This is a genomic window from Streptomyces griseorubiginosus (assembly GCF_017614965.1).
Lineage (GTDB): Bacteria > Actinomycetota > Actinomycetes > Streptomycetales > Streptomycetaceae > Streptomyces > Streptomyces griseorubiginosus_B.
In genome coordinates this window covers 1-57,671 of record NZ_WVUG01000008.1, presented here as the reverse complement: position 1 = coordinate 57,671, position 57,671 = coordinate 1, and the positions used below count along the sequence as shown (strand labels likewise).

40 protein-coding genes and 3 pseudogenes (1 of these 43 running past the window's edge) are annotated in these 57,671 nt (G+C 70.3%); 12 read left to right on the top strand and 31 right to left on the bottom strand.

Annotation, left to right across the window (positions count from 1 at the left end; genetic code table 11):
* Positions 1–192 carry the beginning of a FadR/GntR family transcriptional regulator gene (locus GRC12_RS02985; protein ID WP_208777056.1) on the bottom strand. Its footprint begins 546 nt before the window's first position, so the window shows 192 of its 738 coding nt (coding positions 1–192); it begins with the start codon at positions 190–192; the stop codon falls past the left edge of the window.
* Positions 193–572: 380 nt separating this feature from the next.
* Between GRC12_RS02985 and GRC12_RS02980 the strand changes: the two genes are divergently transcribed.
* Positions 573–2,804, top strand: coding sequence for an alpha-L-fucosidase (locus tag GRC12_RS02980; RefSeq protein WP_208777054.1), 2,232 nt, complete (start codon positions 573–575; stop codon positions 2,802–2,804).
* Positions 2,805–2,900: 96 nt separating this feature from the next.
* Here GRC12_RS02980 and GRC12_RS02975 read toward each other — a convergent pair whose 3' ends face one another.
* The 13 genes from GRC12_RS02975 to GRC12_RS02915 all read right to left on the bottom strand — a co-directional run bounded on the left by GRC12_RS02975 (position 2,901) and on the right by GRC12_RS02915 (position 16,442).
* Positions 2,901–3,620, bottom strand: a complete 720-nt coding sequence (locus GRC12_RS02975) for a FadR/GntR family transcriptional regulator (protein WP_208777052.1) — start codon at positions 3,618–3,620, stop codon at positions 2,901–2,903.
* Between the two features lie 2 nt (positions 3,621–3,622).
* A complete protein-coding gene (locus GRC12_RS02970) occupies positions 3,623–4,621 on the bottom strand; it encodes an aldo/keto reductase (RefSeq protein ID WP_208777050.1) in 999 nt (332 codons plus the stop codon).
* 22 nt (positions 4,622–4,643) lie between these two features.
* Positions 4,644–5,681: a sugar kinase gene (locus tag GRC12_RS02965; protein WP_208777049.1), complete on the bottom strand. Its 1,038-nt coding sequence runs from the start codon at positions 5,679–5,681 to the stop codon at positions 4,644–4,646.
* The gene (locus GRC12_RS02960) at positions 5,678–6,307 is read right to left on the bottom strand and encodes a bifunctional 4-hydroxy-2-oxoglutarate aldolase/2-dehydro-3-deoxy-phosphogluconate aldolase (protein WP_244371946.1); all 630 of its coding nucleotides are present in this window, start codon (positions 6,305–6,307) and stop codon (positions 5,678–5,680) included. The genes GRC12_RS02965 and GRC12_RS02960 overlap by 4 nt, the downstream gene beginning before the upstream one ends.
* Positions 6,304–7,065 (bottom strand): SDR family oxidoreductase, encoded by a 762-nt coding sequence (locus GRC12_RS02955; protein WP_208777047.1) that lies wholly within the window; start codon positions 7,063–7,065, stop codon positions 6,304–6,306. Before GRC12_RS02955 ends, GRC12_RS02960 begins: the two co-directional genes overlap by 4 nt.
* A complete protein-coding gene (locus GRC12_RS02950; RefSeq protein ID WP_208777046.1) occupies positions 7,062–8,105 on the bottom strand; it encodes a zinc-dependent alcohol dehydrogenase in 1,044 nt (347 codons plus the stop codon). The genes GRC12_RS02955 and GRC12_RS02950 overlap by 4 nt, the downstream gene beginning before the upstream one ends.
* Positions 8,102–8,539 carry an RbsD/FucU family protein gene (locus GRC12_RS02945; RefSeq protein ID WP_208777045.1) on the bottom strand — a complete coding sequence of 146 codons (438 nt, stop codon included), beginning with the start codon at positions 8,537–8,539 and terminating at the stop codon, positions 8,102–8,104. The genes GRC12_RS02950 and GRC12_RS02945 overlap by 4 nt, the downstream gene beginning before the upstream one ends.
* A 12-nt stretch (positions 8,540–8,551) precedes the next feature.
* Complete coding sequence (locus GRC12_RS02940) at positions 8,552–9,439, bottom strand: amidohydrolase family protein (protein ID WP_208777044.1); 888 nt, start codon at positions 9,437–9,439, stop codon at positions 8,552–8,554.
* Positions 9,432–10,757 carry an L-fuconate dehydratase gene (locus tag GRC12_RS02935; RefSeq protein WP_208777042.1) on the bottom strand — a complete coding sequence of 442 codons (1,326 nt, stop codon included), beginning with the start codon at positions 10,755–10,757 and terminating at the stop codon, positions 9,432–9,434. Before GRC12_RS02935 ends, GRC12_RS02940 begins: the two co-directional genes overlap by 8 nt.
* A 92-nt stretch (positions 10,758–10,849) precedes the next feature.
* Positions 10,850–11,890, bottom strand: coding sequence for an ABC transporter permease (locus GRC12_RS02930; protein ID WP_133047737.1), 1,041 nt, complete (start codon positions 11,888–11,890; stop codon positions 10,850–10,852).
* Entirely contained in the window at positions 11,883–13,448 is a 1,566-nt protein-coding gene (locus GRC12_RS02925) for a sugar ABC transporter ATP-binding protein (RefSeq protein WP_208777040.1), read from the bottom strand. The genes GRC12_RS02930 and GRC12_RS02925 overlap by 8 nt, the downstream gene beginning before the upstream one ends.
* A gap of 47 nt (positions 13,449–13,495) precedes the next feature.
* Complete coding sequence (locus GRC12_RS02920) at positions 13,496–14,560, bottom strand: sugar ABC transporter substrate-binding protein (protein WP_133047739.1); 1,065 nt, start codon at positions 14,558–14,560, stop codon at positions 13,496–13,498.
* Positions 14,561–15,068: 508 nt separating this feature from the next.
* Positions 15,069–16,442: a ferredoxin reductase family protein gene (locus GRC12_RS02915; RefSeq protein ID WP_208777038.1), complete on the bottom strand. Its 1,374-nt coding sequence runs from the start codon at positions 16,440–16,442 to the stop codon at positions 15,069–15,071.
* A 105-nt stretch (positions 16,443–16,547) separates the two neighbouring features.
* Here GRC12_RS02915 and GRC12_RS02910 point away from each other — a divergent pair, with 105 nt between their 5' ends.
* Positions 16,548–17,597, top strand: coding sequence for a LacI family DNA-binding transcriptional regulator (locus tag GRC12_RS02910; protein WP_208777037.1), 1,050 nt, complete (start codon positions 16,548–16,550; stop codon positions 17,595–17,597).
* Between the two features lie 15 nt (positions 17,598–17,612).
* On the opposite strand, the gene GRC12_RS02905 is transcribed toward GRC12_RS02910, so the two are convergent.
* The gene (locus tag GRC12_RS02905) at positions 17,613–18,569 is read right to left on the bottom strand and encodes an expansin EXLX1 family cellulose-binding protein (protein ID WP_208777036.1); all 957 of its coding nucleotides are present in this window, start codon (positions 18,567–18,569) and stop codon (positions 17,613–17,615) included.
* Positions 18,570–18,795: 226 nt separating this feature from the next.
* Between GRC12_RS02905 and mgrA the strand changes: the two genes are divergently transcribed.
* Positions 18,796–19,839, top strand: coding sequence for an L-glyceraldehyde 3-phosphate reductase (gene mgrA, locus GRC12_RS02900; protein ID WP_208777035.1), 1,044 nt, complete (start codon positions 18,796–18,798; stop codon positions 19,837–19,839).
* Between the two features lie 48 nt (positions 19,840–19,887).
* Here the strand turns inward: mgrA and GRC12_RS02895 are convergent, their stop codons facing one another.
* Together GRC12_RS02895 and GRC12_RS02890 are read right to left on the bottom strand one after the other, a co-directional pair.
* Positions 19,888–22,062, bottom strand: coding sequence for an eCIS core domain-containing protein (locus GRC12_RS02895; protein ID WP_208777033.1), 2,175 nt, complete (start codon positions 22,060–22,062; stop codon positions 19,888–19,890).
* Between the two features lie 368 nt (positions 22,063–22,430).
* Positions 22,431–24,884: a SpoIIE family protein phosphatase gene (locus tag GRC12_RS02890; protein ID WP_208777031.1), complete on the bottom strand. Its 2,454-nt coding sequence runs from the start codon at positions 24,882–24,884 to the stop codon at positions 22,431–22,433.
* 645 nt (positions 24,885–25,529) lie between these two features.
* Here GRC12_RS02890 and GRC12_RS02885 point away from each other — a divergent pair.
* From GRC12_RS02885 to GRC12_RS45290, 3 genes and pseudogenes are all read left to right on the top strand, one after another.
* A complete protein-coding gene (locus tag GRC12_RS02885; protein WP_208777029.1) occupies positions 25,530–26,339 on the top strand; it encodes an alpha/beta hydrolase in 810 nt (269 codons plus the stop codon).
* The gene (locus GRC12_RS02880) at positions 26,336–27,163 is read left to right on the top strand and encodes an SDR family NAD(P)-dependent oxidoreductase (RefSeq protein ID WP_208777028.1); all 828 of its coding nucleotides are present in this window, start codon (positions 26,336–26,338) and stop codon (positions 27,161–27,163) included. Before GRC12_RS02885 ends, GRC12_RS02880 begins: the two co-directional genes overlap by 4 nt.
* A 361-nt stretch (positions 27,164–27,524) precedes the next feature.
* A pseudogene (locus GRC12_RS45290) lies at positions 27,525–27,632 on the top strand (alpha/beta hydrolase); the annotation flags it as partial.
* 7 nt (positions 27,633–27,639) lie between these two features.
* On the opposite strand, the gene GRC12_RS46865 reads toward GRC12_RS45290, so the two are convergent.
* The 6 genes and pseudogenes from GRC12_RS46865 to GRC12_RS02855 all read right to left on the bottom strand — a co-directional run bounded on the left by GRC12_RS46865 (position 27,640) and on the right by GRC12_RS02855 (position 35,370).
* On the bottom strand, positions 27,640–27,807 hold the full coding sequence (locus tag GRC12_RS46865; protein WP_368861480.1) for a helix-turn-helix transcriptional regulator: 168 nt from the start codon (positions 27,805–27,807) through the stop codon (positions 27,640–27,642).
* 2,137 nt (positions 27,808–29,944) lie between these two features.
* Positions 29,945–30,391 (bottom strand): annotated as a pseudogene (locus tag GRC12_RS46860) (ATP-binding protein); the annotation flags it as partial.
* A 125-nt stretch (positions 30,392–30,516) separates the two neighbouring features.
* Positions 30,517–33,231: an ATP-binding protein gene (locus GRC12_RS46315; protein ID WP_208777026.1), complete on the bottom strand. Its 2,715-nt coding sequence runs from the start codon at positions 33,229–33,231 to the stop codon at positions 30,517–30,519.
* 155 nt (positions 33,232–33,386) lie between these two features.
* Positions 33,387–34,220, bottom strand: a complete 834-nt coding sequence (locus tag GRC12_RS02865) for a hypothetical protein (protein ID WP_244371945.1) — start codon at positions 34,218–34,220, stop codon at positions 33,387–33,389.
* A 70-nt stretch (positions 34,221–34,290) separates the two neighbouring features.
* Positions 34,291–34,689 carry an alpha/beta fold hydrolase gene (locus GRC12_RS02860; protein ID WP_208777025.1) on the bottom strand — a complete coding sequence of 133 codons (399 nt, stop codon included), beginning with the start codon at positions 34,687–34,689 and terminating at the stop codon, positions 34,291–34,293.
* 285 nt (positions 34,690–34,974) lie between these two features.
* Positions 34,975–35,370 (bottom strand): hypothetical protein, encoded by a 396-nt coding sequence (locus GRC12_RS02855; protein WP_208777024.1) that lies wholly within the window; start codon positions 35,368–35,370, stop codon positions 34,975–34,977.
* A gap of 444 nt (positions 35,371–35,814) precedes the next feature.
* Here GRC12_RS02855 and GRC12_RS02850 point away from each other — a divergent pair, with 444 nt between their 5' ends.
* A complete protein-coding gene (locus GRC12_RS02850; protein WP_439959865.1) occupies positions 35,815–37,449 on the top strand; it encodes a serine hydrolase in 1,635 nt (544 codons plus the stop codon).
* Between the two features lie 145 nt (positions 37,450–37,594).
* Here the strand turns inward: GRC12_RS02850 and GRC12_RS46645 are convergent, their stop codons facing one another.
* Positions 37,595–40,426, bottom strand: a complete 2,832-nt coding sequence (locus GRC12_RS46645; protein ID WP_308286460.1) for an AfsR/SARP family transcriptional regulator — start codon at positions 40,424–40,426, stop codon at positions 37,595–37,597.
* Between the two features lie 859 nt (positions 40,427–41,285).
* Here GRC12_RS46645 and GRC12_RS02840 point away from each other — a divergent pair.
* Complete coding sequence (locus GRC12_RS02840; protein WP_208777021.1) at positions 41,286–42,017, top strand: alpha/beta hydrolase; 732 nt, start codon at positions 41,286–41,288, stop codon at positions 42,015–42,017.
* Between the two features lie 361 nt (positions 42,018–42,378).
* On the opposite strand, the pseudogene GRC12_RS02835 reads toward GRC12_RS02840, so the two are convergent.
* Both GRC12_RS02835 and GRC12_RS02830 read right to left on the bottom strand, forming a co-directional pair.
* Positions 42,379–42,967 (bottom strand): annotated as a pseudogene (locus tag GRC12_RS02835) (exonuclease domain-containing protein).
* 210 nt (positions 42,968–43,177) lie between these two features.
* The gene (locus GRC12_RS02830; protein ID WP_208777020.1) at positions 43,178–43,693 is read right to left on the bottom strand and encodes a hypothetical protein; all 516 of its coding nucleotides are present in this window, start codon (positions 43,691–43,693) and stop codon (positions 43,178–43,180) included.
* Between the two features lie 141 nt (positions 43,694–43,834).
* Here GRC12_RS02830 and GRC12_RS46640 point away from each other — a divergent pair, with 141 nt between their 5' ends.
* The 3 genes from GRC12_RS46640 (at position 43,835) to GRC12_RS02815 (ending at position 51,460) form a co-directional block, all read left to right on the top strand.
* Positions 43,835–48,247: a CHAT domain-containing protein gene (locus GRC12_RS46640; protein ID WP_208777019.1), complete on the top strand. Its 4,413-nt coding sequence runs from the start codon at positions 43,835–43,837 to the stop codon at positions 48,245–48,247.
* Between the two features lie 742 nt (positions 48,248–48,989).
* Positions 48,990–50,399, top strand: a complete 1,410-nt coding sequence (locus GRC12_RS02820) for a cytochrome ubiquinol oxidase subunit I (RefSeq protein WP_208777018.1) — start codon at positions 48,990–48,992, stop codon at positions 50,397–50,399.
* A 50-nt stretch (positions 50,400–50,449) separates the two neighbouring features.
* Positions 50,450–51,460, top strand: a complete 1,011-nt coding sequence (locus tag GRC12_RS02815) for a cytochrome d ubiquinol oxidase subunit II (RefSeq protein WP_208777017.1) — start codon at positions 50,450–50,452, stop codon at positions 51,458–51,460.
* Between the two features lie 99 nt (positions 51,461–51,559).
* Here GRC12_RS02815 and GRC12_RS02810 read toward each other — a convergent pair whose 3' ends face one another.
* The 4 genes from GRC12_RS02810 to GRC12_RS02795 are packed head-to-tail and all read right to left on the bottom strand — an operon-like array spanning position 51,560 to position 56,017.
* Positions 51,560–52,990: an FAD-dependent oxidoreductase gene (locus GRC12_RS02810; protein WP_208777016.1), complete on the bottom strand. Its 1,431-nt coding sequence runs from the start codon at positions 52,988–52,990 to the stop codon at positions 51,560–51,562.
* 28 nt (positions 52,991–53,018) lie between these two features.
* Positions 53,019–54,170, bottom strand: coding sequence for a DUF6545 domain-containing protein (locus GRC12_RS02805; RefSeq protein WP_208777015.1), 1,152 nt, complete (start codon positions 54,168–54,170; stop codon positions 53,019–53,021).
* Positions 54,171–54,218: 48 nt separating this feature from the next.
* Positions 54,219–55,412, bottom strand: a complete 1,194-nt coding sequence (locus tag GRC12_RS02800; protein WP_208777014.1) for an MAB_1171c family putative transporter — start codon at positions 55,410–55,412, stop codon at positions 54,219–54,221.
* The gene (locus GRC12_RS02795) at positions 55,409–56,017 is read right to left on the bottom strand and encodes a toxin (RefSeq protein WP_244371944.1); all 609 of its coding nucleotides are present in this window, start codon (positions 56,015–56,017) and stop codon (positions 55,409–55,411) included. The genes GRC12_RS02800 and GRC12_RS02795 overlap by 4 nt, the downstream gene beginning before the upstream one ends.
* Positions 56,018–56,334: 317 nt before the next feature.
* Here GRC12_RS02795 and GRC12_RS02790 point away from each other — a divergent pair, with 317 nt between their 5' ends.
* Complete coding sequence (locus GRC12_RS02790; RefSeq protein ID WP_208777013.1) at positions 56,335–56,733, top strand: VOC family protein; 399 nt, start codon at positions 56,335–56,337, stop codon at positions 56,731–56,733.
* A gap of 40 nt (positions 56,734–56,773) precedes the next feature.
* Here GRC12_RS02790 and GRC12_RS02785 read toward each other — a convergent pair whose 3' ends face one another.
* The gene (locus GRC12_RS02785) at positions 56,774–57,577 is read right to left on the bottom strand and encodes an SDR family NAD(P)-dependent oxidoreductase (RefSeq protein WP_208777012.1); all 804 of its coding nucleotides are present in this window, start codon (positions 57,575–57,577) and stop codon (positions 56,774–56,776) included.
* Between the last annotated feature and the right edge of the window lie 94 nt (positions 57,578–57,671).

Below are 57,671 nucleotides of genomic sequence, written 5' to 3'. Positions count from 1 at the left end.
CGTGCCGTCGCCGCGCCGTACCTCGAGGACCCGGGCCACGGCCAGTGCCTTGACGGCCTCGCGGGCGAGGTTGCGGGAGAGGCCGAGCTGTGCGGCGAGCTCCGGCTCCGGGGGAAGCTTCGCGCCCGGCGGCAGTGCGCCGGAGCGGATGAGCTCACGGATCTGCCCGATGGCCCTGTCTGTCAGGGACAACGTGAGCTCCTTCCGTGAGTGCGTCCTGCGGTCCGGTACGCCGGTGACCGCGGCGGCGCGTCAGGTGTGGCGCTGATGATACCGGGGAGGTCGTGGGGCTCCGCCGACGCCGTGTGGCTCCGCCTGACGGGGCCTCGCGCGGCGCCGGTGGCGTGACCCCGGAGGCCCCAGACATTGTATGTTTGCCGGTGGGCATATCCTTTCAAAGGTGCTTTTTCGGGAGAAAATCGCAGGTGAGAAGCTGTTTTCATCCCTGCACGCCCGTTGACATGGTGAGGACACATGGCGGACCTTCTTCCGTAACAACCGGCGCAGCGGACGGTGGGCGTCGCGCCGGTCGCACCTCTTCCGTCTGCTTCCGTCCGTCACAGGGATGCCCCATGCCCAGTTCGATCAACAGACGTCAGTTCCTGGCCGGTGCCACCTGTGTGGCCGCGGCAGCCGTCGCAGGGGGAGTGTTCGGCGCCGGCAGTGCGCAGGCCGCTCCCAGCACCTACACAGCCACGTGGAATTCGGTGAACCAGCACCCGCCCGCTCCGGAGTGGTTCCAGGACGCCAAGTTCGGGATCTACTTCCACTGGGGCGTCTTCAGCGTCCCCGCCTACGACAGCGAGTGGTACCCGCGCAACATGTACATCGGCGGGAGCAACGCCAACACACACCACATCGCGACCTACGGCGACCCCTCGGTGTGGCCATACCACGACTTCATCAACGGAGCGAACGACAAGGCAGGCAACTTCACCCAGTTCGCACCCAAACTCAAGTCGGCCGGAGGCAACTTCGACCCCGACGAGTGGGCGCAGCTGTTCGTCGACGCCGGGGCGAGGTTCGCGGGGCCGGTCGCGGAGCACCACGACGGGTACTCCATGTGGGACTCGCAGGTCAACGAGTGGAACTCGGTCGCCAAGGGCCCCAAGCTCGACCTGCTGAAGCTGTTCACCACGGCGATCCGCGCCAAGAACCTCAAACTGCTGGTGGCGATGCACCACGCCTACCACTTCAACGGCTACTACGACCACGTGCCCGCCCAGACCGACCCCAGCCTGAAGAAGCTCTACGGCCAACTGGGTTCCACCGCGGAGAACCAACTCTGGTACGACAAGCTCAAGGAGGTCGTCGACCGGGCCCAACCGGACATCCTCTGGCAGGACTTCGACCTCGACAAGGTCGACGAGACGCAGCGCCTGAACTTCCTGTCGTACTACTACAACCAGGCCAACTCCTGGGGCAAAGAGGTCGTCGCCACCTACAAGGACGGCTTCAACGGCCACGGCGAGGTCTTCGACTACGAGCGCGGCGGCCCCGCCGACCGGACCGCGCCCTACTGGCTCACCGACGACAGCATCTCCAGCTCCAGCTGGTGCTACACCCAGGGCATCGGCTACTACAGCATCCAGCAGATGCTGCACTCCCTGATCGACCGGGTCAGCAAGAACGGCAACATGCTGCTGAACATCGCGCCGATGGCCGACGGCACGATTCCTCAGGGGCAGAAGGACGTTCTGCTCGGCATCGGCGACTACCTCAAGCGCTTCGGGGAGTCGGTGTACGGGACCCGAGCCTGGACGCAGTACGGCGAGGGCCCCACCCGGATGGGCGGAGGCTCGTTCACCGCCCCGCTCGTCGGCACCGCACAGGACATCCGCTTCACCCGCAGCAAGGGCAACACGGTGCTGTACGCCACCGTCCTCGCCTGGCCCGGCAGTTCACTGAAGATCAAGACCCTGAGCTCGGACCGCATCAGCCTCTCCTCGCTCACCTCGGTGAAGCTGCTCGACTCGACGGCCGGCACCTACATCAACCTGGCCGCCCCGACGCAGGACTCCTCCGGGCTGACCGTGACGCTGCCTTCCTCGGCGCCGTACTCCGCGGGCGCCTACGTCCTCAAACTCAGCTTCTCCGGCCCGATCCCCCCGCTGAAGCCGGCGGTGGGTGCCGTGGTCTACCAGGACGTCAACTACTCCGCGAACCACGCGGTGCTCGACCCCGGCACCTACACGGCCGACCAGCTGCAGCTGGCCGGGCTGGACGCCCAGAGCATCTCCTCCCTGAAGCTGGCGGCCGGGAACCAGATCATCGCCTACAGCGGCGACAACTTCACCGGCACGTCCTGGACCTTCACCGCCGACAACCCCGACCTGCGGGTAACCGGCCAGAACGACCAGATCACCTCCCTGAAGGTGCAGTTCAATCCGGCCACCTACTTCCGCATCACCAACGTCACCGACGGCCTGGCCCTGGACAGCGGCGGGAACGTCGCGTCGGGGTCCAACCTGAAGCAGTACACATGGGACGGCAGCCCCAACCTCCAGTGGCAGCTCGTCGAGGTCGGCGGCGGCTACTACAAGCTGGTCAACCGGACCAACGGCATGGTCGCCGACGGCTGGGGCGCCACGTCCAACGGTTCCGCGGCCCGGCAGGCGGCGTGGAGCGGCAGCAACAACCAGCAGTGGACGGTCACGCACCGCGGTGAGGGCATGTGCACCATCGCCAACCGGGCCACCGGCCTCGTCCTGGACGGCGGCGGGAACGTGGCCTCCGGGTCGGTCACCAAGCAGTGGGGCTACGGCAGCAGCACCAACCTCCTGTGGACCTTCACCGCCCAGTGACACGGGCGTGAAGGCGGCGAACCGAGGTGATGCCCGGACGGAGAACCGTCCGGGCATCACCTCGCTCTCCGTCGCGGCGGCGCGGACGCCTTCGTCTCACTCGTCTGATCCCGTCATCGACACTGCCTCCGTGGACTCCAGGTGCTGCCGCAGCCACTGCTCGGTGTTGTTGACGTGCACCAGGGCCGCGGCATGGCACAGCACGGCATCATGTGCGGCCAGGGCGGCGTAGATCGCCTCGTGCTCCGCGAGCGTCCGGGCCGCCGCGCGGGTGTCCACCAGACCACGCCAGATCCGGGCGCGCAGGGTGCGGCCCGAGATGCCCTCCAGCAGGGTGATCAGCGTTTCGTTGCCGGTGACGTCCACGATGGCGCGGTGGAACGCCACATCGTGCGCGTTGAGGCGTTCGACGTCGTCGCGCGCCTCGCGCATGGCGTCCAGATGCCGCTTCACCTCCGCCAGCCCGACGTCCGTCAGCCGGGCGACGGCCAGGGCGGTGGCGGCGGGTTCGAGCAGCCGCCGCACCTCCATGAGGTCCAGTACCGCACCGGGGTCGCCCTGCAGCAGTTCCACCGCTCCGCCGAGGCCCTCGAGCAGCAGGCTCGGCTGCAGGCTGGTGACGTACGTGCCGTCGCCCCGCCTGATCTCCAGCACGCGCGCCATGGACAACGCCTTCACCGCCTCGCGCGCGAGGTTGCGGGAGAGCCCGAGCTGGGCGGCCAGCTCGGGCTCCGGAGGCAGCTTCGCGCCCGGAGGCAGAGCCCCGGAGGCGATGAGTTGGCGGATCTGGGTGATCGCCTTGTCGGTCAGGGACACGGTCAACTCCTCCCGCCGGCCGCGAAAAGGGTCTCGGGGCGGAGGAGCCCTTGGTCACGCAGGTCGTACCAGAGTTCCTGGGCAATCCGCTGGTGGTGCAGCCGCGCGTTGCGCCGGACCTGTCCGGGGTCGCGCATGCCGAGCGTGACGTTGATGACGCTGGGATGCGTGAGGGGGAAGGCGATGGCGGCGGCGGGCAGGGTGGTGCCGTGGGCCTCGCACACGTCGGCGATGGCGCGCGCACGGTCGACGAGCTCGGGCGACGCGGCCTGGTAGTCGTACTTCATGCCTTCGGTGGGGCGGTCGCCGGAGAGCAGGCCGGAGTTGAAGACGCCGACGGCGACGACGCTCTTGCCGTGTTCCGACGCGGCGGGCAGGACGTCGTCGAGGGCGGACTGGTCGAGGAGGGTGTAACGCCCGGCGAGCATCACCAGGTCGGCGGCGGTCTCGCGCAGGAAGCGGGCGAGCATGGCGGACTGGTTCATGCCGGCGCCGATGGCTCCGATCACACCCTGGTCGCGCAGTTCGGCGAGGGCGGGCATGGCTTCGTCGGCGGCCTGGGGCCAGTGGTCGTCGGGGTCGTGGAGGTAGACGATGTCGAGGCGGTCCAGTCCGGTGCGCTCCAGCGTCTCCTCGAGGGAGCGCAGCACGCCGTCGCGGCTGAAGTCCCATTGGCGGCGCAGGTCGTCGCGGACGACGAAGCCCTCGGTGTCGACGCCTGCCGGGTGGTCGTTGGGGACGAGGAGGCGGCCGACCTTGGAGGAGATGACGTACTGCTCACGGGGCCGGTCGCGCAGGGCGGCGCCGAGTCGGCGTTCGGAGAGGCCGAGGCCGTAGTGCGGCGCGGTGTCGTAGTAGCGGATGCCCGCGTCCCAGGCGGTGTCGAGGGCGGCGGCGGCGTCCTCGGCGGTGGTGGTGCGGTAGAGGTTGCCGATGACGGAGGCGCCGAAGCCGAGTTCGGTGACCTCGACGGCGGTGTTGGGGATCTTACGGTGGCGCAAGGGGTGCTCCTGACGGGGTCGTTCAGCGTCGGACGTGAGCCGTGACGCCAGCGAGGAGGGCCTCGACCTCGGCGAGGGTGGCCATCGAGACGTCACCGGGCGTGGTCATGGCCAGGGCGCCGTGGGCGGTGCCGTAGGCGAGGGCGCGTTCCAGGCCGGCACCGGTGAGCAGCCCGTAGATGAGGCCCGCGGCGAAGGCGTCACCGGAGCCGATCCGGTCCAGGACGTGCAGACCGGGCATGTTAGGGCCGCTGACCAGACCGGTCTCGGGTGACCAGGCGAGCGCGGACCAGTCGTTGACCCCGGCCGAGGGCACTTCGCGCAGCGTCGTCGCCAGCACTCTCGCCTGCGGCAACAGGGTCGCGACCGAGGCGAGCGCGTCGGGTACCTCGTCGTGGGTCAACCGCACGGCGCCCGGATGCGGGCCCGCGAGTCCGAGGGCACCCACGACGACGTCGGCGTGCCGGGCCAGGCGCAGGTCGGTCTCGCGGGCCCGTTCGGCGCCACCCCGGCCGTCCCACAGACTGGGCCGGAAGTTGGGGTCGTAGGAGACGGTGACACCGTGCCGACGGGCGGCCGCCATGGCCTCGTCGGCGACGTCGACGGTGGTGTCCGACAGTCCTGCGAAGATCCCGCCCGTGTGGAACCATCGCACCCCGGCCGAGAACACCGCGTCCCAGTCGATGTCTCCCTTGCGCAGGTGGGAGACGGCGGTGTTCGCGCGGTCGCTGACACCCAGCGCCCCGCGGACGCCGAAGCCACGCTCGACGAAGTTCAGGCCGTTGCGGGCCGTGCGCCCCATGCCGTCCGCCGCCACCCAGCGAAGGTGCGAGGTGTCGACGCCGCCCTGGAGGATCAGGTCCTCCACGAGTCGGCCGACTGCGTTGTCGACGAGGGCGGTGACCACGGCGGTGCGCAGTCCGAAGCAGCGGCGCAGTCCGCGTACGACGTTGTACTCGCCGCCGCCCTCCCAGACCTGGAAGCTGCGGGCGGTACGGATCCGGCCCTCACCGGGGTCGAACCGCAGCATCACCTCGCCCAGGGCGATCACATCGGTCACGGTGCCGTCCTCTCCACTGCCTCGGCGGTCAACCGGCGGATCTCGTCGTACGCGCCGCGTCCGAGATGGCCGGGCGTGGCGATCCAGCTGCCGCCCACGGCGAGGACCGACGGGTGGCCGAGGTAGGCGGACAGCTGGTCGGGCCCGATGCCGCCGGTCGGGACGAAGCGCGCCTGCGGGAAGGGGGCGGCCAGGGCGCGGAGCATCGCGGTGCCGCCGAGCGGTTCGGCGGGGAACAGCTTGACCGTGTCGAGGCCCGCCCGCAACGCGCGCATCAACTCGGTCGCCGTCGCCACACCCGGTGCGACCGGTACCCCCAACTCGCCTGCCTTGGCGATGACTTCCTCGTCGAGACCGGGCGAGACGAGGAACCGGGCCCCGGCCGCCACGGCCCGTTCCGCCTGCTCCGCGCCGAGCACGGTCCCGGCGCCGACGGTCAGCGCGCCGTGCGCCGCCATCGCCTTGACGACCTGTTCGGCGTCGGGTGTGCGGAAGGTGACCTCCGCACAGCGGGCGCCGCCCGCCGCGAGCGCCTCGGCCAGGGGGCCGGCACTCGCGACGGACGGGACGGTGAGCACGGGCAGGAGACGCGACCCCGCCAGTACAGCGGCCAGGTCGGTGGTCAACGTCCGAGCCATCCGCCGTCGACGGGCAGGATCGTGCCGTGGATGTAGTCGGCGGCGGGGGAGGCGAGGAAGACGGTGGCGCCGGCGAGGTCGTCGGCGCGGCCCCAGCGTCCGGCGGGGATGCGCTCCAGGATGGCCTTGCTGCGGGACGGGTCGTCCTGGAGGGCCTGGGTGTTGTCGGTGGCGATGTAGCCGGGGGCGATGGCGTTGACGTTGACGCCGTGCGGCGCCCATTCGTTGGCCAGTGCCTTGGTGAGACCGGCGATGCCGTGCTTGGCGGCGGTGTAGCCGGGGACGGTGATGCCGCCCTGGTAGCTGAGCAGGGAGGCGGTGAAGACGACCTTCCCGTGTCCACGCTCCACCATCGCGGCGCCCACGGCCCGGGTGAGCGCGAACTGCGCGGTGAGGTCGACCTGCAGGACCAACTCCCAGTCCGCGTCGCTGTGTTGGGCTGCGGGAGTGCGGCGGATGGTGCCGGCGTTGTTGATGAGGATGTCCACCCGGCGTTCGCGTCCGGCGAGGTTCTCGCCCAGGGCGCGTACGGCCGCGGGGTCGGCGAAGTCGGTGCGGATCGCCTCGAACGAACGCCCGGCGGCGACGACGTCCTTCTCCACCTGGCTCCCGGACTCTTCCAGGTTGGCGCTGACACCGATCACATCCGCACCGGCCTGGGCGAGCGCGCGGGCCATCGCGCGGCCGATGCCGCGTCGGGCTCCGGTGACGACGGCGAGCTTCCCGGTGAGGTCGAAGATGCTCATACGGCGGCTCCCTGGGCCTCGTCGGTGCAGTCCACGAGGATCTTCATCACGTCTCCGCCGCTCTCCAGCGCCTCGAAGGCGGCCGGTGCCTCGGTCATCGGAACGATCTTGGTGATGAGGCGCTGAGCGGGGATGGTGCCGTCGGCGACCAGGTCGACGGCCCGCTCGAAGTCGCCGCGGTCGTACAACCGCGCGCCCACGAGGGTGAGTTCGCGCCAGAAGAAGCGGTGCAGGTTGATCTCGCGGGGCCTTGGGTGGATGGCGACCAGGCACAACCGGCCCCGCACGCCGAGGGCGTCGACGGCCGTGTCCACACCGCCCGCCGCGCCGGAGACCTCGAAGGCGACGTCCGCTCCCGCCTCACCCGTCCACTGCCGGACGAGTTCGGTGATGTCGGCGGCGGCCGGGTCCCAGGTGCTCAGGCCCAACTCCTCGGCCAGCAGCCTGCGGTGGGCGTTGAGTTCGACCACGCGTACCTCGGCGCCGGAGGCGCGGGCGACCAGGGCGATGAGGATGCCGACGGGTCCGCCGCCGACCACGACGACCTTCTCGCCGCTCTTCACCGCAGCCCGGCCCACGTCGTGCACCGCGACCGCGGTCGGTTCGACGAGCGCGGCCCGGTCCAGCGGAAGGGTGGCGGGCAGCCGTATGAGGGTGGAGGCGGGCACCGTCCAGCGCTGCTGCATGGCGCCGGGGGAGTCGATGCCGATGAAGTCCAGGTGCTGGCAGATGTGCTGGTGGCCGGCGCGGCAGGCCGGGCAGGTGCCGTCCCAGCGCAGCGGCATCACGGTCACCGCGTCCCCGGGCCGCCAGCCCTCGACGCCGGGTCCGACGCGGACGATCCTGCCCGCCATCTCGTGTCCCAGTACGGCGGGCGTGGCCACTCGGGCGTCCATGTCACCGTGGAAGATGTGCAGGTCGGTGCCGCAGATGCCGACGTAGGCGGGGGCGAGTTCCACCTCGCCGGGGCCGGGCTCGGAGCCGGCGGCGGGCGCGGTGTCCAGGGTGCGGGCGGAGGTGTAGCGGACGGCGAGAGTCATCGTGGGGTCAGGGTCCCTTCCGCGCGGACGCCGATGGTCAGCAGCAGGTTGGCGTAGGTACGGGTGTCGCCGGTGACGACGGCGAGGGCCAGGTCGGGGGAGCGGGCGGCGTCGTAGAACGCGAAACGGCCGAGGGTGTCGACGGGGACCGGTGCCAGTCGCGAGCGGTACTCGGCGATGGCCGGCGGCTCCGGCTCGCCCTCGGGCGGCACCATCACCCGCGCCGACTCCACGGGCAGGGCGCGCAGCAGCACGTCCAGGACGGTGGTGACGTCGAGGGTGCCGGGTGCCAGGTTGAGGTGGACGGTTCTGGCTCGTTCGCCGACGGCGGTGCTGGCGGGGTAGTGGCCGTCGGCGAGCAGGACTCGGGCGCCGTGCCCTGCTCCGGCCAGTGCTTCGAGGATGCCGGGGTGCAGCAGTTCGGTCAGCAGCACGGTGTCCTCTCCTTATGTGTCGTTCTGGTGGTCGGACAGGCGGTAGAAGGCGGTGGCCGTCTCGCAGAGCACCGCGTGCCTCTCGTGCGGCGAGCAGCCGTCCAGCAGGCGCTCGACGGTGGCAGCCCAGCGGGACCACCCTCCGGCGAGGACACAGACGGGCCAGTCGGAGCCGAACATCAGCCGCTCGGGACCGAACGCGGCCAGGAGGGTGTCCCAGACGGGGCGGATGTCGTCGATCGTCCACGTGCGGTGATCGGCCTCGGTGATCAGCCCCGAGACCTTGCACCGCACCTGGGGGTAGCCCGCCAGCACGCGCACCTGGCGCGCCCAGTCGGACAAAGAGGCCTGGCCGATGGGCGGTTTGCCCGCGTGGTCCAGGACGAGCGGGAGGTCGGGGAAGCGCTGGGCGAGGCGGAGGGCCTGGGGGAACTGGTGACTGCGGATGAGCACGTCGTAGCCGAGGTCCCGGTCCTGGACGGCGCGCAGGCCCCGTTCGACGGACGGCTGCTGCAGCCACTCCGGGGCCGACTCGCCCTGCACCAGGTGGCGCAGGGCCCGTAGGTACCCGCCCCCTGGCCGGGCGCGCAGTTCGTCGAGTACGTCGCCGATGGCGGGGGACGTCAGGTCCGCCCAGCCGACCACCCCGCCGACCAGGGGATCCTGGCCGGCGAGGTCGAGCAGGTCCGCCGTCTCCTCCACGGAGGTCACGCACTGCACGACCACCGTGCTGGTCAGCCGGCGCCCCGCGAGGGGCCGGTCGGCTGCCCGTCGCAGGTCCTCGGTGCCGTGGCTGCGGCGAATCGGCTCGAGACCGGGTTCGTCCAGCCATGGCTGGGGCCGGCGGTCCAGGTCCCACACGTGGTGGTGGGCGTCGACCAGGGCGAGGGGTTCAGACACGGGCGGACCAGACGGGACCGTCGGGGTAGCTGTACTCCTTGAGGGAGGCGGGATGCATCTGGGCGCTCAGTCCGGGCAGCGTCGGCGCGAGGTAGTGGCCGTCGACGATGCGGACCGGGTCCACGAAGTGCTCGTGCAGGTGGTCGACGTACTCGATGACCCGGTCCTCGGTGGTGCCGGAGACGGCGACGTAGTCGAACATCGACAGGTGCTGCACCATCTCGCACAGGCCGACGCCGCCGGCGTGCGGGCAGACCGGCACGCCGAACTTCGCCGCCAGCAGCAGGATGGCGATGTTCTCGTTGACGCCGCCGACGCGGGCGGAGTCGATCTGCACGATGTCGACCGCGCCGGCCTGCAGCAGCTGCTTGAACACGACGCGGTTGGCGACGTGTTCGCCGGTGGCGACCTTGATGGGGGTGAGCGCCTTGCGGACGGCGGCGTGGCCGAGGATGTCGTCGGGGGAGGTGGGCTCCTCGATCCAGTACGGGTCGTAGGGGGCGAGCGCCCGCATCCAGTCGATGGCGGGCTGGACGTCCCATCTCTGGTTGGCGTCGACGGCGATGCGGATGTCCGGGCCGACGGTCTCGCGGGCGACGCGCAGGCGCCGGATGTCGTCCTCCAGGGATGCGCCGACTTTCAGCTTGATCTGCGTGAAGCCGTCCGCGACGGCCTCGCGGGCGAGGCGGGCCAGCTTCTCGTCGGAGTAGCCGAGCCAGCCGGGGGTGGTCGTGTAGGCGGGGTAGCCCTGGTCGAGGAGGTGGGCGATGCGCTGCTCGCGGCCCGGTTCGGCCCGGCGCAGGATGTCGAGCGCTTCTTCGGGAGTGAGGGCATCGGACAGCCAGCGGAAGTCCACCTGGGCGACCAGCTCCTCCGGTGACATCTCGCCCAGGAACCGCCACACGGGCTTGCCCGCGCGCTTGGCGGCCAGGTCCCAGGCGGCGTTGACGACCGCCCCGGTCGCCATGTGGATGGCGCCCTTCTCGGGGCCCAGCCAGCGCAGTTGCGGGTCGTGGACGAGGGAGCGGGAGAACGCGCCGAGGTCGGAGCAGATCTGCTCCACCGACAGGCCGACCACGTGCGGGGCGAGGGTGGCGATGGCGGCGGCCTGGGCGTCGTTGCCGCGTCCGGTGGTGAAGGCCAGGGCGTGGCCCTCCAGTCCGTCGCCCGCGTCGGTGCGCAGGATCACGTAGGCGGCGGAGTAGTCCGGCTCGGGGTTCATGGCGTCCGAGCCGTCGAGATGTTCGGAGGTGGGGAACCGCACGTCCAGGACGTCCAGGGCGGTGATGCGGGCGGATGCGGGAACGGGGGAGGACATGGCGGCAACTCCTGTGAGGGGCAAGGGAGACGGGCCCCCTTGCGACGAGACGTGAACGCGGCGGAGGTCGGGCGGCCGACGGGCCGCCCGGGTCACTCCTGGACCTTGCCGCCGGTGATGCGGGAGATGGCGAGGGCGACCAGGATGATCAGGCCGTTGAGGGCGCCGATCCACTGGGCCGGGACACCGGCCAGCGTCAGCACGTTCTGGATCATGAAGAGCAGCAGGATGCCGCAGAACGCGCCGAACATGGTGCCCTTGCCGCCGTTGAGGCTGATGCCTCCGATGACGGCGGCGGCGAAGACGGTGAAGATGTAGCCGTTGCCCTGCGCGGAGGCGACCGAGGCAAGACGTCCGGAGAGCATCAGCCCGGCGAGGGCGGCGAGCACGCTGCCGGTGACGATGACGATCCACAGCACCCGGTCGGTACGGATGCCGGCCGCCTTCGCGGCGTCGACGTTGCCGCCGATGGCGTACAGCGAGCGGCCGAAGCTGGTCCAGCCGAGCACCACGATCGCGACGGCGAACAGGGCCAGGCAGATCCAGATGGAGGCGGGCATGCCGAACCATTCGGCGGTTCCGGCGTAGAGCATCGACTGCGGAAGCTGGAAGAAGGTCTGGCCGCCGGAGATGCCGGTGAGGATGCCGCGCAGCACGATCAGCATGCCGAGCGTGACGATGAAGCCGTTGAGGCCGAAGCGGATGATCAGCAGCGAGTTGATCACGCCGACGAGCGCCCCCACGGCGAGGGTGATGGGGACCGCCCAGGCGCCGGGGAGCAGACCGAGTCCGTGTCCGGCGCCGGCCGGGACGACCAGCCAGGCCGCGACGCCGGGCGCCAGGCCCATCGTGGACTCCAGGGAGAGGTCCATCTTCTTGACGATCAGGATCATCGTCTGCGCGAGGACCAGCAGGGCCATCTCGGACATGGTCTGCAGGACGTTGATGAGGTTGTCGGCCTGCAGGAAGACCGGGTTGACGATCTGGCCCACGATCGCGATGACGACGATCGCGGGGACGAGCGCCAGATCGCGCAGCCGGGCCAGCGGGATCCGGCCGCCGAGCAGCGCGGTGCGCTTGTGCCCGGGGTCGACGGACTGGGCGGCGGCGTCCGCGAGGACGGTTTCAGGCATTGAGGTCCACTCCTTCCATCGCGGCCACGAGGTCGTGGTCGTGCCAGCCGCGGGGTATCTCGGTCGTGACCCGGCCCTGGAACATCACCAGGATCCGGTCGCACATGCGCAGGTCGTCGAGTTCGTCGGAGGCGATGAGCACGCCGGTGCCGGACTCGGCGGTCTCCTCGACCTTGCCGAGGAGGAACTCCTTGGAGCGCACGTCCACGCCGGCGGTCGGGTTGATCAGGACCAGCAGGCGGGGGTCGTCGGCCAGGGCGCGTGCCATGACGACCTTCTGCTGGTTGCCGCCCGAGAGGGCGGAGACGGGCAGCTCGGGTCCCGGGGTCTTGATCGCCAGGTTCTCGATCAGGCCCTCGGCGAGCCGGTCCCGGCGGCCCCGGCTGAGGAAGCCGTTCTTCCCCAGCCGCTTGGGCACGGACAGGGTGGCGTTGTCGGCGATCGACATGTCCGGCACGAATCCCTGGTGGTGCCGGTCCTGCGGGACGAACCCGGCGCCTGCGGCGAGCGCGGCGGGCACGCTGCCCGGCCGGGGCCGGCGTCCGGCGATCTCCAGCTCCCCGGTGGCCGCGGCCCGCAGTCCTACGACGGTCTCGGCGACCTCCGTCCGTCCGCTGGCGGCCGCACCCGCGAGGCCGACGATCTCACCGGCGCCCACCTGGAAGGTGACGTCGGTGTAGGTGTCGTCGCTGCCCAGGGCGTGTACGGACAGCGCGGGAGCGGCACTCTCGTCCAGACTGCCGGCGCGCTCCTGCCGCCGGTCGGCCGCGGCCTCACCGGTCATGGCGGCGACCAGCTCTGCGCGGGGGAGTTCGGCGACCGGCGCGGTCACGATGTGCCGGGCATCGCGGAACACCGTCACCATGTCGCAGATCTCGTAGACCTCCTGGAGGTGGTGACTGATGAACAGGAAGGTGACGCCCTGGCGTTGCAGGTCGCGGATGCGGTCGAAGAGCCGGTTGATGGCCGCCGCGTCGAGCTGCGCGGTGGGCTCGTCGAGGATGATGAACCGCGCCCCGAAGGACAGCGCCCGGGCGATCTCGACGAACTGCCGCTGCTCCACGCTGAGTTCACCGGCCGGGGATTGCGGATCGACGTCCACCGACCAGGCTGACAGCAGCTCCCGCGCCCGGTGGCGGACGCCGGTCCAGCTGATCAGCCGGTTGCGGCCGTGGTGATGGCGGTTCAGGAAGAGGTTCTCGGCGACGGTCAGCGTGGGGATGATCGTCGACTTCTGGTAGACGCAGGCCACGCGCCGGCGCCAGGCGTCGCGGTCGCTCAGCCGTGGTGCCGGGTCGCCGCCGAAGGTGACCGTGCCCTCGTCGGGGGCCTGCAGGCCCGTCAGGACGGACACGAGGGTCGACTTGCCGGCCCCGTTGCGGCCGACGAGCGCGTGGGTCTCGCCGGGCCTGATGGTGATCCGGGCTCCGTTGAGGGCCACGGTCGGACCGAATCGTTTGACTATGCCCGCCGCCTCGACGACGGGCGGGGCCGCGGGGGCCCGCCCGTCGTCCGCCGGTGCGGGCGCGGGGGTGACAGTACGCTCCCCGTCGCTCATCTCAACCGCCTTGTACTGGATAGCCGTTGGGTCCCTGGGAAGGCAGGTCAGCCGAGGTTGTTGCCCCACAGCGAGGTGTCGTCGCTCTTGACGCTGGCCACACCGCCGTAGGTGCCGCCGTCGGCGGTGACCAGGGGAGCGGAGAGCTGGTCCTCCAGCAGACCGTCACGGACCTTGATGATCGTGCTGTCGTGGTCGGTCTTGCCCGGCTTGAACGTCTTCCCGTCGATCGCGGCCTTCAGGTAGTACAGGGCGTACTTGGCGTACAGGTCGGCGGGCTGGGAGACGGTGGCGTCGATCTTGCCCGCGGCGATGTCCTTGAGCTCCTCGGGGATTCCGTCGTTGGACACGATGAAGACGTGCTTCTTGTCCTTCGGACCCACCAGCAGGTTCTTCTGCTTGAGCACCTGCAGCGTGCCGGACAGGCCGAAACTGGACTCCATGTAGACGCCCTTGATGTCCGGGTTGGCGGTCAGGTCCGTCTGGAGCTTCTGCGCCGCGACCGCGCCGTCCCAGTTCGTGGCCTCGCCGAACACCTTGATGCCGGGGTAGTTCTTCTTCATGCAGTCGTTGAACGCCTCGGTGCGGTCACGGCCGTTGATCGAGTCGAGGCCGCCCTCCAGCATGACGACCTTGCCCTTGCCGCCGAGCTTCGTGCCGAGGAACTGGCAGGCCTTCTCGCCGTAGGCGCGGTTGTCGGCCCGTACCACCATGAACACCTTGCCGCTGTCGGGACGGGTGTCGACGGTGACGACGGGGATCTTCTTCGCCTCCAGCTGAGCCAGGGTCGGCGCGATCGCCGCGGTGTCCTGCGGAGCCATCGCGATGCCCTTGACGCCCTGGCTGATGAACGTCTGCGCGTTGGCGGTGAGCTTGGCGACGTCGTTCTGGGAGTTCGTGGTCTTGAGGGACAGGCCGAGCTGCTTGCCGAAATCGGGCGTGTACTTGATGTACGAGTTCCAGAAGTCGGTGTCGGACCGCGGGTAGTCGACGCCCACGAGCGGCTTGTCGCTCGACGAGGCGGAGGTGCCGGAGCCGCCGCTGCACGCGCTGAGCAGCGTCAGTGCGCAGACGACGGACGCGGTGGAGCTGAGTGCGGTTCTGAGTCTCATGGGTACTTCCTCGCGCTGGTCCCGAAGGCGGGGTTGTTACGCCGGTGCGACGATTGGGTGTCGCTGGTGGAGAGATGGGATGTTTATAGGGTCGTAGCGACGGGGTTGTCTAGGGGTAGGACGAAAGCGGGAGGAGATTTGCGGAAGACGCAAGGTGAGAGGGAGGCAACATGGGATGTCGCTACCAGATCCATCCCATCAATGTTCCCCATCTGTGATGGGATGTCTCTTGCGTCGAGATCGTGACCGATGAGTTTCGCTGCGAACCCGGGTCATCACCAGGAGACGGCGCCGGCTGGCCGGCGCTACGGGTTGGGCGAGCCCGTCGTCGCCGGCGACGTCAGGCTGTATCGCGTCGAACCCGCTGTGGGATTCGCTTTCGGCAAGCTGCCGACGTCCAGCGAGACCCGCTACGCATGGCCGCGCCGGTGACGATCACGCCCTCACTGAACCGCGAAACGGGCGAGGCATCCTCACCGCGCGTGGAGCCGCTGCCATGAACGCATCGTCAGGCCAGGCCGAACCGCTCCGCGTGCACCTGCCGTCGGGAGACCCCCAGCGCGCGCAGCGCACTGAGGACGGTCGACGTCATCGCCGGCGGCCCGCAGACGTACACGTCGCGTTCGGCAACGTCCGGGACGAGGGCCCGCAGACCGTCCGGCTCGATGGGCGAGGCCCCCTCGTCCCGCCGGCCGGTGAGCAGGTGCAGCCGTCCGCCGTGGCGGGCCACCAGCGTACGCACCTCGTCGACCAGGACCGCGTCACTCTCACTGCGCACGCGGTACAGCACGACGACATCACCGGCCGAATCCTCCTCCAGCAGCGCGCGGATGGGCGTGATCCCGACGCCTCCGGCGATCAGCAACGCACCGGACCGCGTTCGGTGCAGTGACGTGAACGCCCCGTACGGGCCCTCGACGAAGGCGCGGCTGCCGACCTCGAGGTGCCGCAGTCCGGCGCTGGTGCTGCCGAGCGCCTTGGCGGTCAGCCGCAGCGTCTGGCCGTCGGGCGCTGCCGACAGGGAGAACGGATTGGCCAGCCACCAGGGGTTGTGCCCGGGAAACCGCCAGATGCAGAACTGCCCGGCACGGACCGGCAGTCTGTCGAGACGGCGGCCGGTGATGTGCACCGAAACCACGTTGTCGGACTCCTCCACCACCGCGGCGACCTCGAAGCGGTGATAGACGTTGCGCCACACAGGCATGACGACCCGCCCCGCGATCAGGGCACCGAAGGCGAACAGCCACAAGGCCCACCAGTAGATCTCCGCGAACGCGGAGGACTTGAACGTCGTGGTCTCCCGCAACTCGTGCACGAACGCCAGCCCCAACGCCACGTACAGCAGCAGGTGCAGGCCGTGCCAGACCTCGTAGGGCAGCCGCCGTCTCACGTAGCGGGCGGAGACCACGGCGATCACCACGACGATCGCCGCCGCGCACATCCCCAGCAGGGAGGCCGGCACGTCGGCCAGCGAGGAGAAGGTCTTCGGTATCGAGGTGCCACTCAGTTTCGCGAAGCCGAGTATCACCAGGACGGCGTGGGCGAGGATGGTCCACAGCAGGGTGAAGCCGACCCATCGGTGCCACAGCGTCAACCGGTCCATGCCGACGCGGCGGTCGAGCCACGGCAGCCGTGCCACCAGCAGCAGCTGGAACAGCATGAGTACGGCGGCGTGCAGGCCGAAGAACCTGGCGACCGTGAGCACTCCGTTCTGACCGCCGGTCCCTGCCGTGAGGAAGAGTCCCTCGACGATCACCAAGTTGACGACGACGAAGGTCCACAGCGCACCACGCGCCGCAACGACCGGAGATGTGGTGCTTCGCCGCACCTGCGTATGTGTCGCTTCCACCGAGTCCTCTTCATGTCCTGGTGACGTGTGCATGCTTGAGCCCCGTCCACCGGCAGCCGGGGGACGTCGCCGGGCACGCTGACTGATTAGGCTCTTAACCACAAGGCGTCACAGGGCAGTTGGGAACGTGGGGTCCGTATGACGAGTTCGCGTGTCTGGCGACGTCCCACGCTGGACGCCGTGGCCGCCCGGGCCGGCGTGTCCACGGCCACGGTGTCCAACGCGCTCAACGGCACCGGCCGGCTCTCCGAGGCGACCAGGCAACGCGTCCTGGCCGCGGCGGGCGAACTCGGCTACGCCCCCGCCAGCACCGCCCGCGCCCTGGCCCGCGGCGCCACCGGGGTGCTCGGCCTGACCATGACCACGTACGGCGACCTGCCCGTCCCCTACACCGAGATCCCGTTCTACGCGCACCTCGTGCTGGCTGCCATGGCGGCGGCACACCAACGCGGTTACCTGCTGCAGGTGATGCCGAACTCCATGTCGCCGTGGATGTGGCTGAACACCCCGATGGACGGCGTCATCCACGTCGGCCCACGCGCGGACGACCACGTACGTTCCCTGCTGAGCGAGCGCGGGATCCCCATGGTCTGCGAAGGCCGGCCGCCCGAAGCCCACTGGTGCGACGCGTGGGTCGACGCCGACCACGACACCGGTCTGCGGCTCCTGCTCGACCACCTCGTGGACCGCGGTGCCCGGAGGATCGGGCTCACCCTGCCCGTGCACGACGACGCGTACCCGCGCCTGATCGCCGACGCCCACCGGATCTGGTGCGCCGAACAGGACATGCATGTCCTGGTGGAGGAGTACGCGTCGATGCCCGACTACTTCACGGCGGAACAGGAGGCGGTCGCCCGGCTGCTCGACCACGATCCGAGACCGGACGCCGTCATCGGCGTCTACTCCGATTCCGGTCACAACATCCTCGCCGCCGCCCGCCAGCACGGTCTTCGGGTACCGCGGGATCTCCTGGTGGCCTGCGTCAGCGAGGACCCCGACTATGCCACGACCACACCACCCGTCACCACGCTCAGCCTCCGTCCGGACCGCACCGGCGACGCGGCGGTCGACCTGCTGATCGCCGTCATCAACGGCCGCGCCGGTGTGGACCGGCGTCGGCTCGTACAGCCGGTGCTGATCCCTCGCCGGTCCACACGGCGCCCGGTGAGGGATGCACGACGACCGTAGCGGTGGCCGGGGTGCTCAGTGCCGGGCGAACTGCACCTGGGTGTGCTGCACGACGTTCGGCTTCACGGCGAGGCCGTTGACGGTCAGTTGCTGGCCGTAGATGTCCGTGATCCTGATGGAGCCGCCGCATCCGGCGCCGTCGGCGGAGAGGAAGTAGTTGTAGCTGGTCCGCGGCAGCCGCCGCCAGCCGCTCCCGGTCCGTACCTCCAGTGCCGTCACGGGGTTTCGGTGGTCGATGACCTGGATGCCGCACCAGTAGACGCTGGACCCCGTCTTGTACCGGATGGAGATGGTGCCGATGGAGCTGGGGCTCACCAGGCTCCAGGTGATCGCGAGCCGGCCGACGCTGAGATCGGCGAGCTTGGCGAAGGCCTGCTGGCTGAGGTCGAGTTGTCCGGGAGCGCAGGGCAGCGGGCATTCATTGGTGATCCGTACGGTGACGGACCTGCCGTTGGCCGCGCGCACGAGCACGTACGCGCCGCACGCCCTGGACGTCTCGTAGTCGGTGGTGTTCATCGCCGCGATCATGAGGTCGGGGCTCGGGCCGAACAGACACGCACCGTCTCCGTCCTTGGCGTCGTAGGCGGTGGCGACTCCCTTGTAGGAGGTACCGGGCTGGATCCGTCCCGCCGACGACGTGGTGGCGGCCGTCCTGCGCGGTGCCAGCGGGGTGACCTTGGCCGACTTCCGCGCGGCGGGCGTGGCCGCGGAAGCCGTCGGCTTGGGCGTGCCGGTCGGGGAAGCGGAACTGGCCGACGCGTCCGGAGTGCCGGTCTCAGCCGTGGGGGTGGATCTGACCGCAGTGGTCGCGACCGGCGTGGCCGCGGCGGCGACCGCATCGGCCCTTCTGTCCGGGACCAGCCCCATGACGAAGTAGGCGAGAACGCCGGTGACGCCCAACCCCACCGTGGCGCCCAGCACGAGCCTGCGTCTCTGCCTGCGCCGCCGCGCGGCCTGCCTCGCTGTCTGCATTGTCTGTCTGTCCGTTCGGGAGAGCGAGCTGATGGTGCACCCTTCAGTGACCGCCCGAGGCGAAAAGGTTGCCGGACTCTTTGCACGACTCGCCTGCGCGGATTCAGAATCGACGCTGCTGAATCCGATGCGCGGGAAGGGTTGGACTTCCCGATCACGGCGGAGGAAGGTGGGCACGTTCCCGCCCCCCGGGGCACCCCGCATCGCACCACCCGGAGACCATCCGATGAACCACGTGGCGAACCCCGAGCGCTACGACGGCCCCATGCGCTACCGGCGCACCGGACGCTCGGGACTCGACCTGCCCGTCCTGTCGCTCGGCTACTGGCACAACTTCGGTGACGACCGCCCCTTCGAAGTGCAGCGCGAGATCGCCCTGCGCGCCTTCGACCTCGGCGTCACCCACCACGACCTGGCCAACAACTACGGGCCGCCCTACGGCTCCGCCGAGCGCAACTTCGGACGTCTGCTCAAGCGGGACCTCGCGCCCTACCGCGACGAGCTCGTGATCTCCACCAAGGCCGGCTGGGACATGTGGCCCGGACCCTACGGTCAGGGCGGTGGCTCGCGGAAGTACGTGCTGGCCTCGCTGGACCAGTCCCTGCAGCGCATGGGTCTGGACTACGTGGACATCTTCTACTCCCACCGGCTGGACGCGAGCACGCCCCTTGAGGAGACGATGGGCGCGCTCGACACCGCGGTCCGCCAGGGCAAGGCCCTCTACGTCGGCATCTCCTCCTACGACGCCGACCGCACCCGGCAGGCGGCCGCGATCCTCCGGGACCTGGGCACTCCGCTCCTCATCCACCAGCCGTCGTACAGCATGCTCAACCGCTGGATCGAGACCGACGGGCTGCTCGACGCGGCGCAGGAGGAGGGCTTCGGCGTCATCGGCTTCACCGCGCTCGCGCAGGGTCTGCTGACCGGCCGCTACCTCGACGGGATCCCCGAGGGTTCGCGCGCGTCGCGGGGCACGTCCTTGGACGCCGCCTGGCTGACCGACGACATGCGCGAGCGTCTGAAATCCCTGAACGCCATCGCCGGACGCCGCGGCCAGACCCTGGCCCAGATGGCCCTGGCCTGGGCCCTGCGCGACCCGCGCGTCACGTCCCTCGTCATCGGCGCTTCCAGCACCGAGCAGCTGGAGCAGAACGTGGCCGCCCTCGACCACCTCGACTTCACGGCCGAGGAACTGGCCGAGATCGACAAGTACGCCACCGACGGCGGGGTGGATCTCTGGCGCGACGCCCGACTGGGAAACCTGGGCTGACGCTGCCGGCTCCCGTACCAGGGCCTGGGCGGCCTCATGGTCGTCAAGTCAGGATTCCTGGCGGGCCCGCGGGCCGACCAGGCCCTGGTACAGGAGCCGCCGCTCCTCCGACCCGTCGTCGGTCGCCGCCAGTGCGGCATCCCACTCCTTCTTGATCTCGTCGAGGAAGGCGCGCCAGTCTCCGCCGGCATGGGCCTTGCCCATCTCCGCGAGTTCGACCAGGCGCTCGTTCTTGCCCAGCCCGCCCGAGCCGACCTTGTCGCCCTTGTGGCCGTGCAGAACCGACTCAGGGTTCGCGGTGGCCTCGGTGGAGCGGAAGTCGTGCTGATAGCCCACCGGACTGGAGGCATGCGGGGCGAGCGTCTCGATGCCGATCTGCAGCGAACCGTCCTTCCTCGTCGTCGGACGGTGGTAGACCAGCAGCATGTGGCCGTGCGACCCGTTCGGCAGCACGACATCGCCGTTCCAGTCCTTGGAGCCGAGACCCCCGCCGGAGATGTTCTGTCCCCACAGGTCCGGGCGGTCGGCGCCGACGGACACCATGTTGGTGAGTGACGCCAGGGGGCCGCCCTTCTCCTTGAACGCGCCGGGCTTGCCGTCCTTGTTGGCCGTGATGGCGGTGCGGTGCGTGGCGAAGCCGCGGTCGATGACGTCACCGGCGCGCGTGTTCGTGCGGTCGTCCTGGGTCACGCCCAGGAAGTGCGGGAGCGAGTAGGCCGGTTCGTCCGCGGAGCCGAGGGCGGGAATACGGATGTTCACGCGCCCGCCGTGGGCGAGGGCGCGGACGACGTCCTTTTCGTAGTCGGCCATGTGCGCGCCGGCTTTCGGGTCGTACAGCTTCAGCCCGTTCTGCAGGATGAGCAGCACCTTGGTGAGCATCTCGCGGGCCCGGGCGTCCTGCGCCACGACGTTCGGCGCCGTGCTCCTGCCCTTGCCCTTGCTGGTCGTGGGGCCCGTCTCGGGGATGCCGTCCGCGTGCAGGCGCTCGGGAGCGATCCCGGCCGGGTGCAGGGTGTCGATGGCCGTGTCCCGGATCTGCTGGTCCCGTTCCCGTTCCAGGGCCTGCTTCTCCTGCGGCGAGGTGCTGGGCGCCTGGGTGAGCATGAACCTGCCGAGCGTGTAGTCGGGGGAGATCGGCGTGTCCTTGTCCGCGCCGCGCACGGCGGGGTGGTTGGCGCGGACGGCCAAGGTGGCCGTGAGCACGCGCTTGCCCGCGGGCAGGGTCAGCCAGTCGTCGAAGCGGCCCTTGGTGTAGTTCTCGGCCTGCTCGTAGGTGCCGATGCCCACGGCGTCGAGCCACTGCGGATTGACCTGGGAGAGGTGCCTGATGTCGTCCAGGTCCTGATCGCTGAACGCCTCGCCACGCATCACACGCCGGTCCAGGGTCTTCCTGAGCCGAGACGTCCCTTGGAGCATCCACTGCTCGGGCCACCAGGTGCCCGGCGCGAAAACGTTCTTCTTCATCCTGGTCTGCACGGTGTGCCGCTCGATCGACTGGCTCAGACGGGCGATGGCCTCCGCACCGTTGGCCTGCTGCTCGGCCGCCTGGGCGGCCGGGTCCTCGACCGCGGTGCTCCCGTGCGTCCGCTGGACGGACGCCTGACCGGTGTGCGGCTGCGTGTGGCCGTGCCCCGCGTGGCCGTACTCGGCCGGCACCCGCTGGACGGGCGCGGAGGCTCCCATGACCTGGTCGGCAACGTTGACCGCCCGGCGCTCACCCGCGTCGCCTTCCGCCGAGATACGCAGACCTGCGCCGTTGTCGGTGCCCGGCACAGGTCCCGCCACCTGGTCGAGCGTGTGCGCCAACTCGTGCGCCCAGTCCTTCTTCGTCATCCCGCCGCCGTCGACGATGTGGGCGCCGCTGGTGAACGCCCTCGCCTCGACGGCGGCTGCGGCGCGCTGCGCCACCGGCCCGTCGTGCACCCGTACGCCACTGAAGTCGGCACCGCCGAACCGTGCCTCCATCTCACTGCGCAGCGTGGGGTCGAGCGGGTGCGCCGACGACCGCAGGCTTTCGTCGACCGCGGTTCGCTGTATCCGCGCCCGGTCGGCGGTCGTGGCCTCCGGGCCGACTGCGCCGGGCGACGAGGTGATCCCGTCCGCGGCCGCACGCTGCAGATGCCTCACCCATGCGCTGCTCATGGTCGTCGGCGGCTGCGACCGGCGCGCCGTGCCCGATGTCCGCTCGCCGGCCTTCTGGTGCTCCCGATCGACAGAGCGCACAGGAGATCCTCCTTGGCAACTAGGGTGCCGTGTCTAGTTGTTGTACGTGACACCTGTCGTTAAGGGGGAGGGCTCAAGGGGCAGTGTTCGTTGCCCGCGAGGCCTCGCCGTCGTCCTCCCCCTGCTGTCCCAGCACGCGAACGACGGCGGCGTTCCCCGCCGTCTGCTGGAGACGGGCCAGGCGAGCTGCCACGGATGTCTCCGGAGTGGAGCGCGCAGGCCTGCTGCGGCCACCGGACGACCTCGCGGGTTCCGCTGTGGGGTCGGCCATCGAACTGTCCATGGCCACAGTCTTCAGCGCGCCACGGCTCCCCGTTCACCCGGTGGTCGCCTTTTCGCCTTGTTCTGCGACGTGCCTGTTCGCCTCGTCAGCCCGATCCGGGCTGGGGGAGGGACTGCGCGCACCAGATGGTCTTGCCGTGAGGAGTGTGCCGGGTGCCCCATCCCTGGGTGAGCTGGGCGACGAGCAGCAGGCCGCGCCCGCCCTCGTCGAAGGCGCGGGCCCGGCGCAGATGCGGGGCGGTGTTGCTGCAGTCCGACACCTCGCAGATCAGGGCGGTGTCACGGATCAGTCGAAGCCTGATCGGGGGCTCGCCGTATCTGATGGCGTTGGTGACCAACTCGCTGACGACCAGCTCGGTGATGAAGGCCGCATCCTCCAGGCCCCAGGTCTCCACCTGGTCGATGGCGATCTTCCTGACGTGCGGCACCTGTGCGAAGTCCGGCTCGACATCCCAGTCGGCGACGTGCTGGGGATCCAGGGCGCGGGTGCGAGCGAGCAGCACAGCGGCGTCGTCGGTGCGGCGGTCGGGAAGGGTGGTGTGCAGCACCGTGTCGCACAGGGCCTCGAGGGAGTTCGCCGTGGGGTCCAGGACCCGCAGCAGCTCGTCGATCCCTTGGTCGACGTCGCGTACGCGGCTTTCGACCAGCCCGTCGGTGTAGAGGGCGAGCAGGCTCCCCTCGGGGAGTTCGATCTCGGTCGCCTCGAACGGCAGCCCGCCGATGCCCAGGGGAGGTCCCGGTTGTGCGGAGACGGTGGTCCTGGTTCCGTCCGGGGAGAGGATCAGCGGAAGCGGATGTCCCGCGCTGGCCAGCGTCAGTCGGCGGGTGACCGGGTCGTAGACGGTGTACAGACAGGTGGCGCCCGTCTCTCCGGTCGTCTGGAAGTGGCTGGTCGGCTGGAGGTCGCTGGCCAGGTGGAGGACCAGGTCGTCGAGGTGTGTCAGCAGTTCGTCGGGCGGCAGGTCGACGTCGGCCAGGGTGCGGACCGCTGTGCGGAGTCTGCCCATGCTGGCCGAGGCGTGCAGGCCGTGGCCGACGACATCGCCGACGATCAGCGCGACCCTGGCTCCGGACAGGGGGATGACGTCGAACCAGTCACCGCCGACTTCCGCGCCGGTGCCTGCGGGCAGGTAGCGCGATGCGACCTCGACCGCCTCCTGGTGGGGCAGCCCCTGCGGCAGCAGGCTGCGTTGCAGCGTCAGGGCGGTGGTGCGCTCGCGTGAGTACCGGCGGGCGTTGTCGATGGCGACGCCTGCCTTGGCCGTCAGCTCTTCGGCCAGGATCAGGTCGTCCGCGGTGAACGCCTCCGGCCGGTCGGTACGGGAGAACGTGACGACTCCGAGCAGTGCCCCGCGCGCCCGCAGTGGCACCGTGATCCGGCCGGTCAGTCCGTCCACGGCGAGGGAGGCGTCGATCAGCGGATTGCCGGGCGGCCAGTGGGCTGGGTCGGCGGCCAGACCGGGCCCGAAGGCCCATTCGCCGCCCGGACCGGGCTCGCCGGCGAGTTCGACCTGGGAGGTGCCGGTGGCCATGCAGCGGGCGGCGACGGAGTCGAAGGCGAGGGTGAGGGGGGTCGGAGGCTCGATGTCCCCGTCAATGCCCTCCCCGGCACTGTGCCGGGCGGCGCGGCTGAGGGTGATGATCTCCCCGCTGGTGAACAGCGACGCGGAGGGCGGTTCCTCTCCGCGCAGCACCTCGTCGAAGAGGTCCACGGTCACGACGTCGGTGAATCCGGGCACGGAGCTCCGTGCCAGCTCCCGGGCCGTTCCGACCACGTCGAGCGTCCGGCCGATGTCCCGGCCGGCTTCGTTCAGCATGAGCAGTCGCTGCCGGGCCCAGTACTCGGCGCTCATGTCGAATCCCCAGTTGGCGACCGCGCGGACCTTGCCCTCGGCATCCCGGACGGGCCAGATGCTGGTGGCCCAGGCATTGGCGTAGTTACTGCCCAGTGGACGGAAGACGGTGATCAGGCGCGCGGGCCGGCCCGTCCTGGCCACCTCGGAGAGCTGGTCGGTGTAGGGCTTGTCGTCCCTTTCGGGAAACAGCGAACGGTCGAATTCGGGAAGCACTTCGCGGTACTTCTTGCCGAGCACCTGTTCCTCGGAGTGCGCGATGACCCGGCCCGAGGAGGCGTTGATCCACAGGAACCGCAGTTCGGGGTCGTAGACGCCCAGTGCGAAGGGACACTGCTCGAAGGCCCGGTCGGCGATGACCGGCCGCCGGTCCCAGCGCTGGACGGTCAGCACACGGTCCTGCGCCTGCCCGCGAGAGCCGAGCAGCGGCTGGACCGTCACCACGGCGTCCACCGCCGAGCCGTCCCGGTGACGCAGGGTGATGGGACCTGAGGGGTTGGCATCGGTGCCGTGACTCTCGGGGAAGCCAGGTGGCGGGGGACCGACCAGCAGGTCGGTCACGGGCCGTCCGACGGTGTCCTCGGCCGTCCAGCCCAGCAGGTGGAGCGCTCCTTCGCTCCAGCCGCTCACCTGGCCGTCCGGGTCGACCATGACGACGGCAGTGGGAGCGTCCTGTTGGGCGGCCATGTCCACGCGCCACACCTCCGTCCGGACCGTGGTGCCCGCGAGGGCTCGTCTCCAGCGGCTGTTCTCCAGCCTAGAGGCACTCCTGCCGCACGGCGTTCCGACCGGCCCGTCCGGGCTGCGCAAGCCGATCCCGGGGCCGCGGCCGGACACGCACGACAGGGGCTTGTGAAAGGCAAGGGCCTCGTCGGGCCCATGGTGTCGGCCTGTACGGGCGCGGCCGCGGTGTGTGACGTGATCGGGGCGAGGCGCCGGCCGGCCGTGCGGAGGAGGTCCAGGTCGGCCTCGGCCCAGGCAGAACGACGTCCTTGCCGCTGCTGATGACCGCGTAGGTGAAACTGATCGTGCCCAGCGAGGTACGGCGTTGGGCAGGACGATCGATATGGCACGTGTACGCATGTGAACCCCCGTCAGGTCGGGAGCGCACCCGCAGTGACAACGCCCATCCTGCGGTCCTGAACACGGTATTGCGCGTAGTGAGCCCCACCCTCGCCGCGCAGCCGCGTCGGACACCGCCGCAGGTTTCCGTGCCGCCGATGCGCGCGCTGAGCGTCGCGCACTGGGGTGTCACCCTGGTGCGAGCGCGGCGGGTGCGCGGTTTCCTGTGGACATGCCGGGTCAGCACACCCACAGAAGAGAGGCCCAGCCATGACCGTCCCGCTTCCCGTGGTCTTCGTCCACGGCCTCTGGCTGCACAGCACCTCCTGGCAACCCTGGATCCATCTGTTCCGCGCGGAGGGCTACGACCCCTCCGCGCCCGGGTGGCCCGGCGACCCCGACACCGTGGAGGAGGCCCGCCAGAACCCCGAGAGCGTCGCCGGCTACGGCGTCGACGACGTCGTGGAACACTACGCGGCCCTGATCGAGACACTGCCCGCGCGGCCCCTCCTGATCGGTCACTCCTTCGGAGGGATGATCGCGCAGAAGCTGCTCGGCCAGGACCGCGCCGCGGCGGCCGTCGCGATCGACGCCGCGCAGATCAAGGGCGTTCTGCCGCTGCCGCTGTCCGCGCTCAAGGCGACGCTCCCGGTCTTCAAGAACCCGGCCAACAAGCGCCGGTCGGTCTCCCTGACCCCGGAGCAGTTCCGCTTCGCCTTCGGCAACGCCATCCCGGACGAGGAATCGGCGGCCCTTTACGAGCGCTGGTCCATTCCCGCGCCGGGCAAGCCGCTCTACGAGGCCGCCTCCGCCAACTTCAACCCCCACTCGCCCGCGAAGGTCGATACGAAGAACAGCGGACGCGGCCCGCTGCTGCTCATCTCCGGCGGCAAGGATCACACCGTGCCCGAGGTCGTCACCCGGGCCACCCTCAAGCAGTACCGGCACTCCGAGGCCGTCACCGACATCATCAACTTCCCCGACCGCGGGCACTCCCTGACGATCGACGGCGGCTGGCGCGAGGTCGCGGACACGGTTCTCGACTGGCTGCGGAAGCAGAGCCTGGGGACCGGACGATGACGCCGACCTCCCGGGGCACCGCGAACCCCGGTGCCGACGCCGGCGTGGCCGGAGCGACCGTGGTGGTCACCGGCGCCGGTCGCGGCATCGGGCTGGCCGTCGTCGAGGCCTTCCTCGCGGCCGGCTCCCGCGTCGTCGCCGGATCGAGGGAACGTACCGAAGCCCTCGACGCACTCGTGAAGCAGGGCGCCGAACTCACCGTCGTGGAAGTCGACCTCGCGACCCCCGACGGACCGGCCGCGCTGGTCGCCGAAGCCGTAGCGGTCCACGGCGGGGTCGACGTCCTCGTGAACAACGTCGGCGCGGTACGGCCGCGGATCGACGGCTTCCTGGCCGTGACGGACGAGGACTGGGAGTGGACGTTCACGGTCAACCTCATGGCCGCCGTCCGCACCACCCGGGCCGCCCTGCCGCACCTGCTCGCCACCGGCGCGGGACGTATCGTCACCGTCTCCTCCGTCAACGCCAGACTGCCGGACCCCCTGGTCATCGACTACGGCGCGGCCAAGGCGGCGTTGACCAACTTCTGCAAGGCCCTGTCCAAGGAGGTGGGACCGCGCGGCGTGCGGGTGAACACCATCGGCCCCGGCCCGGTGGAGACGGCGCTGTGGCAGGGCGCGGGCGGAGTCGCCGCCACCGTCGGCGAGTCCCGGGGCGTGGACGCCCGTGAGGTGGCGCGCGGCGCGGCGGACCAGTCGGTGACCGGCCGTTTCACCCGTCCGGGAGAGGTGGCCGATCTCGTCCTCTACCTCGCCGGTCCGGCGGCGGCGAACATCACCGGCGCCGACTTCGTCATCGACGGCGGACTCGTCGAGTCCCTCTGACCCGCCGTCACGGGACGGCCGTCAGCGACATCTCCGCCCCTCGCACAACGCCCACCTCGCCCGGAGTGACCAGTGAGATTACGCCTGCCCCGATCCCGCCATCTGGCGGGTCGGGGTCCTCGCCCTGGCCGTGGGCCTCGGCGCGACCACCTAACGGCGGCGGCCTCCGCCAAGCCGGCACCGTCGGCCGGTGAACGGATGCCCGTCGGCTTCACGGCATCGCCGTAGACGAGGACGCCCTGACCCCGGACGACCTCAAGGCCTTCGCCTCCTACCTCCGCGACCACGCGCGCCTCGAAGCGAGCTTCGCCTGGTTCCGCACCTTCCCGCAGGACATCGCCGACAACGCGCGGTTCCACGCGCTGCTGCCTCGGCCCAGTACGTCGAGATCGAGGGCGCCCCGCACGGCCTACTGTGGACGCACGCCGAGGAGGTGAACGTCGCGCTGCCGGCCTTCCTGAGCAAGTGACACCGCGTCAGTCGACGGCGCTCGCCGGGCCCGGATCGCCGATCGCGCCGGGGATCTGCCTGCGTGAGGTGATGCCGAGTTTGCGGAACACCTTGCTCAGATGGAACTCGACCGTCGAGGCGGTGACGAACAGTGTCGTCGCGATCTCCCCGTTGGTCAGTCCGGAGGCCGCCATGGACGCCACCTGCCGTTCCCTCGGTGTGAGGTCGAACCGGGTCTCCTCCGACCGCCTGCGGGCCGTCGCCCCGGTGGCGAGCAGTTCGAGCCGGGCCCGCTCGGCGTACGGCACCGCACCGAAGGTGTCGAAAACTCTCGTACGCGGCACGCAACTGCCTCCTGGCCTCGGAGCGCCGCTTGCGGCGACGGAGCCACTCGCCGAACAGCAGCCGCGCGCGGGCCTGTTCCAACGCCAGCGGACTGTGCTGCAGCAGGTCGACCGACTCCTGGTAGAACTTCCCGGCGTCCTCGCCGTCGGCCGTCAGCGCCCGGCCGAGTGCCAGACTGCCCAGTGCCCACGGGGTGGCGGCGAGCGGGGCGCGTTCCTCCAGCCGGGCCAGGGCCGCGCTTGCGCCGGCTCGGTCGCCGGAACGGACACAGGCCTCGACGAGCAGCGGCAGAACGAGGTTGCCGTAGGCCGGGGCGTCTTGCTCGAAGACCCTTCGGGCGTGCTCCATCGCCTGCCGGTAGCGGCCCTGCCCCAGTTCGAACAGGGTCAGTGCGTGCTGCGCCAGGAGTTGGAGCACGCCGTGACCCATGCTCCTCATCCCGGCGGCCCGCCGGACTGCGGCGCGCAGCTCGGCCTCGTGGCCGGTGAGGGCGAACAGGTGGAGCCGGTTGATGTCTCCGCCACCGAGGAAGCCGGTGGCGGCGGCGATCTCGTCGAACTCGGCGTAGCGGACCTCCGCCTGCGTGAACCGTCCGTCCAAGAGGTCGTAGCGCGCCTGGACGAGCAGCGTGATGCTCAGCGCGTACAGCGCGCCGGTGTCGCGGTCGCCCGCCGCGAGGCGATCGGTGAGTTCGCGCCCGGCCTGGACCTCCCACAGATCGTCGCAGGCCATGGAGAGCATCACCGCGAAGGGGCTGGTCGCGTCACCGATGCCGCCCTCGCGCCGCAATGCGTCCAGGGCGGCGCGCAGCGCGGGCGCGCCGCGTTCGTAGCCCTCGGCCATGCGACGGGCCAGAGCCTCCATCAGAAGGTCGCGGCCGCGCCGGGTGGAGTCCGTGGTGTGCTGCCGCGCGGTGAGGGCGGCGACCGCGACCTCGGTCGGCGACGTGCCCTGCGTGCAGTCGTGGGCGACCAGTACGGCGTGGAGCGCCTCGCAGAGCAGCTCCCAGGTCAGTCCCGGGTCTTGCGGGCCGAGCCTGGTCACGGCGTCCATGAGCATCGCGGGGACGTCGGCGACGGCGATCTGGAACATCTGTGCCGTCGCTCGCGTGCGCAGCGCGCGGGTGCGCAGCACCGGCCCACGGATGTCGGCCCCGGCGAGGTCCAGCGCGGTGTGTGCCGCGGGCGCGTCGCCGGACATCAGATGCGCCTGAGCCGCGTCCAGGAGTCGCTCGGCGCGTTTGTCCGGGTCCCTGGTGAGGTCCGCGGCGCGGGAGAGGAACAGGGCTTGCTGGGAGTATCCGCCGCGGGAGCGGGCCCGCTCGGAGGCGGCTTCCAGGTCGTCGGCGACGCCGTCGTCCGTCGTCTCCGTGGCTTCGGCCCGGTGCCAGGCGCGGCGGTCGGCGTCGCGTACGGGGTCGCAGGCGGCGGCCAGTGCCGCGTGCGCCCGGCGCAGCTCGCCCGGTTCGGCTCCGGCGTGCACCGTCGAGCGGATCAGGGGATGGCGGAAGGCTGTCGGCGTGTCCCGGCCGAGGATTCCGGCGGCGATCGCGGGCTGGACGGCGCGGGCCGAAAGACCGAGGCGCCCGGCGGCCCGCCACACCATCCCCGTGTCGTCCGAGGGGGCCGTTGCGAGCAGGAGCAACAAGGTCGCGGTCTCGGGCGGCATGGCCTGGACCAGGCGTCGGAAATGGCCCTCATCAAGGCGGCTCACGGGCAGCGGATCGGGCAACGGGGCGACACCGGACAGCTGTTCGGCGGCGAGGGCGTCGGTCAGCTCCAGCAGGGCGAGCGGATTTCCGCCGGTACCGGCGACGATCCGCTCGGCCACCGCCGTGTCCACCCGCCGGGCGGCGAAGGAGAGCAGGATCCTGGCCTCCGGCTCCGGCAGACCGGTCACGGCGTGCCCGCCCAGCGAGTCGAACAGACCGGTGTCCCCGAGTCCGTCGCGGAGGGCGATGATCATGCCCAGGGAGTCGGCGTGCAGCCGCCGAGCGGTGAATGCCAGCGCCTCGGCCGACTCCCGGTCCACCCACTGCGCGTCGTCGAGCAGGAACAAAAGCGGCTGGTCGGCGGCGGCTTCGGACAAAAGTGTCAGCGTGGCGAGCCCGACCAGATACCGGTCCGCGGGCGGACCCGGGAGCAGTCCCAGGGCCGCGTCGAGCGCGGTCCGCTGCGGTCCGGGCAGCCGGTCCGTCCGGTTCAGGAAGGGCCGCAGCAAGCGGTGCAGTGTGCCGAAGCCGAGACCGGTCTCGGACTCGACCGCGGTCAGGCGGACCACGCGAAGTTCCGCGGCCCGCTCCGCGGCGTACTCCAGCAGCCGGGTCTTGCCGATCCCGGGTTCGCCGGTCAGGACCAGGACTCCGCTGAGGCCGTCGCGCACGGCGTCGAGCAGCCGGCCGATGGCTTCCCGTTCGGCCCGGCGGCCGACCATCGGTGGCCCGGGTGCACGGTGGACGCCGTTCCACACCATGGGACCGATCCCCCCTCGTCGATGTTCTGACGTGGGGAAACGCTACGAGCGCCGCGCCGGCGGAAGCGAGCGTCATGTGACGGTCGTCAGCGCAGTGCGCTGACCACCGTCCGCAGCTCGGCACGCGAGACCACGCCCAGCTTGGGGAAGATGCGGTGCAGATGCGAGCTGACGGTGCGGTGCGACAGATACAGCCGCTGGCCTATCTCGCGGTTGGTGAGCCCGTCGGCGGCGAGCTGGACGATCTGCAGTTCGTGGGCGGTCAGTTGGTCCCGGGCGTCGGGGGCCCGACGGCGGCTGGTCTCGCCCGAGGCGCGCAGTTCACGGCGTGCCCGCTCCCCCCAGGGGATCGCACCGAGTGCGTCGAACATGTCGCGCGCGGCCCGGAGATGGTCGCGGGACTCGACACTGCGCCGTCGGCGCCGGAGCCATTCACCGTAGGCCAGGTGGGTACGGGCTCTGATCAGCGGCCAGGCGCCGAGGTCGGCGCTCAGCGCATCCGCGAAGAGCGGGTCGGCCTCCTCGTCGCCGGCCAGCAGCGCCCGTACCAGGCGCAGTTCGGCGTGCAGTACCGGCGCGGAGGTCACCGTGGCGATCTCCTCCAGCTCCGACACGATCGGTAGCACGGCCTCCAGCCGCGCGCAGTGCGTCGCCGCGTCGACGAGGTCCCCCACGGCGGTCAGCCGCAGGGCGACCTGGAACGCGTGATCGGCCGGATCGTGGAGCCGGCGGAGATGACCGAAGGCCTCCTCGAAGCGTCCCGCCCCCGACGCGGCCAGCCCGCGTGCCATCGACGCGGTGGCCAGCACCGGACGCGCCCCGGCCGGCAGCCCGATGCCCTCCGCCTCCTCGGCCAGCTCCAGGGCGGCATCCACCTCACCGCGCAGTGCGGCCAGCTTGGCCGCGGTGGCGGTCATCAACGCGTACATCATCGTCTGGCTGGTCTCGCGCGCCAGCCGCCGTGACTCCTCGGTCGCCGCGATCGCCGCGCCGAGATCGCCGACCACGAGGGCGCTCCACGCGTCCGCACCCACCGTCCGGGCCAGCAGCCCCAGACGTCCCTGGGCGCGCAGGGGCGCACCACCGGCCGCGGAGAACGCCCGCGCCAGGTCGAAGCCGCCCACGAGGAGCGAGGCGGTGCTGAGCATGCGGTAGGCGCGGCCGTCGTCGCCCTCCTTCAGGGCGATGTGCCGGGCCCGGTCCAGGACGAAGGTGCCGCGCTCGACCGGGGCGGCGTAGGCGCAGATGGCCAGGCGCCACGGATCGAGTTCGTCCAGCTCCATCCGCTCCACCGCCCGCAGGACCGCTCGGCGGCCCTCCGGCCCCGGGTCGGACCAGAAGCACAGCTGCGCGGCGCTCCACAGGATCCGCAGCGCCAGCGCCCGGTCCTCCCCTGCCATCTCCTCGGCGAGCGCCGTCAGCGAGTTGGCTCCCGAGGCGTGACTGTGCAGTCCCTCGTCGAAGCTGCCGCGCAGCCAGACGACCGTGGCGTGCTGCCGCCGCGACAGCGGCCCGGTGAGCGCCTGGTCCAACAACCGGGTCACCGTCTCGGGCCGGCCGAGCTCGACGGCGAAGTCGGCGGCACGCAACAGCCGTTCCGCCCGGCGGTCGGCGTCCTCGCTGAGCACGGCGGCCTGTTCGAGGGCCGTGACGGCTGCGGCGATGCCGCCACGGTGTGCGGCGCGGCGAGCGGTGTCCTCCAACGCCGCGGCGACCCCTTCGTCCGGGTCCTCGGCAGCGGCGGCCCGGTGACGCAGCTGCCGGTCGGGGTGCTCGTCGAGTACGGCGGCGAGAGCGGCGTGCGCGGCGTGGCGGACGCCGGTGGGCATGGTCTGGTGGATCGCCGACCGCATCAGCGGATGCCCGAACCGCAGCTCCGTTCCGACGACTTGGACGAGCCGAGCCCGTACGGCGGGGTCGAGCTCCGCGTTTCCGGCCGTGACGCCGGTCACCTGCCGGGTCGCGCGGTAGATCTCGGGGAGTGACGGGCTGTCGTGGAGGGACGCGATCCGCAGCAGACTGCGGGTGATGTCGGGCAGGGTCTCCAGACGGTGGGTGAAGGCCCGCTCCAGCCGCTCGGTGAGCGGCAGCTGCGGCAGGTGGGGGTCCGCCGACGCGCCGAGGGCCCGGGAGAGTTCGGTCAGGGCCAAGGGGTTTCCCGCCGCCTCGGCCAGCAGCCGGCGATGCGCGGTCGGGCGCAGATTCGGGGCGCGGTCCGCCAGAAGCTCCCGCGCCTGGCCGTCGGTGAGCGGCCCCAGGGTCAGGGAGGTGAGTTCGTCGGAGTCCAGCCGCGACCGGTAGCCCTCGCGTGCGGCTCCCACGATGACCACCGGCTCCGTGCCGATCCTTCGCGCGACGAAGGCCAGGACACTGGCGGTGGCGTCGTCGAGCCACTGGACGTCGTCGACGAGGACCAGCACCGGCGCGAGCGCGGCCGCGTCGGCCAGCAGATTGAGCACCGCCAGACCGACCAGGAAGACGTCGGGAACACCGGCCTCGGCGTGTCCGAGAGCGGTGTCCAGGGCCTGTCGGTGCGGCGCGGACAGCTCGGCGGCCGAGGCGGCCAGCGGACGCAGCACGAGCTGCAGACCGGCATAGGGGATGTCGCTCTCGGCCTCGACACCGCTGGTGCGCAGCACACGGTGGCCGAGCCCCTCGGCGAGGTGGGCGGCCTCGGCGAGCAGCGCCGTCTTTCCGATACCGGGCGCCCCGCGGACCAGCACCGCGTCCTTGTGGCTCCGCGGCTCGGCCAACAGCCGGCGCAACAGGTCCAGCTGGTCGTCCCGACCGATGAGCTCCACGTTCCCCCCATCAGCCCGCCGGACGCGGTCTGTTTGAAAGGTCAGACTACTGTGCAGCGTCCGTGGACCTGAACGGAAAACCAGGCCGCGACGGCGGGTGGCTTCGACCTGGACGCGCAGCGTTGCAGGCGAGACGGATGTGTACGGGAGGTTCTTCAGCCGAGCCTGTACAGCACGTCGGCGACGGTGGCCCGGTACGTCCGCAGCGCCCGCAGCCCCGCGGCATAGCGGTCACGGTGTCCGGCGATGTCCGCGGTCTGCTTCCGTGCCCGCACCGCGTGCCAGAGTTCGGCCGTGTGGTGCCGGCGCTTGCAGGTGACGTCCGCGGTGGCGGTGGCCCGCTCCCGCGCCGTATGCCGGGTGTTGCCGTCACTGCCGCGCCGCCAGGCGGTATCGGTGTACGCGGCCACGGGGTCGGGATAGCGGGTGAAGCCCTGCTCGGCCACACAGCGGGACCACACGTCCCACGCCGAGCGCAGACGCGGGTCGCGCTTGACGGCCTTGTCGACCTCGATCTCCCGGGTCTGGGCGTAGAGCCAGTCGCGCTTGACGTCGATGCCGCGCATCAGCCGCCGGCTCGCCTCCGCGTTGCAGGAGGGGAAGTCCGCATACTCGGCGTTGGTCATCCGGCGGCCCTTGGGTCGCGGAACCGAGGACTTGGCCGGGTCCCAGCCGTAGCCCCAGCGACGGGCGGCGGCGAGGTCCAGGACGCCGTAGAGGGTGCCGACCGCGGTGGCGACGATGGGATCGCTGGGGTAGCGGGGGTCGAGCGGAAAGTCCGGGTGGCCGTGCTGTGCCATGCACTGCCGGACGAGCAACGCCGAAGCCCGCTGCGATCGCTGGTAGTCCTGGGGCGTGAACGCGTAGCGATCAGCCGGGAGGGGGCCCGGGTCGGACGCCGTACGGATGACGTCGGGCCGTCCTGGACCAGAGACACACACCGCCGCCAGAACCGCCACGGCCCCCAGACGCAACCCCCGTATTGTCATGTGCAGGAATGCTAGCGAACGGCGAACGACAGCCCACCACGGCCCCCGGGCACCCATCCACGTCCTGCCTTCACCGTTGCAGAAGGCGGATGACCAATCCTCGGTGGCGTCCGGGCTGTTCGGCGTCGATGAGGTGGCCCGTGCCCCGGATGGTCACCAGTGTGGCGTCGGGGAGTACTTCGGCGTACTCGCGGGCGATGGCCGGGTTCTTGTAGTCGCAGATGCCGCGCAGGACGAGGGTCGGTACGTGGATGCGGCGCAGGGCGGGACGCGGGTCGGGGACGGTGAGTTGGTCGGCCGTGGTGAGCTGGTTGGAGCAGAAGCCGGGTACGGAGTTCGGCAGGTCGTGCAGGGGGCGGCCGGGGTGGCAGGTGGCCGCCGGGGCCGCGATCGTCAGGAGGCGGGCGAACACCGCGTCGAGTTCGGCGTCGGGGACCAGGGCGTGTGCCGGGCACGGGTTGGCCGCCATCAGCAGTGACCATGCCAGCGGTCGCGGCCTGGCCTCCAGGGCGTCGAGTCGGCGTTGCCGGCCGGTGGTGAGCCGGTCCCGGATGTCGCCCTCAGTCCGGTCCCGCGGCCAGTGTGGCGGTCGGCAGCGGTGCGGGCCGAGTTCCTCGACGATGGCGTCCTCGGCGAAGGGCGCGACCTGGGTGGCCGGGAGGTGGAGGACGATGTCGCTGTAACAGGCGGGCGCTCCACGAAGGTGACAGCCTCGGCGCGCGACCTTCGCTGGGCCGCGCGCGATATTCGGAGGCTACTTGAAATTGCGGACCAGCGGGGCACCGTTCGGGGGCTTCGTGACCTGGAATGTCTTGCTGTAGGTATTCTTGTCGTTGTCGCTGTCCACGCACGTGATCAGTGCGGTGGCCTTCGTGCCGTTCGTCGGAATTCCGGTGAGTACGATGGTGTAGTCCTCGGTCTCGTCCTCGCCGGGGAGTTCGTCCGTGCCGGCCTTTCCCTTGGTGGGCGTTATCTTGATGCTGTCCGGTGTGGAATCCCCGAATCGGGCACAACTCACGGTTCCCTTGACCGTGACCTTCACGGCGGCGTGTGCCGTGCCGGTTGCCACGAGCCGAGCTGCGAGTGCCAGCGAAGCCACGACCGCGACAGAGCCGATGGTCTTCCTCGTGCTGATGCTGAGATTTCGCATGTCAGACTCCCACTGAATTCGGACGGATTTGCCGAAGGCGGGGTGCAGAAAGCAGGCAGCGGCAGCCGCGTCGGAGCGGCACGAGTATGGGTGCTCCCCACCCTTTGTTTCCCCACATATGAAATCGACTGCGCTTCGCGCTGGACAGCGCGGCGCGTCCGTGAGAAACCGGTCTATTCCGGCCTCTGACGCCGACAGCGTCTGTATTCGACCCTAGCGAGCGGTGGGCACCATGTCCACTTATGCCCCAGTGCCCTTCATTGACCCGTCAATCAAAGTGACAACGCCGCGAGGACCATAAAACTCCTTACGTTGCCGACGCGGGTCGGGCGGGCTGGTGGAAGAGGACGGGAGCGCTCAGGCGGAGGCGGCGGCGTACGCCTGATCCCCCGAACGGCCTGCCAGGCCGCGACAGGCGCCGGGGGAGGGCTTGCCATGGAAGACATGTCCCGACTCAACAGCGCATGCCCGCGCACACTTCGCTCCGCCGCGGCACTCGGCCTGGTCGGGGCTCTGGCCGCCGGCTGTACCGCTGCCGATGCCGACACCACCGTCGGGGGGCCCGCCGCCGTCGTGACGTCGCCGCTGCCCACCGTCCCACCCGCCCAGCCACCGGCACAGCTCACCCGGGCCAAGGTCGAGACCGCGGTGAGCCGGCTCGACGACGTCGTACGGGACGCCATGCACCGCACCGGTGTGCCTGGAGTCGCCGTGGGCGTGGTGTACGACGACAAGGTGATGTACCTGAAGGGGTTCGGAGTGCGGAAGGTTGGCACGAAGGACCGGGTCGGAGCGGACACGGTCTTCCAGCTCGCCTCGGTCTCCAAGCCCCTTGCCTCGACCGTGGTCGCCGCGGCCGTGGGCGAGAAGACCGTCGCCTGGGACGACCCGGTCGTCAAGTACACCCCGGGTTTCGCGCTGAAGGATCCGTGGGTCAGCCGTCATGTCACGCTGGCCGACCTGTTCTCGCATCGCAGTGGACTGCCCGACCACGCCGGCGACCTCCTGGAAGACCTCGGCTACGACCGCTCGTACATCCTGGACCACCTGCGCTACGAACCGCTGGCCCCCTTCCGGGCCCACTACGCGTACACGAACTTCGGGCTGACCGAAGCGGCGGTCGCCACCGCGCGGGCGGCAGGGACCAACTGGGAGAAGCTGTCCGCCGACAAGGTGTACCGGCCGCTGGGGATGAACTCCACCAGCTCTTCGTTCGCCGACTACGAGAAGGCGGGCAACAAGGCCGCCCTGCATGTGAAGAGCGGAAGCACCTGGAGTGCCGCGTACGTGCGCGACCCGGACGCCCAGAGTCCGGCGGGCGGAGCAAGCTCCACGGTCCGGGACATGACGAAGTGGCTGCGTCTGCAACTGGGCAACGGAAAGTTCGAGGGGCGGCAGATCGTCGACGCCGCCGCTCTGGAGCAGACTCACGTGCCCCACATGGTCTCCGAGCCGCCGCACTCGCCCGCGGGCAGGACCGGGTTCTACGGACTCGGCTGGAACGTGAGCTACGACGACCAGGGCAGGCTGAAGCTCGGCCACTCCGGCGCCTTCGCGCTGGGGGCGGCCACCACCGTCGCCTTGCTGCCCTCGGAGAAGCTCGGCATCGTCGTCCTGACCAACGGCGAGCCCATTGGTGTGCCCGAGGCGATCTCCGCCACGTTCCTCGACACCGCGCAAACGGGCGGGCCGACCGTCGACTGGCTCAAGTTCCTCGGGCCGCTCTTCCAGCAGACCCTGCAGGGGGAACGCTCGCAGGTCGACTACAGCAAACCCCCGGCCTCGCCCGCGCCCGCCAAGGCAAACAGCGCCTACACCGGGACGTACGCCAATGAGTACTACGGCCCGTTGACCGTCAGTACCCAGGGCAACGAACTCACCATGCAGCTCGGGCCCAAGAAGCAACGGTTCGTCCTGACCCACTTCGACGGTGACACCTTCAGCTACCGCACCACGGGCGAAATGGCCGTCGGCCTCACCGGCATGACCTTCACCGTCGGCGCCGGCGCGCGCGCCGACAAGGTCCGAGTCGAGAATCTCGACACGAGCGGTCTCGGCACCTTCACGAGGAAGGACTAGCTTTGAGGCATACGACTACACCAACGGCCAAAATGGCAGCCACACGGGCTTCTGCTACCGGCGTCCTTGACGTGTCCGCACGGCGGCTGGATGTGCGGACATGCTGCCTGCCATAAGCAGGCGAAGGACGACGGCGACATCGCACTCAGGATCCGGCCGGCAGGCCGAGGCGGCGCAGCCGGGCGCGGACGCCGTCCGAGTCCGGCACGCCGAGTTCGTCCAGGATGTCCGTCGCGCGGCGCGCGGCACGCCGGGCCGCCCGGGCGTCGCCGGTGGCCTGGTGGCTCTCGCTGAGGTGGACCAGCACGTCGGCCTCGAAGTAGCGGTCCCCGAGACCGTGGAACAGCGTGACGGCGTTGTCGTAGCAGGCCGCGGCCCGGCGGTGGTCGCCCAGGTGCTGGTGTGCGTAGCCGAGGCTGTCCCAGGTGTCCGCCTGCCCGTCGCGGACGCCGAGGTCGGTGAAGAGCTCCAGTGCCTGCCCGCAGAACGCGAGGCACTGGCGGTGGTCGCCGAGCTGCGCGTGGTACCAGCCCACCGAGTTCAGGGCCCGGGCCCGTCCGCTCCTGTGGCCCAAGGAGGTGTAGTGGTCAAGGGCCTCCCGGGCACAGGCCAGCGCCTCGGGGTAGGCGTCCCGCCGGGCGTGCAGGCGCGCCAGGTCGAGGTGGGTGTGGGCCAGCTCGGTTCGGTCGCCGAGGGCTTTGTGGAGATCCAGGGCGCGGGTGAGGTGGGTGAGCGCGTCGTCCAGCCGTGTCAGGCGGGTGCAGGCGCGGCCGAGACCGCTGTGGGCGTCGGCCTGCCCGGCGGCGGAGGCCGAGCGGAGTGCGGCGTCCAGCGCGGCCTCCTGGGCCGTGGCCCAGTCGGACCAGTGGCCGCGTCGCTGCAGGAACGTCGTCAGGGCGCGGGTCAGCTGCCAGGTCGGGGCACCCGATGCATTTCGCGTGGCGATACCCGATCGGTGCACCACCGCCAGGAGCACGGGGTGCTCGGCTGTGAACCAGGCGAGAGCCGCTCCGTGGTCCGCGGCGTGTTCGGGGGAGACGCCGGGGACCACGGGCGGCAGCGCGATCGGATCGCGGTGGGGATCCAGCATGCGGTCCGCGGAGTGGGCGGAGTGCAGATAGTGGCCGAACAGGCGGTCTTCGGCCGCGTGCGTCTCGCCGGCGGCGTTCACGGTCTCGGCGAGTTCGGCGGCGTACATCCGCAGCAGGTCGTGGAGTACGTATCTGCCTCGTGAGTGCTCTGTGACCAGGCAACCGTCGGCCAGCGCGGTCAGTAGTCGACCCGCGTCGCGGACGGGGATCCCGGCCAGGCTCGCGGCGGCGGGCACGCTGATGTCCGGGCCGGGGTGTACGCCGAGCAGCCGGAACATCCGGGCGGCCTGAGGGCTCAGGGTGCCGTACGACCAGGAGAACACGGCCCGCATGTCCGCCCGCGTGTCCTCGTTGCCGAAGCTGTCCAGCCCGGCGGGGGAGTCCTGGGCGTCCCGGAGTTCGGCTGCCAGCCGTGCCAGGCCGAGCCCCGGCTCGACGGCCGCGCGGGCCGCCACGATCACCAGGGCCAGCGGAAGCCGCGCGCAGCGGCTCACGATCTCGTCGACCGCCAGCGGTTCGGACATCACGCGCTCGGCCCCTATCCGGCGGGCGAGCAGCCGCCGGCACTCCGCCGCGGGCAGCACATCCAGGACGAGACTCCGGGCGCCCTCCAGGGCGATCAGGCCGGAGAGCCGGTTTCTGCTGGTCACCAGGGTGAAGCACCCTGGACTGCCGGGCAGGAACGCCCGTACCTGTTCGGCGTCCCGTGCGTTGTCGAGTATCACCAGCATCCGGCGTCCCGCCAGCATGCTCCGGTACAGCCCGGCCTGGGCCTCCGGGCTGACCGGCATGTGCTGGGGGAGCACGCCCAGTGCCTCCAGCAGCCGGGGCAGCGCCTCGGCCGGGGTCACCGGTGGCCGCGATGGCTCGAAACCATGGAGGTTCACGTAGATCTGGCCGTCCTCGAACCAGTCGGCCACCCGGTGCCCCCAGTGGACGGCCACGGCCGTCTTCCCTACGCCCGCGGTCCCGGCGAGGGTCGAGATCACCGCCACCGTGGGGCTGCCGATGTCGCCCGCGAGGATCTTGTCGAGCTGGGCCAGCTCCTCCTGCCGGCCGGTGAAAACCGGAACGTCCAGGGGCAGATGCGCCAGAACCGGTGCGGACCGCGGACGTGCCGATGGCAGCGGATCCGGGGCCTCGGCCGGCCGGGGGGCGCCCTGCAGGATCGTCTGGTGGAGTTGCCGGAGCTCGGTCCCCGGATCGGTGCCCAGTTCGTCGGCCAGCCGTTTCCGGGTCTCGGCGAAGCGCTCCAGCGCCTCGGAACCGCGCCCCGCCTCGTACAGTGCCCGCATCAACACGGCCACCAGCGGCTCCAGGAGGGGATGTTGGTCGACCAGTTCGGGCACTCGGTCGATCACCACCGCGTGGTTGCCCAGGGCCGTCTCAGCGTGGGCCCACGCGGTGACCGCGTCCAACCGCTGCCGTTGCCAGGTCTCACGCATCCGCGTCGCCCACTCCCCGGACAGTCCGGCGAGGGGCTCCCCGCGCCACAGGTCCAGGGCCTCGCGGAGGATAGTCACCTGCTCGGCGTCGCTCCGGCCGGCTCTGCGGGCGTCGGCGACCAAGCGATGAAACCGGTGGAGGTCCACGGCTTCGGAGTCGGTGTCCAGCACGTAGCCGCCGTTACGCCGAAGCAGGCCCGGCGTGCGAACGGCCCCGGCGGCTGCCAACCCCCGCCGAAGGCGGGTCACATGCGCGTACAGCGCCTGACGTGCCCCGTCCGGCGGATCCGCACCCCACACACGCCTCATCAACGTCTCGATCGGCACTGCCCGGCCGGCGTCCACGGCGAGCGCCGCCATCACGCTCCGCCGCTGCGGAGGACCTATGTCGATGGGACCCTGGCCCCATAACTCGACGGGCCCGAGAAGTCTGAACGTCACCACGGCAACCCCCGGCGATCAGACGCGCACACGATGCGCCTTCCCCTGGCCGGTCATCCCCTTCACCGGCATCGCCCTGGCGACACCCCCCATGCACCAGGCCACGACACACGCTACGCGCGCGTAAGACAGCCCCACAAGGCTCAGCCCAGCCAGGACTTCTCGGCAGTCGACCCGCAGACGCCGCTGTTCACCTCCGCGGTGGCGCAGGACCCCCTCGGCTCCGCCACACCACGCTTCCTGGAGAACGAGTTCGGCCGCAATCGCAGTCCACTCGGGTCAGGTCGGAGTCCCGGCCGAAGCTGTGAGGGATCTGGTCCATGGGGGCGGATGCGACGTGAAGGCCACCCTCCATCGCCGAAGTGGCCGCTTCCACCGGGTTGGGGTGCTTCCGCCGAGCGAAGTGCACGACGGCCACGTCCCTGAAGTGATCCTCGCAAAGCGTGCGAAGCGTCCCGGTGGGCCGTTGTTCCTCGCCTGCGCAGCGGACGCACGGCTCACCGCGTATGAACATAACCTCGGCCATGATCGTTCCGATCGTCCGCTCCGTACGGTCAGTGAAAATCACTAAAGGTCACTGGCGAAAACCGCTACACGTCCATGCTGCGCCCGTAGGGGTCACTCGGCCACCCCCGCGGCACGACCGCGGATCTGTTGCTCCCACCTCCCCCAGCAAGAGCGCGCAAAAACCGTTTGGTGGACGACCGCCACCGCTGCTACGTTTCCGACGGCCGTGCGAGTGATCGAGGAGGTGGTACCCGTGAACGCTGTATCGACGTGGGTGCTCCCCTCCGGGGTCACGGTCGGACGATAGGTCGTCCGGGAGCGCCGTTGTGTGCACTCCCGAAAGGGCACGACCATGCATTTCACTGCTGAACGGCGCCTCGACGACGGCGTCCTCGAGCGCGAATTCACCCTCGGCGAGATTCCCGGCATCCTGTGGACACCCGGATCCGCTTCCGCCCCGGTGCCGCTGATCCTGCTCGGCCACCCCGGCGGACTTCCGAAGATGTACCCCCGGCTGGCGGGGCGGGCCCAGCACTCCGCGGCGGAGGGTTTCGCAACCGCCACCATCGAACTCCCCGGGAGCGGCGACCGACCCCGTCTGGCCGCCACCGAGCAGGCCCGCGCCGACCTGCGCCGGGCGCTGGAGGCCGGTGAGCCGGTCGGCGACGAGATCATCGACGCCCTCGTCCTCCCGCTGGTTGAGAGAGCGGTCCCGGAATGGCAGGCCGCCCTGGACTCCCTCCTTGCGCTGCCCGAGATCGGCGGCCCGGTCGGCTACTCGGGGGGAGTGATCTCCATCGGTGTCCGGCTGGCGGTGGTCGAGCCGCGCATCGTGGCCGCCGGTCTGTTCGCCGGGAGTTTCATCCCTCGCGTCATGTTCGAGGAGGCCCGCCAGGTCACCATTCCGCTGCACGTCCTGCTCCAGTGGGACGACGAAGGCAACGACCGCCAGGCGGCCCTGAACCTGTTCGACGCCTTCGGCTCCAAGGAGAAGTCCCTGAACGCCAATATGGGTGGCCATACCGGCGTCCCGCAGTTCGCCGGGGACGCCGCGGTCCGGTTCTTCACCCGGCACCTGAAGTGAGTGGGGGCCGTCAGGCAACCAGCACACGGTGAGCCGCGCCGACCGGGATGCTGCTCGTCGGGGCAGATCCCGGTGCTCCGGTGCTGTTCGTGCCGCGGGCCTCTGCCAGTTGGGCAGGGGCCCGCGCTGCCCGTGTGCTTCGGCTTGTCGGACCGGACAAGTCATTTGTTGCGCGGAAGCGGACTCGACAGAACGAAGGCATACCTGTCGTCGCAGCGTCTGCCCGAAGCCCGGGCGGCGCTTCAGCGATTGCTCGATTGCGAGAAGGCCGGCGACTTCGAGGACTTCTCCGTCGAAGGACAGTCCGCCCAGTACGCCGCCTACTACAGGCCGTAGATGAACACGAGTTACGGATGCGCCTCTAAACAGCAGTGGCTGTGGCCGGCCATGCCTCGCGGTCCAACAGATCGAGGACGAGTGCGGCGATGTTCCACGCGTCGTCCTCGCCGCGGTGATGGCGTCCTTCGAGCGGCAGTCCGGCGATCTGCAGGGCGTGGTCCATGCCGGGCTTCTTGCGCAGCCCGTAGGCCGTGGCGAATACGGCCTTGGCGTTGGTGTGGGTGCGCTCGGTCGGATAGCCGAAGGGGTAGGCCACTCCGTCGGCCTGACTCTGCCGAGCGAACTGCCGACGGTCGTACTCGCCCCAGCTCGTCCAGGGGCGCTCCACGGCCCCGTACTCCTCGACGAGAAGCCGGCAGGCCTCGGCGAAGGTGACGCCCCGTTCCACCTCGGCTTGAGTCAGCCCCGTCAGCTCGGTGCAGAAGTCGCTCACCGTTCGACCGGGTGGGCCGGACCAGAACACGGTGCCGGGATACCCGGCGCCGTGCCGCCACGTCCACGACGGTGAGCCCGATCTCGATGATCTCGTTCACGGAGCCGGGCGGCGGCTGCCCGTCCCAACAGGTGGCTTCCACATCGATGACGTTCAGCAGGGCGGATTGGTGGCGCATGGGACGAGGGTAGGGAGGCGCGCCCGGATGCAGCACCTGATTTCAGCACGTCCACGCCGTCACCGCCGAGGGTCGGCGGGCCGAGCGCCTGACGAGATTTCGGATGCCGCACGGGCGGCCCTGCGGCGGGTTGTGCCCGGCCCCGCCCGGAGGGACGCTTGTGCCCAGCCGGCTCATCCGCCCTGGACCAGTCATCGATTCTCCGAGAGGTCATGTTCGTGAGCCGGGTTGGGGCAGGTGTACCCAGTGAACGACCCTGCCGTCTCGATCGACATGTGCTTCATACGTTCCCGTGGAGTGCGTGAAGCGCGCTGTCCAGGTGCCGTCGTCCTGGCGGCGCAGGTCCGCGTCGTCGAGCGTGCCGGGTGCGGTGCCGAGGACGAGTTCGCAGGTCTCCCGAAGGCGTGCGACGACCTGGTGGAGCGTTGCGGGCTCCGGCGTTCGGCGGTGTCGGAGGTAGTCGGCCGTGGCTCGGAGCGAGGCGGACACACCAGCCCAGCCGGCCCCGCCGACGATGCCGGCGGCGAGTTGTTCCAGGGCCGTGTCGAGGACGCCTCGGGTGTGCTGCGCGCGAGCGATGCGCGCAGCAGTGCGCAGTTCCCGGGTGACGGCATCGCCCGGAAGGTCGGCCGAGTCGTCGGCGAAGAAATGGAGCTGCTGCCCGGCGCCCAGATCCACCACCTTGTGGTGTGCAGTACCGCGTGGCTCGGACGGTGTCGTTTCCATCAATTCCCCCTCATGGCGCGTTCCGCTCCTGCACCATAAGGTGTCTCACCCCGATTCTCCGTGAAATACGTGGAGTTGTGGGGGATGAGAGGGATGCCTCAACGGGGGAGCGGCATGTTCTCGAGACCGATCATCTACCGTGTGACCTCAGCGCTGCGGTATGCGGCGGCCGATGCGGTGCCGGTCGCGGTGTTCGTGGGGGCGGGCCTCGGCTGGCTCGCCGCTGCTCAGGACCCGGGGGCAGGCGGGGCTCGGTGGCAGGACGCCCCTCTCGGGTGGCTGACGGACCTGCTGCCCGCGGGAAGCACATCGGTCCTCGTCGCTGCCGTGGTGCTGATGACGCTGCTGCGGTTGGGCACGCGTCTGGACGGTGAGTCGCCGCCTCTGCTGCTCCTCCAAAAGGTCTTCCTCGGGGTGATGACCTTGGCAGCCGGTGTCTGGGCGGTCCACGACGGGCCCGGTGGGACTTCTCTGCGCTACGGTCCGCTCACTGCCGCCGTCCTGCTGGCGATGTTCGTCCGACGGGTCCGAGGGCGAGGCACCCTTTCCTGGCGGCGCCGGAGAACCGCCGCGGGTTTCGGCCCGTCGTCCCGTGCTCTGCTCGGGCTGCGCCCCTACATCGCGTTGCGCAATCTCATCACTGCCTACCCGCAGTCCACGCTCTTCTCGACCGACCTCGCCGAGACCCAGGCGCAGGAGTCCGCAGCGGTGTTCCGGGACCGGGGCGACGCCGTCTCGGAGGCGTTTTGCTGGGCCCTCGGAATCGACTACATGATCGCGCAGAACAAACTGCCCTATGCCGAGCGGCTGGTACGCGCGATGCGCGGCTCTCCGGAGGCCGCTCGCCAGCCTGCCGCGCTCGCGGCGGAGGCCGGTCTGCTGCGTGCGGTGGGGGAGTCCGAGCGGTCCTTGGCGGAGTTGCGGAAGGCAGCCGCCGTCGCGGGACGCGTCCCGGCGGCGCTGCGTGGGCTGATCGCCGAAGCGGCTCTGGAGGTGGCAGCGTACCCGGTGGTTCCACACGGATCAGGGCGGCGTGCGGCGCTGGTGTGGCGGCAGGAGTTCGGGGCCGTCCTTCTGGATCTCGTTGTCGAAGCACGCGCTCTCGCCGCGAAAGACCCGGACAGGGCGCTGGCGCTGGCGTACCGGGTGTGCCGACTGCCGGACCGCGTCGCGCCGCTGTCCCGTGGCGGCGACCCGGATGCCCAGCTGCGCTCGTACCTGCAGGGTCGTACGGCTACCGGATCGGCACTGATGTTGGCTGCCGAGATCCACGAGTCCCGAGGGCACCATGGCGCGGCGACCGGTGCGTACCTCGACGCGCTGAGCGCCTTCGAGGCGACCGTGGAGCGGACTCGCGCGGCCCGCTGCGTAGTGCTCGGTTTCCTCAACGCCGTCCAGGCCGGTTACGACGATCCGGATCAGGAGGAGCAGGCCCTCGACATGATCCGGGTGGGCCTGCAGATGCTGGAGTCCGACCGCGGCGCCCTGCGGGGCGAGGAGCACCGCTCGGCCTGGCTGGGCGCACAAGAGGAGCTCTACGCACGGGTGTTCACTTTCGTGTCGAGCGAGGGCCACGCCCATTCCGGCAAGGCCGCAGAACTGGGCCTGTGGCTGCTGGAGTCCTTGCACCGCACGTTGACGGAGGCGCTGATCGGCGCGGACGACGGTCCGTGGTTCCAGACGGAGGACACCCGACTTCAGCGTCTGACCCGGCTGGAGGCGACTGCCCGGGCACGTACGGCCGAGGAATTCGCCGCAGTCCAGGAACGCCTCGGCGCGGTCGGCGCCCGCGGCCACCTCCTCGACCGTCTCGCCGACGCCCGCCGGGGCGACGACCCTCTTCCCTCGCCGTCGAGCGCGACAGCGGACGACACGGTCGGCGGCACGGCCGGTGGGGCTCGGGAGCCTGCCGCCATGACCACCAACGGCGAGCGCCCCGGCCCGGAGGGTGCCGACGCGGCGCAGGACGAGTCGGCGATCTCCGCCACCACCGACGTCCAGGACCTCCTCGACCGGCTCGGCGACCGAGTCGCTCTGCTCTACCACTGTCGACGTGACACGCGCGGCTGGTCCGTGCTGAGCGCGATGGTCTCCGCCGCAGACGGAACCCGCCTCCACCGGACTCGGCTGGACACCATGGCGAGCGAGGTCATCGCGGACACGTTCACCCCGGTGGGTGCCCTGGACGCGCTGGCCGCGGCGGACGAGGCGCAGACGACGATGCTCTACTACACGCCGCTGGACGACCCGGTCTGGGCGCAGCTGAGCCAGGCACTGGTCCCTGCCCAGTGGTGGGACTTGCTGTGCCCCGAGAGCGGGAGAACCCCGCGAGAGGTGGTCGTCGTACCCGACGGACCGCTCTCCGCGGTGCCCTTCGCCGCCCTTCCCGTGCGCGATCGGCGCCCTCTGCTGGAGTACGCGCTGATCACGCTCACCCCGGCGCTGTCGATGCTCCGGCCCCCCACCGCCAGGCATACGGGCTCGCACACCGCTGGCCGTCCGGCAGTGGTCAGCCACATTGGCGTCGGACTCCCGCCCGAGAGCACGGCGGCAGAGGTGGCGACGCTGGAGCGCATCGCCGCGTCGGCGACCGTGCGGCGCACAGCGGATCGCACCCAACTGGAGGCCGCCCTGCACGCTCGACCCGCGGCGGATCTGGCGGTCATCTCGGCACATGGCTCCGCCGGTGCGGCGGCGGATCGGTCGCTGTGGCTCGCCGACGGGTCGGCGCTGTCGGCCGCGAGCGCGGCGCTGTTGCCCTGGCCGTCGACGGTCGTGCTGGGTTCCTGCTGGGTCAGCGGGATGATCGTCGATGCGGGCAGGGAGCCGTTCGGGTTCCCGCTCGCCTGCTTCCTCGGTGGTGCGCACACCGTGGTCGGCGGTGCGGCCCCCGTACCGGACGAGGCCGCCGGTGCGGACGTCCGCCGGCTCATCGAGTCGGTTCCACATGGTCGCGCACCCCTGTCCGTACTCCGCGAAGCGGCGCTCGAGCGCGTTCGGGAAGTGCCCCTCTCCGAGCTCGACGCCGCCACGACCACAGGGCTCATCACCTGGTCCACGGCCTCTTCTTCCCGCCGTCCGCGCCTCCGCCCCCCGACCCCGGTGTTCTGGGACGGAGGCGGCCTGTCGATCGAAGACGTGACCTCGCAGGGGCACTTGTCGCTGAGGCTTCCCCCGCCCGTCCGGGCCGTGTTGGACGTGGCGGCGCAGACATCCGGGGGACAGCCGATCGGCACGATGGGTTTCGCCGTCGCCGCATTCGGCTCAGACCCGGGGAACTGGCAGCCACTGCCCGGACGTCCGGCCGGGGGCCTGCGCGATGAGGCCCCCGAGGGCAGAAGCGACCGGGTACTGCTCAGCGCCCCACCCGGACAACGGCCGCACCAGATCAGCACATCGCTGGCCCGCGCCCTGCGCCGCGGCGCGCGACTGGCCGACGGTGCCCACCGGACAGCCCCCCTCCATGTCATCGCCGCGGCCCTGCTCGACGACGAGTCCGCGGTGGCCCGCTGGGTGCGGGAATGCGGCGCGCGTGGCGAGCAGTGGGCCGATCGCACGTGCTTCACACCGCTGGGCGGCGAACCGGGACCCGATGCGCTGTTGGGCACCACCCCGGGTGACTGGGAACGCCACCGGAGCGGTATCGACGGAGCGGACCTGCGGCGGGACGACGGCGCGGTGGACAGGTACGACTGGCCGGTCGCCTTCTTGGTCGGCCTGCTCATCGTCGGCGTACCGGCACTTCTCGGGGCACCGAACGCACCCGCGACATCGCACCGTCCAGCGAACCCGACCACCGTGACCGTGACATACGCGCCTGCCGACGACGCACGTTCCACCGACGTCGACCAGGCGGTTACCCGGCTGCGTGAGCGTGCGGCCGAATCCGGCATCAAGGGAGCCGAGTTCACCGCCACGGACGACAGGATCACGGCCACCGCGCCTGCCCGGTACCGTGAACGCCTGGTGGCGCTGGCCAAGGGGGAGTCCGGTGCGGAGATCCGGCCGGTACTTCAGCTGCGAACCGCCACGACGAGCAGCCCGTCTCCGCTCGGGGCCGAGAGCACCGGCTTGCCGCAGGCCGGAGATGACCCCGCTGCGACGGCGCTGGAGGAGCGGTTCGAGGCGACCGACTGCCCCACGGACACCGTCGCGATGCAGGAGGCCGTTCCCTCCGAGCCCGTGGTCCTGTGCGACGCCCACGATCCGATCACATATCTACTGGGCGCCGCAGCTCTCACCGGCAACGACGTTACGAAGGCCGAAGCCTCCTACGCCGCCGATCGTGGCTGGAGTGTCAGTCTCTCCTTCAGCTCTGCGGGAGGCAAACGGTTCGCCCAACTGACGGGCCGACTCGCCACGTTCCCGCCACCGCAGAACCAGTTGGCGATCACGGCCGGGGGGCGAGTGGTGTCGGCACCCTCGGTGCAGCAGTCCCTGACTGGCCGAGGAGTGGAGATTTACGGAAGCTTCGACAAAAGGCAAGCTGCCGATCTGGCAACGGAGTTGACGGGCCGAACGCTGTACCGGGTGGTTGAGGTGACCAGCCGCTGACCGCACCATGCTCGGGCTCGCGGGCGGCCGGCGTGGGAAGGGCGAGGCCAGGTTCACCGCGCCGTCGTCGCCCAACGGGTCTGCTCGGTTACGCTCTGAGAGGGCCGACCGGGCCGGCGATGCCGGCCCTCTCTTCGGCGCGTGCACCCGCGGCGTCGATCAACCGCATCGAGAAGACCTCCTCCGCGTCGGCTTTGGCTGCCTGGACCTTTGGCTGCCGGGACCGCGAAGGGGGCTCGCCGCGGGTGTCCAGGCCGCGGGGCAGGTCGGGGACGAGCACCGGGGCCCCAGGGGTGCACAGCGTCCGTGCAGGGGCCGTCACCGACGGTGCATAGGATCTCCGCGAGCGGCCATGCGGCCTCGTCCCCGGGCAAGAGCACGATGCTTGTGCTTTTGACGCCTCCGGAGACAGAGGGCCGACAGGCCGAGACCTCGGGCACGAACTTCATGCAAGCGCGACACAGTGCGTCTGGCAACGCGGCAGGTGCCAGTCCCGCCGCGCGCGTCCGATCGTGCGTCGCCGGGTGCCCGGCGACGGGTCCCTACGCGCGCCCGGCCGCAGACCCAGCGTCGTCGGCCGGACGGCCAAACGGCGGGTGTCCGCTGGGGCCGGCTGCGGCCTCCCTGCGGGCTCCCGCTTCGTGACCCTGCCGCTGCGTGCGTCCCGGTGTCGGTGATGCCTTCGGGTGCAGTTGCGGTGGATACCGGTTCGTCCCCTCCGATCCGGGTACCGGCGGGTGTCATGAAGCACTCTCTGCTCGCCGGCCCGTGGGTACTCGGCGGATACGCGGCCGACCGGGTGTCGGAGGGCGATCTCGCGGCGGCCCGCGCGCAGATGGGTTTCTCCCTGGCCTGGCACATCATCGTCGCCTGTCTGGGAGTGGGGCTCCCGGCCCTCACGCTGCTCGCCGAGTGGTACGGCATCCGCACCGGCCGCCCGGAAATCCGTCTGCTGGCCCGCCGGTGGGCGCGCGCCATGGGAGTGCTGTTCGCTGTGGGCGCCGTGTCGGGCACGATCCTCAGCTTCGAGATGGGGCTGTTGTGGCCCGGCCTGATGGGACGGTTCGGTCAGGTGATCGGACTGCCCTTCGCGCTGGAGGGCATCGCCTTCTTCCTCGAGGCGATCTTCCTCGGCATCTACCTCTACGCGTGGGACCGGCTGTCGCCCCGCCGCCATCTGCTTACCGGCCTGCCCATCGTGATCGCGGGCACCGCGTCGGCGTTCTTCGTCGTCTGCGCGAACGCCTGGATGAACCAGCCGCGCGGCTTCACCCTGCGCGACGGCAAGGTCGTCGACGTCGATCCGTGGGCGGCGATGCTGAACCCGGCCAGCCCGCCGCAGACCGTGCACATGATCCTGGCCGCTTTCATGGTCGCGTCGTTCCTGACCGCCGCGGTGTATGCCGTGGCCATGCTGCGCGGGCGCCGGGACGCCTACCACCGTGCGGGGCTCTTCATCCCGTTGACGCTGGGCGCGATCGTGACACCGTTCCAGATCGTCGTGGGGGACTGGGCGGCCCGCTTCCTGGCCGATTACCAGCCGACCAAACTCGCGGCCATCGAGGGCGTCTACCGCACCGGCTCGCACGTCCCGCTGACCCTCGGCGGCGTCTCGGACGGCAACGGGCTCAAGTACGGCCTGGAGATCCCCGACGGACTGTCCCTGCTGGTCGGGTACCGTCCGGACACGGTCGTGAAGGGCCTTGACCGGGTACCGCCTGCCCAGCGGCCTCCGGTCACCGGCGTGCACTGGGCGTTCGATCTCATGGTCGCCGTCGGGTTCTTCCTGCTCGCCCTGGGGCTGTGGCTCCTGTGGGCGTGGTGGCGCCGGCGCCGTACTGGAGGCGAGCTGAACACCGCGCGTCTGTTCCTGGTGTCGGCCGCGGTTGCCGGACCCGCCGCGGTGGTGGCCCTGGAATGCGGCTGGAGCGTCACCGAACTGGGCCGGCAACCCTGGATCGTCTGGGGCGTGATGAGTGTGCGTGACGCCGTCAACCCGGCTCCCGGCCTGATGACCGGATTGTGGCTGGTGCTGGTCGTGTACGCCGCCATGACCGTCGCGACCGTCTACGTCCTGCGGCGCCTCGCCCGCGGCACCCCGGTGCCCAGGGCACCGCAGGAGGAGGACGTCACCGGCTATCCCGTCGTGTGACCTCCCCATGAACCCCTTGATCGTCCGCCGTACGTCCCTTGGAGGTGACCGTGCTCGCTGACGCGGCGCTCGCGGTGATGTGGGTGGGTCTGACCTGCTATGCCCTGTTCGGCGGAGCCGACTTCGGCGCGGGGGTCTGGGACCTGCTGGCCGGAGGTGCCGAGCGTGGCCGAGCTCGGCGTTCCCTCATCGAACACAGCATCGGGCCGGTCTGGGAGGCCAACCACGTGTGGCTGATCTTCGTGATCGTGATGCTGTGGTCGGCGTTCTCGCCCGTGTTCGCGGCGGTGATGTCGACCCTGTACATCCCGCTGACCTTGGCCGCATTGGGCATCATCGCCCGCGGCGCCGCGTTCGCCTTCCGCAAGGCGAGTACGGAACTGTGGCAGCAGCGGCTGTTCGGCGCGTGTTTCGCGCTGTCGTCCCTGCTCACTCCCTTCTTCCTCGGTACGGTGGCCGGTGCTGTCGCCTCGGGTCGCGTGCCACCGGGACTCGCCGCGGGTGACGTGGTCACCAGCTGGCTCAACCCGACCTCGCTGCTGGGCGGCGTGCTGGCGGTGGTGACCTGCGCGCATCTGGCGGCGGTGTACCTGTGCGCCGACGCCAGCCGCGCAGACCGCACCGAACTGGCGGCAGCGTTCACCCGCGACGCGGTGGCCAGCGGCCTGGTGGCGGGTGTCGTAGCCCTCGCGGGCATCGCGGTGCTGCACGCGGACGCCCCCGAACTGTTCCACGGACTGACCCACCGCGCGCTGCCACTGGTGATCACCAGCGCGGTGGCCGGTCTGGCCGGCCTCGGCCTGCTGCTGCGGCGGCGCTTCGTGACCGCCCGGGCCGCGGCGGCACTGGCGGTCGCCGCGATCCTGTGGGCGTGGGGTGCGGCCCAGTACCCGGCGCTGCTGGTCGGCAGCACCACGGTGACCGAGGCCGCGGCGAACTCCTCCGTGTTGTCAGCGGTCCTCGTCGCGCTCGGGGTGGGAGCGCTGGTGCTCGTGCCGTCCCTGTGGCTGCTGTACGCCACCTTCCAACGAGAAACGCCCGACCAGCAGTCGTCCCAGTGACGTGCTCCCTCACCCAAAGCCGAAGTGCAGGGATTCCTCGACCGCCTTGCCGGAGAAATCACCCGGTGCGTGGTCGACGTTTCACCGTGATCGGGACGTTCAACGTGATCCGTGTGGTTCCCCACTGGCCTGGGTGAGGCGTTGCAGGATCTGTCGTTCCGAGGGCTGTAGCGGGGGTTCGTTCGTCCGGGGCAGCGGTGGTCCGTTGAGGGTGGCGAACAGGGCTGCCGGGCGCAGTAGCCGCGATGCGGGGGCTTTCAAGCTGGTGACGTCCCACAGGGCCGCCGCGGCGTTGAAGGATCCGGTCGCGGCGCGGGTCAGCCGGCGGGCGTAACCGGCGGCGAGTCGGTCGGCGATGGTTGCCTTCTCGCCTCTGACGTCCGGGTACAGGACGTCCATGGCCACGGCGGTGGACCATGCGGTGTCGACGTGGCGGGCGGCGCTCAGCAGGACGCGGCGGGACAGGCCGGGGGTGGAGATATCGCTTCGGACGAGTTCCTGGAACAGGTCATGCGCTCCCAGAGCGGCGACGGACATTCCCTGCCCGTAGGCCGGGTTGAAGGTGGCCAACGCGTCGCCGAGAACAAGGAATCGCTCCGGCCACACCGGGGATTTCTCGAAGTAGCGCCGGACGTTGCTGGTGCTGCGGCTGACCGCCACGTCGGTGAGGGGCTCGGCGCCGGAGATCAGCTGGCTGACAAGCGGATGGGGAAGGCCGGCAATGTAGTCGAGGAAGCCCTGCGGGTCGTTCGGGGGCTCGCCTCCTCGGGTGCCGCCGGCACTGACCATCCACCGGTTGCCCTCGATGGGCAGAACCATGGCGCTTCTGCCGGGCCGGCCGCTGTAGGGGTCTGCCTGGATCATGGTCAGGGGGAAGGACTCGGCACCGGGTGGTGTGCGGTAGACGCGGGTGGCGTTGGTGAGACCGGAGTCGATCTTCCTCTGTTGCACACCGCTGACGCCGATGGCTGTGAGCCATTCGGTGTTGCGGGAACCGCGTCCGCTCGCGTCGATGACGAGGTCCGCCTCCACCTCGCTGCCGAGAGCCGGGTCGGCCCCGCTGATGCGGACACCGCGAACGCGCCGAGCGTCGCCCAGCAGCCCCTCCACCACCGCCTGATGGACGGAGACCTTGGTCGTCTCCTGCAGCAGCGTTTCGCGGACCACCCAGTCCAGCAGGCCCCGTGTACAGGTGATCATGCGGGAGCCGTCCCACCGGTACCGGCGGAACCAGCCGGCGTCGGGGGAGAAGGCCAGCATGCCGTTGGCGAGCGAGATCTCATGTGCGCCTGCCTCGAAGAGGCGCTTGCGCACGTCTTCCCTGAACAGGCTCTCCATGGCCATCCACCCGCCGGCCATGAGCAGGTGGGCATGCTGTCCCTGGGGAACCCCTCGGCGGTTCGCGGGTCCGGAGGGAAGCACATCCCTGTCGAGGAGCACGATGTCCGCCTCGGGGACCGCGCGGGACACGGCTGCTGCAGCGAGCAGCCCGGCTATGCCCGCTCCGATCACGACAGCTCTTTGCGACACAGGTTCTCCTTGTTGCGGTCGTACGTGTTCACTGTGCCCGTACGTGATCCGGTGCCGCATGCTGCGTCCCGCTCACGGCGTTTGCGAGTTCGACCAGGTCTATGGTGAGGCGGAGTTTTTCCGGCGGATCGGCAGGGCCGCCGATCCGCCCCGATGCCCGGAGTATGCCATCCGTGATCATCGCTTTCTCCGCGGCGATGCGTGCCCTGTCGGGGCTTTCGCCGCGTCCCACAGCGGCCGCGTAAGCGGTCTCGCCGACGCGCCGGTCGACCTGAGCCGCCAACTGCAGCAGGGCGTCGCGGATGCGCGCTTCGAGCAGGTAGAGGCGGCGGCTGGGCAGTTGCCACCAGAACTGCCACCATCGCGGGGCGGCCTGGGGGGTGGTGGTGACATCTTTGACCGCGGTCCACAGGGGCAGCAGCGCCCGGTAGTTGACCAGGCTCTGTTTCTCCGATGCCGCCGCCGAAAGACGCGGGAGGACGAACCCGGCGGAGTAGATGAGCGCGCCGAGGGAGGCGGCGGGCGGGGCCACCGTCGTCGACAGGAAATCGAGGTTGTATCCGCACCACCGGGCCACGACCGCCGTGACTTTGGTCAGCTCGAATCCGAGGACGTCCAGGAGCAGGCCGGCCAGGATCAGTCGGAGTCCGACGCGGAGGAGACCGGTGACTTCATCGCGAGCCCACTTCAGACACACCACGCTCAGAACTATGGTGCTGGCCAGGTGCCCCAGGAGGTAGAGGACGATCATCTCCCGCATGTACGGGGCGTTGGCGTAGTAGGTGTCCAGGTCGGTGAGGCGCTCGGTGTCCGCGTCCGCGAGACAGAACAACGCGATGATGGCGAAGATGAGCATGGCGTAGACCGCGATGCTGATCCGCACCATCCGCCGTATCTGCTGGGCGGGTCCGCCCCTCCAGTGGATCAGCAGGATGATCAGTGAGCAGCTGAAGGCCGAGATGGAGCTGTAGGTCAGCGGCGCACCGACGTTCGGGATGCCGGTGACGCGGTTGACGGCGGCCAGCGTCGCCGGCGCCGCGCAGATGAAACAGACGGCGCCGAGAAACGCCGTGGCCCGGGTAGGAACCGTCAGCGAGGTGGGAGCGGTCGTGGGGGATCGGCGGATCACCATCGCGGCCACCACTAACAGCAGCGCCGCCAGATACACGACAAGACTCATACCGGGGGCTCCGTTCCGCCGACTGTGGGGTCCAGGAGGTGGCGCGCGTCATGCCGATCCGGCCCGGGCGGGGTCGGTTGCGGCGTAGTGAGACTCACGCTCGGATCTCCTTATGGCGTCGGCGATCAGGACCAGCATCCTTGGATTGCGCGGCAGTGCCAACGGGGCCGGTTCACTGGATGGCTCCGCCGGCCCGATGCTCTGCTGCGCCGCCGCGGCGATGGTGGCCGCCCATGCGGCGGAAGTGGCCAGTTCGTGAGCGGTCACTGAGCGACCGCGTCGGCCACCCCGCTCCCGCAGCCTCCTGAACTCGGCTTCCACGACGTGGTCGTAGAGCCCTCTGTCGAAAAGCGTTTCGATCTCCCGGAGGCCGTTGAGGATGGTGCTACGGCGCCACGTAGCCCACAAGAAGGGGGAGCGCGGCCGCTCCAGTCGCAGGGCGCGATCCTTCAGTACCGGATCGAGCACGGCATCGAGCGGGGCGAGACGCACGAAGTCGCCCCAGGACGAAAAGTGATGCCCAGCCAGCGGCAGCAAGACACCGGTCACCGTCAGCAACGCACCCAACCCCGCGAACAGCGGAGGAATGGAGATCCCTAGTTGCGGCCAGTCCCGGCCCGACCAACGCGCCCCCACGGCGGCCAGTTTGGAGACGCTGTAGCCGGCGCTGAGCACGGTGCCAGTGCCGATCGTCAAGAGGCTGGCCCGAAGCCAGGGACGCTGTCGAACCTCCTTCTCACGTGCCCAGCGCAGCGCCCATGTGGCGCTGACCGTCACGGCCGTCAGGTGCGCCAGCAGATACAGCACGATCATCTCGGCGACCCAGGGAGTCGTCGCGAAATAGGTGTCGAAGTCGGTACGCCGCTCCTCGGCAGGGCTGCCTGCGGCGAACAGGACGGCGATGCCCGCAAGCACAACCGCGTAGCCGTAGATCCACTTTCGGGTCGTACGACGCATGGTCGGCCCGTCCCGCCAGCAAGCGATCAGGACCAGCAAAGCCGCGCTGTACGCGGTGATCGCCGCGTAGGTGAGCGGCGCGGCGATGTTGGGCACACCGGTCAGCCGGTTGATGAGCGCCACGGTCGGGGGAGCCCCGAACAAGAAGCACAGCGAGGCAAACCCCAGCACGGCGACGATGGCACGCAAGGACGGATCGATCCGGCGTCGGGCCAGATCGGGCAGACGGAACAGAAGCGCGATCCACAGCAGAGCACAACTGATGTAGTTGATCGCCCCGCTCATCTGCGGTTCCTCTGGTAGCCGAGGGAATCCGCGATCCGGCGGGCCGTGTCGCCGGCGATCACGTCGCGATCCATCAGGGACCGCATCTGCTGCCCCACGAGAATCCCGAACAACTCGGCTTCCTTCTCGGGATCTTCGTCGAAGCGGGACCGCGCGGCCGCCGGCCGGGCGGCGTGCGGATGCCCCGATCCGGTTGGCGAGCAGGCCTCGTTCGCCAGCTGCTCGGGCGTCAGCCCGTCCTTCTGCCTCATGTGCCACAGTTCGTGGCCGAGGATCTGCGCCTGGTGCCACACTTCGGCATCCGCCTCAATGATCACGTCGTCCTGATCCTGCCGCTCCACCCACATGCCAGTGGCGCCGAACTTGCGCGGAATGCGGACTCGGTGCACCTCAAGCGGACGATCACCGCGCCATTGCCGCGCGGACTCGACAAGGGCCTGGAACAGGGCTTCCGGGTCAGCCGGACGCTGCCCGCCCGACGCGTCGGCCTGCTCACCGGCCAGCCGCTCGCGGATGGGACCGATGAGCACGTCGGCGAACTGCTGCATGTCCCTGTCGCGGCGCCGCATCCGTCGCCACTCGCGCAACCCGGTCAGAGGATTCATCTCAGCTCTTGCGGTTCGAGGGGAGGGCGATGACGCGCGTCACGGCGTGCGGAAGGGTGATGTGCGAGTGAGGGGACAGCGCGGCTCGAGCTGGCTCAACGGCCTCACCACACAAGGAATCCACCCTCCCTGGTTACGTCGCCCTGACCTTACCGGAGCACGTACCGGCGTGGGACGGCAAAAGGGCCACCGCACGGAACCACTGCCCACTTCTTCCAAGGATGCGAGTGTTGTGCGGTGCCGGGCAGGAGCAGAGCGGAGATTCGAGGTGGGCGACCCCCTAGGCTGAGCCCCCGGCCGTACTGTCTGGGGGAGAAATGACCAGTAGGTTCACCGAGTTGGTCGTCGACTGCCATGATCCGGAGCGGCTCGCGGCCTTCTGGTGCGCGGTCCTTGGTTTCGAGGTGATCGACCGGAGCGAGGGCAAGGTCGAGATCGCCTCCTGGGAGCCGACCGCCGAGGAGGTCCGGGCCCGGCAGATGCCGCCCACTGTGGTGTTCATCCGGGTGCCCGAGCGCAAGGCTGTGAAGAACCGCCTCCACCTCGACGTCAGCCCGATCGACGGCAGTACGGACGACGAGGTGGCCAGGCTGCTCGGCCTCGGCGCGGCCAAGGTGGACGTGGGCCAGGGCCCCGGCCGGAGTTGGGTGGTCATGGCCGATCCCGAGGGCAACGAGTTCGACGTCCTGCGCACCCTGGCACCGTCCGATACGTGACTCCGCTCGTGACTCTCCGGACTGCGAGCCTCATGGTCGCCTAGTGCTGAGGGCGCGGCTTGGCCTTGGTGGCGTGTCGGGCGGCCTTGTACGTCTCTGGCAGGAAGCGGTGTTCGATGGCGGTGCGCTTGGTGGCGGCGTCGCCGCCGACGACCTCGGCGCGGCCGTTCATCAGGGCGAGGAAGCCCTGGCGGGCGACTTCCTTGCGGCTGTTCTTCTTCATGCCGGGGCCGAAGGCGGTGTTGTTCATGCCGGCGTTGGCGTGGAAGTCGCTGTCGGTGGCCCCGGGCATGAGGCAGGTGACGGTGACCCCGTGTTCCTTGAGCTCCTCGCGCAGTCCGAGGGCGAACATGCGGGTGAACGCGCGAGAGGGCCCGTACACGGTCTCGTAGGGCGTGGGCAGGGTCGCCGACAGCGACGAGGTGATCAGGATGCGTCCGCGGCCGTTGTCGGCCATGTGCCGGGCGACGTGCTTGGCCAGGTGCACGACGGAGGCCACGTTCAGCTGGATGAGGGAGAGTTCGTCGTCGAGGTCGGTGTCGAGGAAGGCCCCGCCGATGCTGCGGCCGGCGTTGAGGACCGCGGCGTCGAGTGGCCGGCCGGTCTCCTGCACCGCCCGCCACACCGCATCGACGCCCTCGCTCTGGGAGAGGTCGGCGCGTACGGGGGTGACGTGGACGCCGTGCCGTGCGAGGTCGGCGGCTGCCTGGTCGGTGTGCTCGCTGCGGCCGGTGGCGATCAGGTCGAAGCCGTTGATGGCGAACAGCTTCGCGAGTTCGTGGCCGATGCCCGCGGAGGCCCCGGTGACCAGGGCGAGCGGACGGTGGGAGACGGTGCTGTTCATGAGTAGTGCTCCAGTTCCGTGTGCGGGTGGGCGTCCGGTGTTGCCGGTGGCCGGCCACCGTGGGGGGAGTGTGGGATCGCGACAGGGCTGGGGG

Bases quoted from the DNA above. Each gene is read 5' to 3' on its own strand.
- GRC12_RS02830 (WP_208777020.1), bottom strand. From the start codon at position 43,693: ATGGAAACGACACCGTCCGAGCCACGCGGTACTGCACACCACAAGGTG.
- GRC12_RS02915 (WP_208777038.1), bottom strand. From the start codon at position 16,442: ATGCACACGTCACCAGGACATGAAGAGGACTCGGTGGAAGCGACACAT.
- GRC12_RS02865 (WP_244371945.1), bottom strand. From the start codon at position 34,220: ATGACAATACGGGGGTTGCGTCTGGGGGCCGTGGCGGTTCTGGCGGCG.
- GRC12_RS02935 (WP_208777042.1), bottom strand. From the start codon at position 10,757: ATGTCCTCCCCCGTTCCCGCATCCGCCCGCATCACCGCCCTGGACGTC.
- GRC12_RS02955 (WP_208777047.1), bottom strand. From the start codon at position 7,065: ATGAGCATCTTCGACCTCACCGGGAAGCTCGCCGTCGTCACCGGAGCC.
- GRC12_RS02980 (WP_208777054.1), top strand. From the start codon at position 573: ATGCCCAGTTCGATCAACAGACGTCAGTTCCTGGCCGGTGCCACCTGT.
- GRC12_RS46865 (WP_368861480.1), bottom strand. From the start codon at position 27,807: ATGGCGGCCTCCGGACTGACCAACGGGGAGATCGCGACGACACTGTTC.
- GRC12_RS02795 (WP_244371944.1), bottom strand. From the start codon at position 56,017: ATGAATCCTCTGACCGGGTTGCGCGAGTGGCGACGGATGCGGCGCCGC.
- GRC12_RS02850 (WP_439959865.1), top strand. From the start codon at position 35,815: ATGTCCCGACTCAACAGCGCATGCCCGCGCACACTTCGCTCCGCCGCG.
- GRC12_RS02860 (WP_208777025.1), bottom strand. From the start codon at position 34,689: ATGGCGGCCAACCCGTGCCCGGCACACGCCCTGGTCCCCGACGCCGAA.
- GRC12_RS02920 (WP_133047739.1), bottom strand. From the start codon at position 14,560: ATGAGACTCAGAACCGCACTCAGCTCCACCGCGTCCGTCGTCTGCGCA.
- GRC12_RS02930 (WP_133047737.1), bottom strand. From the start codon at position 11,890: ATGCCTGAAACCGTCCTCGCGGACGCCGCCGCCCAGTCCGTCGACCCC.
- GRC12_RS02905 (WP_208777036.1), bottom strand. From the start codon at position 18,569: ATGCAGACAGCGAGGCAGGCCGCGCGGCGGCGCAGGCAGAGACGCAGG.
- GRC12_RS02910 (WP_208777037.1), top strand. From the start codon at position 16,548: ATGACGAGTTCGCGTGTCTGGCGACGTCCCACGCTGGACGCCGTGGCC.
- GRC12_RS02800 (WP_208777014.1), bottom strand. From the start codon at position 55,412: ATGAGCGGGGCGATCAACTACATCAGTTGTGCTCTGCTGTGGATCGCG.
- GRC12_RS02880 (WP_208777028.1), top strand. From the start codon at position 26,336: ATGACGCCGACCTCCCGGGGCACCGCGAACCCCGGTGCCGACGCCGGC.
- GRC12_RS02855 (WP_208777024.1), bottom strand. From the start codon at position 35,370: ATGCGAAATCTCAGCATCAGCACGAGGAAGACCATCGGCTCTGTCGCG.
- GRC12_RS02785 (WP_208777012.1), bottom strand. From the start codon at position 57,577: ATGAACAGCACCGTCTCCCACCGTCCGCTCGCCCTGGTCACCGGGGCC.
- GRC12_RS02950 (WP_208777046.1), bottom strand. From the start codon at position 8,105: ATGACTCTCGCCGTCCGCTACACCTCCGCCCGCACCCTGGACACCGCG.
- GRC12_RS02890 (WP_208777031.1), bottom strand. From the start codon at position 24,884: ATGGCCGCCCAACAGGACGCTCCCACTGCCGTCGTCATGGTCGACCCG.
- GRC12_RS02840 (WP_208777021.1), top strand. From the start codon at position 41,286: ATGCATTTCACTGCTGAACGGCGCCTCGACGACGGCGTCCTCGAGCGC.
- mgrA (WP_208777035.1), top strand. From the start codon at position 18,796: ATGAACCACGTGGCGAACCCCGAGCGCTACGACGGCCCCATGCGCTAC.
- GRC12_RS02820 (WP_208777018.1), top strand. From the start codon at position 48,990: ATGAAGCACTCTCTGCTCGCCGGCCCGTGGGTACTCGGCGGATACGCG.
- GRC12_RS02805 (WP_208777015.1), bottom strand. From the start codon at position 54,170: ATGAGTCTTGTCGTGTATCTGGCGGCGCTGCTGTTAGTGGTGGCCGCG.
- GRC12_RS02790 (WP_208777013.1), top strand. From the start codon at position 56,335: ATGACCAGTAGGTTCACCGAGTTGGTCGTCGACTGCCATGATCCGGAG.
- GRC12_RS02925 (WP_208777040.1), bottom strand. From the start codon at position 13,448: ATGAGCGACGGGGAGCGTACTGTCACCCCCGCGCCCGCACCGGCGGAC.
- GRC12_RS02885 (WP_208777029.1), top strand. From the start codon at position 25,530: ATGACCGTCCCGCTTCCCGTGGTCTTCGTCCACGGCCTCTGGCTGCAC.